Annotated in this window: 63 protein-coding genes and 1 tRNA gene (1 of these 64 only partly in view); 29 read left to right on the forward strand and 35 right to left on the reverse strand. The window is 65.9% G+C overall.

What is annotated here, in order from left to right; genetic code table 11:
- Positions 1-154 precede the first annotated feature (154 nt).
- Both pdxT and BM282_RS02825 read right to left on the reverse strand, forming a co-directional pair.
- Positions 155-757 carry a pyridoxal 5'-phosphate synthase glutaminase subunit PdxT gene (gene pdxT / locus BM282_RS02820; protein ID WP_089876568.1) on the reverse strand — a complete coding sequence of 201 codons (603 nt, stop codon included), beginning with the start codon at positions 755-757 and terminating at the stop codon, positions 155-157.
- 81 nt (positions 758-838) lie between these two features.
- Complete coding sequence (locus tag BM282_RS02825; protein WP_089876570.1) at positions 839-1,003, reverse strand: preprotein translocase subunit Sec61beta; 165 nt, start codon at positions 1,001-1,003, stop codon at positions 839-841.
- A 105-nt stretch (positions 1,004-1,108) separates the two neighbouring features.
- Between BM282_RS02825 and BM282_RS02830 the strand changes: the two genes are divergently transcribed.
- Together BM282_RS02830 and BM282_RS02835 are read left to right on the forward strand one after the other, a co-directional pair.
- A complete protein-coding gene (locus tag BM282_RS02830; protein WP_089876572.1) occupies positions 1,109-1,375 on the forward strand; it encodes a thioredoxin family protein in 267 nt (88 codons plus the stop codon).
- Between the two features lie 111 nt (positions 1,376-1,486).
- Complete coding sequence (locus tag BM282_RS02835; protein ID WP_089876574.1) at positions 1,487-1,636, forward strand: 50S ribosomal protein L40e; 150 nt, start codon at positions 1,487-1,489, stop codon at positions 1,634-1,636.
- 65 nt (positions 1,637-1,701) lie between these two features.
- Here the strand turns inward: BM282_RS02835 and BM282_RS02840 are convergent, their stop codons facing one another.
- Positions 1,702-2,334, reverse strand: a complete 633-nt coding sequence (locus BM282_RS02840; RefSeq protein ID WP_089876576.1) for an MBL fold metallo-hydrolase — start codon at positions 2,332-2,334, stop codon at positions 1,702-1,704.
- A 165-nt stretch (positions 2,335-2,499) separates the two neighbouring features.
- Between BM282_RS02840 and BM282_RS02845 the strand changes: the two genes are divergently transcribed.
- Genes BM282_RS02845 through BM282_RS02855 form a run of 3 tightly spaced genes read left to right on the forward strand, consistent with a single transcriptional unit; the run spans position 2,500 to position 3,934 of the window.
- Complete coding sequence (locus BM282_RS02845; RefSeq protein ID WP_089876578.1) at positions 2,500-2,676, forward strand: DUF5786 family protein; 177 nt, start codon at positions 2,500-2,502, stop codon at positions 2,674-2,676.
- A 21-nt stretch (positions 2,677-2,697) separates the two neighbouring features.
- Entirely contained in the window at positions 2,698-3,306 is a 609-nt protein-coding gene (locus BM282_RS02850) for an endonuclease dU (protein WP_175501365.1), read from the forward strand.
- 25 nt (positions 3,307-3,331) lie between these two features.
- Entirely contained in the window at positions 3,332-3,934 is a 603-nt protein-coding gene (locus BM282_RS02855) for a uracil-DNA glycosylase (protein WP_089876582.1), read from the forward strand.
- Between the two features lie 55 nt (positions 3,935-3,989).
- Here the strand turns inward: BM282_RS02855 and phnE are convergent, their stop codons facing one another.
- The 3 genes from phnE to phnD form a co-directional block, all read right to left on the reverse strand.
- Positions 3,990-4,955, reverse strand: coding sequence for a phosphonate ABC transporter, permease protein PhnE (gene phnE / locus BM282_RS02860; RefSeq protein ID WP_089876583.1), 966 nt, complete (start codon positions 4,953-4,955; stop codon positions 3,990-3,992).
- Positions 4,952-5,707 (reverse strand): phosphonate ABC transporter ATP-binding protein, encoded by a 756-nt coding sequence (gene phnC / locus BM282_RS02865; protein ID WP_089876585.1) that lies wholly within the window; start codon positions 5,705-5,707, stop codon positions 4,952-4,954. Before phnC ends, phnE begins: the two co-directional genes overlap by 4 nt.
- Before the next feature lie 103 nt (positions 5,708-5,810).
- Positions 5,811-6,851, reverse strand: coding sequence for a phosphate/phosphite/phosphonate ABC transporter substrate-binding protein (phnD, locus tag BM282_RS02870; protein WP_089876586.1), 1,041 nt, complete (start codon positions 6,849-6,851; stop codon positions 5,811-5,813).
- Positions 6,852-7,032: 181 nt separating this feature from the next.
- Here phnD and hisH point away from each other — a divergent pair, with 181 nt between their 5' ends.
- The gene (hisH, locus tag BM282_RS02875) at positions 7,033-7,749 is read left to right on the forward strand and encodes an imidazole glycerol phosphate synthase subunit HisH (protein ID WP_089876588.1); all 717 of its coding nucleotides are present in this window, start codon (positions 7,033-7,035) and stop codon (positions 7,747-7,749) included.
- A 15-nt stretch (positions 7,750-7,764) separates the two neighbouring features.
- On the opposite strand, the gene BM282_RS02880 is transcribed toward hisH, so the two are convergent.
- Complete coding sequence (locus BM282_RS02880; protein ID WP_089876590.1) at positions 7,765-8,346, reverse strand: hypothetical protein; 582 nt, start codon at positions 8,344-8,346, stop codon at positions 7,765-7,767.
- 75 nt (positions 8,347-8,421) lie between these two features.
- Between BM282_RS02880 and pheA the strand changes: the two genes are divergently transcribed.
- From pheA to BM282_RS02900, 4 genes are all read left to right on the forward strand, one after another.
- Positions 8,422-9,228 carry a prephenate dehydratase gene (gene pheA / locus BM282_RS02885; protein ID WP_089876592.1) on the forward strand — a complete coding sequence of 269 codons (807 nt, stop codon included), beginning with the start codon at positions 8,422-8,424 and terminating at the stop codon, positions 9,226-9,228.
- Positions 9,229-9,286: 58 nt separating this feature from the next.
- Positions 9,287-9,703, forward strand: coding sequence for an archaeal heat shock protein Hsp14 (hsp14, locus tag BM282_RS02890; RefSeq protein WP_089876594.1), 417 nt, complete (start codon positions 9,287-9,289; stop codon positions 9,701-9,703).
- A gap of 279 nt (positions 9,704-9,982) precedes the next feature.
- A complete protein-coding gene (locus BM282_RS02895; protein WP_089876596.1) occupies positions 9,983-10,435 on the forward strand; it encodes an Hsp20/alpha crystallin family protein in 453 nt (150 codons plus the stop codon).
- Between the two features lie 184 nt (positions 10,436-10,619).
- Positions 10,620-11,075 carry a universal stress protein gene (locus tag BM282_RS02900; RefSeq protein ID WP_089876598.1) on the forward strand — a complete coding sequence of 152 codons (456 nt, stop codon included), beginning with the start codon at positions 10,620-10,622 and terminating at the stop codon, positions 11,073-11,075.
- A gap of 52 nt (positions 11,076-11,127) precedes the next feature.
- Here BM282_RS02900 and BM282_RS02905 read toward each other — a convergent pair whose 3' ends face one another.
- A complete protein-coding gene (locus tag BM282_RS02905) occupies positions 11,128-12,282 on the reverse strand; it encodes an SMP-30/gluconolactonase/LRE family protein (protein WP_139229677.1) in 1,155 nt (384 codons plus the stop codon).
- Between the two features lie 207 nt (positions 12,283-12,489).
- Here BM282_RS02905 and leuS point away from each other — a divergent pair, with 207 nt between their 5' ends.
- Positions 12,490-15,366 (forward strand): leucine--tRNA ligase, encoded by a 2,877-nt coding sequence (gene leuS, locus BM282_RS02910; protein ID WP_089876602.1) that lies wholly within the window; start codon positions 12,490-12,492, stop codon positions 15,364-15,366.
- 303 nt (positions 15,367-15,669) lie between these two features.
- A complete protein-coding gene (locus tag BM282_RS02915; RefSeq protein ID WP_089876604.1) occupies positions 15,670-15,891 on the forward strand; it encodes a DUF7535 family protein in 222 nt (73 codons plus the stop codon).
- Positions 15,892-15,907: 16 nt separating this feature from the next.
- On the opposite strand, the gene BM282_RS02920 is transcribed toward BM282_RS02915, so the two are convergent.
- The 8 genes from BM282_RS02920 to BM282_RS02955 form a co-directional block, all read right to left on the reverse strand.
- Entirely contained in the window at positions 15,908-16,909 is a 1,002-nt protein-coding gene (locus BM282_RS02920; RefSeq protein ID WP_089876606.1) for an ornithine cyclodeaminase family protein, read from the reverse strand.
- A 267-nt stretch (positions 16,910-17,176) separates the two neighbouring features.
- Entirely contained in the window at positions 17,177-18,811 is a 1,635-nt protein-coding gene (gene thsB, locus BM282_RS02925) for a thermosome subunit beta (protein WP_089877332.1), read from the reverse strand.
- 324 nt (positions 18,812-19,135) lie between these two features.
- Positions 19,136-19,315, reverse strand: a complete 180-nt coding sequence (locus BM282_RS02930; protein ID WP_089876608.1) for a hypothetical protein — start codon at positions 19,313-19,315, stop codon at positions 19,136-19,138.
- Between the two features lie 328 nt (positions 19,316-19,643).
- Positions 19,644-19,724, reverse strand: a tRNA-Ser gene (locus tag BM282_RS02935).
- 28 nt (positions 19,725-19,752) lie between these two features.
- Positions 19,753-19,956, reverse strand: coding sequence for a hypothetical protein (locus tag BM282_RS02940; protein WP_089876610.1), 204 nt, complete (start codon positions 19,954-19,956; stop codon positions 19,753-19,755).
- A 4-nt stretch (positions 19,957-19,960) separates the two neighbouring features.
- Complete coding sequence (locus BM282_RS02945) at positions 19,961-20,347, reverse strand: Rid family detoxifying hydrolase (protein WP_089876611.1); 387 nt, start codon at positions 20,345-20,347, stop codon at positions 19,961-19,963.
- Positions 20,348-20,405: 58 nt separating this feature from the next.
- Positions 20,406-21,617, reverse strand: a complete 1,212-nt coding sequence (gene ilvA / locus BM282_RS02950; protein ID WP_089876613.1) for a threonine ammonia-lyase — start codon at positions 21,615-21,617, stop codon at positions 20,406-20,408.
- 245 nt (positions 21,618-21,862) lie between these two features.
- Complete coding sequence (locus BM282_RS02955; protein ID WP_089876615.1) at positions 21,863-22,267, reverse strand: gamma-glutamylcyclotransferase family protein; 405 nt, start codon at positions 22,265-22,267, stop codon at positions 21,863-21,865.
- Positions 22,268-22,338: 71 nt separating this feature from the next.
- On the opposite strand from BM282_RS02955, the gene BM282_RS02960 reads away from it, so the two are divergent.
- Positions 22,339-23,721, forward strand: coding sequence for an MATE family efflux transporter (locus tag BM282_RS02960; protein WP_089876617.1), 1,383 nt, complete (start codon positions 22,339-22,341; stop codon positions 23,719-23,721).
- 51 nt (positions 23,722-23,772) lie between these two features.
- Here BM282_RS02960 and citZ read toward each other — a convergent pair whose 3' ends face one another.
- Entirely contained in the window at positions 23,773-24,912 is a 1,140-nt protein-coding gene (gene citZ, locus BM282_RS02965) for a citrate synthase (protein WP_089876619.1), read from the reverse strand.
- A gap of 226 nt (positions 24,913-25,138) precedes the next feature.
- Between citZ and BM282_RS02970 the strand changes: the two genes are divergently transcribed.
- From BM282_RS02970 to BM282_RS02980, 3 genes are all read left to right on the forward strand, one after another.
- Positions 25,139-26,362 carry a potassium channel family protein gene (locus BM282_RS02970; protein ID WP_089876621.1) on the forward strand — a complete coding sequence of 408 codons (1,224 nt, stop codon included), beginning with the start codon at positions 25,139-25,141 and terminating at the stop codon, positions 26,360-26,362.
- A 91-nt stretch (positions 26,363-26,453) separates the two neighbouring features.
- Positions 26,454-27,095 carry a helix-turn-helix domain-containing protein gene (locus BM282_RS18740; RefSeq protein WP_217642683.1) on the forward strand — a complete coding sequence of 214 codons (642 nt, stop codon included), beginning with the start codon at positions 26,454-26,456 and terminating at the stop codon, positions 27,093-27,095.
- A 135-nt stretch (positions 27,096-27,230) separates the two neighbouring features.
- Positions 27,231-27,494, forward strand: coding sequence for a HalOD1 output domain-containing protein (locus tag BM282_RS02980; protein WP_089876623.1), 264 nt, complete (start codon positions 27,231-27,233; stop codon positions 27,492-27,494).
- 21 nt (positions 27,495-27,515) lie between these two features.
- On the opposite strand, the gene BM282_RS02985 is transcribed toward BM282_RS02980, so the two are convergent.
- The 3 genes from BM282_RS02985 to BM282_RS02995 form a co-directional block, all read right to left on the reverse strand.
- Positions 27,516-27,806: a DUF7536 family protein gene (locus BM282_RS02985; RefSeq protein ID WP_089877336.1), complete on the reverse strand. Its 291-nt coding sequence runs from the start codon at positions 27,804-27,806 to the stop codon at positions 27,516-27,518.
- 48 nt (positions 27,807-27,854) lie between these two features.
- Positions 27,855-29,183 carry an MFS transporter gene (locus BM282_RS02990; RefSeq protein ID WP_089876625.1) on the reverse strand — a complete coding sequence of 443 codons (1,329 nt, stop codon included), beginning with the start codon at positions 29,181-29,183 and terminating at the stop codon, positions 27,855-27,857.
- Between the two features lie 93 nt (positions 29,184-29,276).
- Complete coding sequence (locus BM282_RS02995; protein WP_089876627.1) at positions 29,277-29,903, reverse strand: DUF7504 family protein; 627 nt, start codon at positions 29,901-29,903, stop codon at positions 29,277-29,279.
- A 152-nt stretch (positions 29,904-30,055) separates the two neighbouring features.
- Here BM282_RS02995 and BM282_RS03000 point away from each other — a divergent pair, with 152 nt between their 5' ends.
- Both BM282_RS03000 and BM282_RS03005 read left to right on the forward strand, forming a co-directional pair.
- The gene (locus BM282_RS03000) at positions 30,056-31,012 is read left to right on the forward strand and encodes a succinylglutamate desuccinylase/aspartoacylase family protein (RefSeq protein WP_089876629.1); all 957 of its coding nucleotides are present in this window, start codon (positions 30,056-30,058) and stop codon (positions 31,010-31,012) included.
- On the forward strand, positions 31,012-32,103 hold the full coding sequence (locus BM282_RS03005) for a pyridoxal-phosphate dependent enzyme (RefSeq protein WP_089876631.1): 1,092 nt from the start codon (positions 31,012-31,014) through the stop codon (positions 32,101-32,103). Before BM282_RS03000 ends, BM282_RS03005 begins: the two co-directional genes overlap by 1 nt.
- Positions 32,104-32,150: 47 nt before the next feature.
- Here the strand turns inward: BM282_RS03005 and BM282_RS03010 are convergent, their stop codons facing one another.
- The 3 genes from BM282_RS03010 to BM282_RS03020 all read right to left on the reverse strand — a co-directional run bounded on the left by BM282_RS03010 (position 32,151) and on the right by BM282_RS03020 (position 34,236).
- Entirely contained in the window at positions 32,151-32,432 is a 282-nt protein-coding gene (locus BM282_RS03010; RefSeq protein WP_089876633.1) for a YgaP family membrane protein, read from the reverse strand.
- A gap of 76 nt (positions 32,433-32,508) precedes the next feature.
- Positions 32,509-33,270 carry a protein-L-isoaspartate O-methyltransferase family protein gene (locus BM282_RS03015; protein ID WP_089876635.1) on the reverse strand — a complete coding sequence of 254 codons (762 nt, stop codon included), beginning with the start codon at positions 33,268-33,270 and terminating at the stop codon, positions 32,509-32,511.
- Between the two features lie 21 nt (positions 33,271-33,291).
- Entirely contained in the window at positions 33,292-34,236 is a 945-nt protein-coding gene (locus BM282_RS03020; protein WP_089876637.1) for a methyltransferase domain-containing protein, read from the reverse strand.
- Positions 34,237-34,532: 296 nt separating this feature from the next.
- On the opposite strand from BM282_RS03020, the gene BM282_RS03025 reads away from it, so the two are divergent.
- Positions 34,533-34,949 carry a DUF7344 domain-containing protein gene (locus BM282_RS03025; RefSeq protein ID WP_245758275.1) on the forward strand — a complete coding sequence of 139 codons (417 nt, stop codon included), beginning with the start codon at positions 34,533-34,535 and terminating at the stop codon, positions 34,947-34,949.
- Positions 34,950-34,997: 48 nt separating this feature from the next.
- On the opposite strand, the gene BM282_RS03030 is transcribed toward BM282_RS03025, so the two are convergent.
- Positions 34,998-35,654 carry an HVO_0476 family zinc finger protein gene (locus BM282_RS03030; RefSeq protein ID WP_089876642.1) on the reverse strand — a complete coding sequence of 219 codons (657 nt, stop codon included), beginning with the start codon at positions 35,652-35,654 and terminating at the stop codon, positions 34,998-35,000.
- Positions 35,655-35,774: 120 nt separating this feature from the next.
- On the opposite strand from BM282_RS03030, the gene BM282_RS18385 reads away from it, so the two are divergent.
- Positions 35,775-35,936, forward strand: a complete 162-nt coding sequence (locus BM282_RS18385) for a hypothetical protein (protein WP_175501341.1) — start codon at positions 35,775-35,777, stop codon at positions 35,934-35,936.
- Positions 35,937-35,952: 16 nt separating this feature from the next.
- On the opposite strand, the gene BM282_RS03035 is transcribed toward BM282_RS18385, so the two are convergent.
- Entirely contained in the window at positions 35,953-36,903 is a 951-nt protein-coding gene (locus tag BM282_RS03035) for an aminopeptidase (RefSeq protein WP_089876645.1), read from the reverse strand.
- A gap of 189 nt (positions 36,904-37,092) precedes the next feature.
- Here BM282_RS03035 and BM282_RS03040 point away from each other — a divergent pair, with 189 nt between their 5' ends.
- Positions 37,093-38,178, forward strand: a complete 1,086-nt coding sequence (locus tag BM282_RS03040; protein ID WP_089876647.1) for a type II glyceraldehyde-3-phosphate dehydrogenase — start codon at positions 37,093-37,095, stop codon at positions 38,176-38,178.
- Between the two features lie 31 nt (positions 38,179-38,209).
- On the opposite strand, the gene BM282_RS03045 is transcribed toward BM282_RS03040, so the two are convergent.
- The 3 genes from BM282_RS03045 to gap all read right to left on the reverse strand — a co-directional run bounded on the left by BM282_RS03045 (position 38,210) and on the right by gap (position 41,109).
- Entirely contained in the window at positions 38,210-38,698 is a 489-nt protein-coding gene (locus tag BM282_RS03045) for a metallophosphoesterase family protein (RefSeq protein ID WP_089876649.1), read from the reverse strand.
- Positions 38,699-38,772: 74 nt separating this feature from the next.
- Positions 38,773-39,984, reverse strand: coding sequence for a phosphoglycerate kinase (locus BM282_RS03050; RefSeq protein WP_089876651.1), 1,212 nt, complete (start codon positions 39,982-39,984; stop codon positions 38,773-38,775).
- A gap of 72 nt (positions 39,985-40,056) precedes the next feature.
- Entirely contained in the window at positions 40,057-41,109 is a 1,053-nt protein-coding gene (gene gap, locus BM282_RS03055; RefSeq protein WP_089876653.1) for a type I glyceraldehyde-3-phosphate dehydrogenase, read from the reverse strand.
- Between the two features lie 283 nt (positions 41,110-41,392).
- Here gap and BM282_RS03060 point away from each other — a divergent pair, with 283 nt between their 5' ends.
- Positions 41,393-41,755, forward strand: coding sequence for an Hsp20/alpha crystallin family protein (locus tag BM282_RS03060; RefSeq protein WP_089876655.1), 363 nt, complete (start codon positions 41,393-41,395; stop codon positions 41,753-41,755).
- 23 nt (positions 41,756-41,778) lie between these two features.
- Here BM282_RS03060 and BM282_RS03065 read toward each other — a convergent pair whose 3' ends face one another.
- Both BM282_RS03065 and BM282_RS03070 read right to left on the reverse strand, forming a co-directional pair.
- Entirely contained in the window at positions 41,779-42,639 is an 861-nt protein-coding gene (locus BM282_RS03065) for an ATP-grasp domain-containing protein (RefSeq protein WP_089876656.1), read from the reverse strand.
- A gap of 80 nt (positions 42,640-42,719) precedes the next feature.
- Positions 42,720-43,250 carry a 50S ribosomal protein L16 gene (locus BM282_RS03070; protein ID WP_089876658.1) on the reverse strand — a complete coding sequence of 177 codons (531 nt, stop codon included), beginning with the start codon at positions 43,248-43,250 and terminating at the stop codon, positions 42,720-42,722.
- Positions 43,251-43,390: 140 nt separating this feature from the next.
- Between BM282_RS03070 and BM282_RS03075 the strand changes: the two genes are divergently transcribed.
- Together BM282_RS03075 and BM282_RS03080 are read left to right on the forward strand one after the other, a co-directional pair.
- A complete protein-coding gene (locus BM282_RS03075) occupies positions 43,391-44,890 on the forward strand; it encodes an SLC13 family permease (RefSeq protein ID WP_245758276.1) in 1,500 nt (499 codons plus the stop codon).
- Positions 44,891-44,957: 67 nt separating this feature from the next.
- Positions 44,958-45,617: a type 1 glutamine amidotransferase gene (locus BM282_RS03080; RefSeq protein ID WP_089876661.1), complete on the forward strand. Its 660-nt coding sequence runs from the start codon at positions 44,958-44,960 to the stop codon at positions 45,615-45,617.
- Between the two features lie 20 nt (positions 45,618-45,637).
- Here the strand turns inward: BM282_RS03080 and nucS are convergent, their stop codons facing one another.
- Entirely contained in the window at positions 45,638-46,432 is a 795-nt protein-coding gene (nucS, locus tag BM282_RS03085; RefSeq protein WP_089876663.1) for an endonuclease NucS, read from the reverse strand.
- A gap of 121 nt (positions 46,433-46,553) precedes the next feature.
- Here nucS and BM282_RS03090 point away from each other — a divergent pair, with 121 nt between their 5' ends.
- Positions 46,554-47,000, forward strand: a complete 447-nt coding sequence (locus tag BM282_RS03090; RefSeq protein ID WP_245758277.1) for a pyridoxamine 5'-phosphate oxidase family protein — start codon at positions 46,554-46,556, stop codon at positions 46,998-47,000.
- Between the two features lie 49 nt (positions 47,001-47,049).
- Positions 47,050-48,315, forward strand: coding sequence for an MFS transporter (locus tag BM282_RS03095; RefSeq protein ID WP_342712313.1), 1,266 nt, complete (start codon positions 47,050-47,052; stop codon positions 48,313-48,315).
- Here the strand turns inward: BM282_RS03095 and BM282_RS03100 are convergent.
- From BM282_RS03100 to gvpH, 4 genes are all read right to left on the reverse strand, one after another.
- Positions 48,312-48,734, reverse strand: a complete 423-nt coding sequence (locus tag BM282_RS03100) for a VanZ family protein (protein ID WP_089876665.1) — start codon at positions 48,732-48,734, stop codon at positions 48,312-48,314. The genes BM282_RS03095 and BM282_RS03100 overlap by 4 nt on opposite strands.
- 49 nt (positions 48,735-48,783) lie before the next feature.
- Positions 48,784-49,614 carry an aldo/keto reductase gene (locus BM282_RS03105; protein ID WP_089876666.1) on the reverse strand — a complete coding sequence of 277 codons (831 nt, stop codon included), beginning with the start codon at positions 49,612-49,614 and terminating at the stop codon, positions 48,784-48,786.
- Positions 49,615-49,819: 205 nt separating this feature from the next.
- Entirely contained in the window at positions 49,820-50,014 is a 195-nt protein-coding gene (locus BM282_RS03110) for a cold-shock protein (protein ID WP_008387196.1), read from the reverse strand.
- A 320-nt stretch (positions 50,015-50,334) separates the two neighbouring features.
- Complete coding sequence (gene gvpH, locus BM282_RS03115; RefSeq protein WP_175501342.1) at positions 50,335-50,772, reverse strand: gas vesicle protein GvpH; 438 nt, start codon at positions 50,770-50,772, stop codon at positions 50,335-50,337.
- A gap of 383 nt (positions 50,773-51,155) precedes the next feature.
- Here gvpH and BM282_RS03120 point away from each other — a divergent pair, with 383 nt between their 5' ends.
- From BM282_RS03120 to BM282_RS03130, 3 genes are all read left to right on the forward strand, one after another.
- Entirely contained in the window at positions 51,156-51,665 is a 510-nt protein-coding gene (locus BM282_RS03120) for a hypothetical protein (protein ID WP_089876670.1), read from the forward strand.
- Positions 51,666-51,997: 332 nt separating this feature from the next.
- Complete coding sequence (locus BM282_RS03125) at positions 51,998-52,942, forward strand: UbiA family prenyltransferase (protein WP_175501343.1); 945 nt, start codon at positions 51,998-52,000, stop codon at positions 52,940-52,942.
- A gap of 86 nt (positions 52,943-53,028) precedes the next feature.
- A protein-coding gene (locus BM282_RS03130; protein ID WP_245758278.1) for a sensor histidine kinase crosses the window boundary here: on the forward strand, positions 53,029-53,997 show its 5' portion. It continues 711 nt past the right edge of the window; only the first 969 of its 1,680 coding nucleotides appear in the window; the start codon lies at positions 53,029-53,031; its stop codon lies off the right edge, out of view.

Genomic DNA, 53,997 nt, shown 5'->3' on the forward strand with positions numbered 1-53,997 from the left:
CGCAGACCGACGCGGTCCTCGTCCGCCGCCGTGGTGGCCGGATGCTCGACGCTCACTGCCTTCTCGGTGGCGGGCGACGACTCTTGGTGCTTTGGAATCCGGGTATCCGTCCGGGGGCGGGACCGGTCGGGCCCCCGACCCCGGTGTTCGCCACTCAGTCTGCCGCGTCCGCTTCGACGTGGTCGAAGAACGCCAGGTCGTGCAGACGGCTGTCGGTGGTCAGTTCGGGATGAAAGGAGGTGCCGACGACGGGGCCCTGCCGGACGGCGACGGGTTCGTCGTCCCAGCGTGCGAGCACTTCGACGCCGTCGCCCACCTCGTCGATGAGTGGCGCACGGATGAACACGGCGGGGAACGGGTCGTCCATGCCTTCGACGGTCAACGGGGCCTCGAAACTGTCGACCTGCCTGCCGAACGCGTTGCGGTCGACGGTCACGTCGACGAGGTCGAGCGTCTCCACGCGGTCGTCCTTGGCGTCTCTGGAGGCGACGATGAGGCCCGCACAGGTCGCGAGGACGGGTTTTCCGGCGGCGACGTGGTCGCGAATCTCCTCGTCGATACCCTCGCGGCGGAGCAGGCGCGATATCGCCGTCGACTCCCCGCCGGGGACGAGGAGGACGTCGCACTCGGCGACGTGACCCGACTGGCGAATCTCGACTATCTCGACGTCTTCGTCGTGGGCGGCGGCGGCGCGGCGGATGGCCGCGGCGTGTTCCGACACGTCGCCTTGGACGGCGACGACTCCTGCGCGTATCATACGTACACGTCGGTCTCCGGGAGTGAAAAATCGAGCGTTCGGGGTGCGATTCGTCGCGTGGGGTCCGCGTCCTACGCCGCCTCAGAAGGCGACGGAGTTCAGGACGAGGATGCCGACGCCGAAGAGGAGGCCGAACGCTACGATGCTCTTCGGGTCCAGACGGATGGCGTTGCGGTCCTCGGCGTCGAAGTATCGAACGAGACCCGCACTAGACATCAGCCCACCGCTGTTCTGTCCGCTGCTCATGTCACTCAGTGGGACTCGCCGTCGCCTAAACGTTTCGACTCTCAGCGGAATCCGCGGGGTGAGAAACCCTTATGCGCGGGGGCAGGCTAACGTCGAATCGATACGATGACCGTTCGACTCAAAGATTTCTACGCCGACTGGTGCGGCCCGTGTAAGACGCAGGACCCCATCCTGGACGAACTCGAGGCCGACTACGGTGACGTCGAGTTCGAGAAGGTAGACGTCGACGAAGAGCAGGACGTGGCCAACGAGTACCAGGTTCGCTCGCTCCCGACGCTCATCGTCGAGAACGACGACGGAATCGTCGACCGATTCGTCGGCGTCACGCAGCGAGAGGACATCGAGGACGCCCTCCAGAAGGCGGGCGCCTGAACGACGTCTCCTCGTTCTTTCGCGCGGTTCGACCGACGCCCGTGACTCGACAGCGACGGCCTCGCCCGCCGTCTCGCAAGCGTTATACGGTCGGCTCGGGAATCAGCGTGTATGCCTAGCAACGACGCCGCGACGAAGCGAACCCTCGAAAAGCAGATCTGTATGCGATGCAACGCGCGCAACCCCCCACGCTCGGAGAGCTGCCGCAAGTGCGGCTACAAGAACCTTCGTCCGAAGTCCAAGGAACGCCGCGCGGCGTAAGCCGGCGCGTCCGTCGACCGACCTCTCTCTACGCGCTTCTGCGCACCACCGAGCGGTGGCCTCGTTCAGTCGTCGGGGTATTTCGGTTCGCGGCGTTCCGCCCGCGAGAGCGCCCTCTCGACCACCTCGCGGACGGAGTCCGCGCCGCTCTCGGGGTCCGCGCGATAGACGTCGCCGTGCCCCGCGTACAGTTCTTCGACCGTCTCCGGTATCCGGTCTAACAGGCCCCGGAGACTCGCGACGAGTCGTTCGCGCGACTGCCCCGGCATGTCCGTCCGTCCGAAACTCCCGTCGTCGAACGCGCCGTCGTTGTACACCACGACGTCGCCGCTGAACACGCGCGTCTCGCTGACCAGCGACACGTGGTCGGCGGCGTGCCCCGGCGTGTACACCACCTCGAACGACTCGTCACCGATCTGTATCTCGTCGCCGTCTTCGAGTGCGCCGTCGCGCCGAGGGTGCTCTCCGTAGGCGTACAGGTCGGCGTCGAATCGGTCGAGGACGGCGTCGAGTTCCCCGACGTGGTCGGAGTGTTGGTGTGTGAGGACGACGGCGTCCACCTCGTCGGTGTGTTCGGCGACGACGTCTTCGACGCCGGGCATCGTGCCGACGTCGACGAGGACGTTCCGTTCGCCGAGGACGAGGTACGCGTTACAGGTGAACTGCTCCGCGCCGTCTGTGACCGTGACGATTTGCATACAGAGGAGACTCCCTCCGCGAAGAAAAATCCCCCACGAGTCGGCAAGTCCGCGTCGTCGAAGCGACCCCTCCGTCCCCGCAGACTATGTTTCTCTGGTTCACGACGCGAACGAAAGTCTCTCCTGCGTATCACTTTTCCGTCCGAACCGCCTACGTGGTCGTGTATGGGATTTGGGAGCTACGACGAGTCTGAGCAAGACAGTCAAGACTACGACCAGGACCTCGACGAGAACGACGGCGTCGCCACCGCGGAGAACGACCACAAAGGCGAGGTCAGCTTCGAGAACGGCGCGTCGAACGACGAGTTGCTGGACCGTCTGCAAGAGATAAAAGACGACTGACGACCCGCCGTGACGCTCTCGCTGCAGTCGGGGACGCGCGCTCTCGGCGTCGCCGAGTCGTACGTCGACGACGGAGGGGCGGAGACGAGCGTGTTGTGCGGCGCCGTCGTCCGCGCGGACCGCGTCGTCGACGGCGCGGCGTTCGCGACGTGTACCGTCGGTGGCGACGACGCCACGGACGCGGTGCGGCGACTTTTCACCGACCTCGGCCGAGAAGACGTGCGTCTGCTGTTCGTCGCGGGCGTCGCACCCGCGTGGTTCAACCTCCTCGACCTCTCGGCGGTCGCCGACGCCGTCGACAGACCCGTCCTCTCCGTCTCGTTCGAGGAGAGCGACGGGCTGGATTCGGCGCTCAGAGAGCAGTTCTCCGGCGACGAACTCGACGCCCGTCTCGCCGTCTACGACTCGCTTCCGCCGCGTCGCCCCGTCTCTGTCGGCGACGACACCGTGTTCGCCCGCGCCGTCGGCGTGGCCGACGACGATATCGCGCGAGTCGTCCGCGCGTACACACCCGAGGGCGGCCGTCCGGAACCGCTTCGCGTCGCGCGACTGCTCGCTCGCTCGGGGAGAGCGTGGCGCGAACGCGAGGGGTTCTGCGGACCCCCGACCGCGCCGGACCGCCGCCGCTAAGTCGAATCGGCCCGCCGTCTCGACTATGGACGACGACGCGATGGACGGCCTCACCGTCCGCGACTGCCAGCGGTGTCCCGCCCTCGTCGACTCCCGGAGTCGAATCGTCAACGGCGTCGGCCCGGACGACGCGGACTTGGTCTTCCTCGGCGAAGCGCCGGGTGCGAACGAGGACGAACGGGGCGAACCGTTCGTCGGTCGGTCGGGGAGCGTCTTGGACGACGCTCTCAGAGACGTGGGTCTCGCGCGGTCGGACGTGCGCATCACCAACTGCGTCCGCTGTCGCCCGCCGGAGAACCGCGACCCCTCGAAAGCGGAACTGAGCAACTGCCGCGGCTACCTCGAACGAGAACTGGCGCTCGTCGAACCCGACCTGGTGGTCACGCTCGGGAAAGTCCCCTCCGAACACCTCTTAGACCGCTCCGTCGCCGTCACGAAGGAGGCGGGCGACGTGGTGGACGTTCGGTTGGGCGAGCGGTCCCAGCGCGTCCTCGTCTGCGTCCACCCGGCGGCGACGCTGTACGACCGCAGCCAGAAGGACACCTTCTTCGACACCATCGCGCAGGCGGCGGACCTCTCCGGACTCGCAGACAGTTCGGACGGACAGTCCAGTCTCGGCGACTTCTGAGCCGTTGATACCGCCGTTTTAGTCGCCGAAAAGAGAGCGCCGAACGCGTCCGCCGTCACTGCCAGATGGACCGGGCCATCCGCTGCGGGAACTCGACGACGAGTTTGAGGAAGCTCGTTCCCTCCTCGTTACCGCGGATGTACGACCGGACGCGCTGGCTGATGAACTCGACGGAGACGACGAGCACGAAGATGACGAGGATGGTCGCCATCATGTTCGTGTACTTGAACAGGCCGCGCTGGGTCTGCAGCACCTGTCCGAGGCCACCGCCGCCGATGAGTCCCATCGTGACGGCGATGCGGACGTTTATCTCCAGGATGTACATCGTCCACGCGATGAACGGGGTGAACACCTGCGAGAGCATCCCGAAGACGACTTTCTGCGGACTGTTCGCTCCGGTGGACTCGATGGCCTCTATGGGGCCGTCTTCGACCTCTTCGAGCGCGTCGGTGAACAGTCGCCCGAGGTTCCCCATCGTGTCCGTCCCGATGGCGAGCGTCGCCGTGAACGGCGAGACGCCGCCGAGCGGGATGTAGATGAGCGCCCACACCAGCGCCGGGATGGCGCGGATGATGCTCATCGTTCCGCGGAAGATGAAGTTGAACGGGTACGGCGTCACGCGCTCGGAGCCGAGCACGCCGAGGAGCAACGCGCCGGGGATGCCGAGGACGGTTCCGGCAAAGCCCATCGCGAAGGTGACGAACATCGCGCCGAGGACGGGGTTCCCGTTCTCGAACTGGAGCAGGAGGTTCCGGTCCTGGATGAACGCCCAGTACTGGCTCACGTCCACGAACGGAATCACGCCGAGGAGCGCGCCGGGCGGGAAGAACTCGCCGAGCGCTTCGGTGAACTGCGGCCAGTACTTGATTATCTCGCCGATGGAGAAGCCGACTTCGCTCAGCGCGTTCGTAAAGAGGAACGCGAACAGTGCGAGGACGACGAGCGAGAACACGAGTCGTACGCGTTTGGCTATCGTGATGTTCCGCAACGCGTTTTGAACCCGGTCGGTGTCGGTGCTCACGCCTCTACCTCCCGTTCCTCGCGGATCGCTTCGGTCTCGATGTCACCGTATATCTCGTCGATGACGTCGACGGTGAAGTCCTCGCGATAGCCGTCGAAGACGACGCGGCCGTCTTTCATGCCGAGGAACCGTTCTCCGAACTCGCGAGCGATGTTGACCTGGTGGAGGCTGGCGATGGTCGAGAGGTTGCGCTCCGCGGCGGCCTCGCGGATGTACCGCATCACCGACTCCGCGCTCGCGGGGTCCAGACTCGCGACGGGTTCGTCCGCCAGCAAGAGGTTCGGCTCCTGGACTAGCGCTCGGGCGATACCGACCCGCTGTTGCTGTCCGCCGCTCATCTTCCCCGCACGCTGGTTCGCCTCGTTCAGCAGTCCGACGGTGTCGAGCGCGCGGAGCGCCTCCTCTTTGTCGGCGTCTCTGTACAGACCGAGGAGACTGCCGAGGAACGAAGTGCGCCCGAGCGCGCCCGTGAGCGCGTTGCTGTAGGCGCTCATCTGCTCTAAGAGGTAGTGCTGCTGGAAGATCATCGCCACGTCGTTTCGCGGCCCCAGTACGTCGGTTCCGTCTATCGATATCGACCCGGAAGTGGGTCGTGTGATGCCGTTGAGACAGCGCAGAAGCGTCGACTTGCCCGCCCCCGACTGCCCCAAGAGGACGACGAACTCGCCGTCCGGGATGGTGAAGGAGACGTCGTCGAGGGCCTGCACGTCCCCGTACGACTTGCTGAGATTACTGACTTCTATCGTGCTCATGTTTCGTCTGTTGTGGCCCCTGTCTGCACGTACACGCGGACCTGTCGTGTGCTGGTTTGCGAATCTGCACAATAAAATGATACGAATCGCACGTCGGCGACGGTTACTGTCCGAGCGTGACGCCGAGTTCGTCGAGCACGTTCTGGACGGGCTGGTAGTCCTCGACGGTCCCTTCGTCGACGCCCGTGAACCAGAGCTGCTGGTCGTCGCCGAGGTCCTCGTTGATGAGGTCCTCTTCGCTCACTTCGAGAAGCGCCGTCTCTATCTCTCCGTAGAGCTCTTGGTTCATGTCCGCGCGGCCGAGAATCGGCGCGCGCGGGATGGGGTCCGAGCACGAGACCAGTTGCAGTTCGGGGCTCTCCGTACCGAGGTCACCGTCGTTCTCGGCGGACATCTCGAGGAACTGCTCGGGGAACTGGTCTTTGGGGACGTGCGGTGCCGTCGAGAACGCACCCGTGCCGGCGGCGACGACTTCGTCGCGGTTGATGAGCGTCTCGCGCGCCGTGGAGTGGTCAGAGAACTGCGCCGAGAAGTCGTTCGGGTCGCCGTCGGGCGCGCCGCCCGTGTCGAGTCCGGCCTTGCTCATCATGTAGAGCGGGAAGAGCGCGCCACTCGTGGAGAGTCGGTCCGCGAACGCGACCGTCTCGCCTTCGAGGTCGGCGAGTTCCTCGACGCCGCTGTCGGGCGTCGTCGTGATGAGCGAGAAGTACCGCGAGGCACCGTACGCGATGCGGATACCGACGACCTTGGTCACGCCTTCGTTCCCGCCCTGAATCGCGATGGCGGGTGCGGCGTCGGCGATGTCCGCCTGACCGCTCTTCATCGCCTGCAGGACCGCCGCGTAGTCGGCCGCGACCGTCGACTCGACCGTGACGCCGACTTCGTTCTCGATGTAGTTGAAAAGCGGTTGGTACTGCTCTTCGATGTCCACGTCCGACTCCGCGGGCGTCAGCGCGAACATGACCGACTCTTGCGAGGACGACCCGGTCGCCGTCCCCTGTGTCGTGTCTCCGCTGGAACCGCCTTCTGTTCCGGTGGACTGTTGCTCCGTCGTGTTACCTTCGCCCGTACACCCGCTGAGCCCCGCGAGACCAGCGACCCCGGTGGCACCTGCCGTCTTGAGGAATCGTCGTCGACTTGCCATTGAACTCGCGTAACTGCTTCGACAGATCGATGATAAGACTTTCTATTTTTCCTATAGCTGTCGCTGTATATTTCTGCGGCGGCCCCCGAGACCCGTCCTCGGTCGCGGTGCGCCGGTTTCGCGTTCGGCGAATCTGTCTCGGAGGGAAACGCACTTTGCTCCGCTTCGCGGACGTTCTGGTATGAGTACGACGACGACCGAACCGCGGGAGACGCTGGCGTCCGTGGTCATGGTCGACTACGGCCTCGGTAACCTCCGGAGCGCGCAACGCGGCCTCGAACGCGCGGGCGCGGACGTGACCGTCTCCGACGACCCGTCCACGTTCGCCGACGCCGACGGCATCGTCCTGCCCGGCGTGGGGGCGTTCTCCGAGGGGATGGAGAACGCCGGTCCGTTCCGCGAGGCACTCGCCGAGGCGGCCGACCGCGGACAGCCGATATTCGGTATCTGCCTCGGGATGCAGATGCTCCTGACTTCCTCTGAGGAGGCCGCACACGCTGGTGAAGGAGAGGTCGAAGGGCTGGACTTCATCCCGGGACAGAACGTCCGCTTCGACGAGGGACAGAAGGTGCCGCACATGGGCTGGAACGAACTGCACGTGAAACGCGACCACCCCCTCGTCGAAGGGGTCGACACCGGTGCGTCGGAGACGCCCCGAGCAGACGGACCCACCGGTGGGTCCGTCGACGGGGAGTACGCCTACTTCGTCCACTCGTACTACGCCGTCCCCGAGGACGACGAGGCCATCGTCGCGACGACGGACTACGGCGTGGAGTTCCCCGCTATCGTCGCCAACGAGGAGGGCAACGTGTTCGGCACGCAGTTCCACCCGGAGAAGTCCGGTGAGACGGGGCTGACCATCCTCCGGAACTTCGTCGAGTTCTGCGCCGAGCAGTAGTCCGACTCCCGGCCGTCAGGAGAGCGCGATATCGTCTATCGTCCGCGCGACTTCCGTCTCCCAGATGACGCTCATCCCGACGGCGACGATGCCGACGTCTTCTGCGTCCACCGGGTAGTCGAACCGACGCCACCCCGCGTGGTTCTCTATCGCCTGTGTGGTGTCGAAGTCCGCTTCTCTGAGCCACCCGCGTTCGGGCCGCGGCCCCGCGTACGCCGCGAGGTTGGTGATGGTGTTGAACGACTCCTCGGGCGAGTGAACCGACACCGAGAGCGTATCGATGCCGTCGAGGACGGCGGCCTGTTGGACCCAGATGGTGCCGTCGTCCTGTCTCCCGTCGATGAAGAACTGGAGGGCTCTGTCGCCCGCCGCCACGGGGTCGCTCACGACGCGGGCCGACGACTCCACCGGGAGACCGGTGTTCGGGTCCGTCGGGAGGTCACGACCGACCAACCACCCACGAAGGCCGTCCTCGAAACCGGGATTCACTACCTGTGCCGAGGGGTCTGTCGTGCCGTCGTCGACGACGGGCGCGGCGCATCCCGCGAGGCCGACCGTACCCGCGCCGCACGCCGCGAGGAACCGTCTTCTATTCATAGTATGACATTTGCGCGCGAGCGTATAACTGCCCCTCCCGACGCCCTTTTACTGAGCGGTGAAGAATCACGCGCTATGCAGGCAGTTACGCTGGGTCCCGCCGGGACGTACTCACACCGCGCCGCCCGCGCCGTCGCCGACGAGGTGGCGTTTCGCGAGTCGGTGTCGGCCATCGTCGACGCCGTCGACACGGGAACGTACGACCGCGGTGTGGTCCCCATCGAGAACAGTATCGAGGGAAGCGTCACCGAGACGCTGGACGCCATCGCCGACGCGAACATCGCCGTCACGCGCGAGATAGTCACGCCGATTCGGCACGCACTCCTCGCACAGTCCGATAGCTTCTCCACCGTCGCGTCGCACTCACAGGCCCTCGCGCAGTGTCGAACCTACTTAGAGACGGAGTATCCGAACGCCACGCTGGAAGCCGTCACCAGCACCGCCCGCGGCGTCGAACGCGCCCGCGAAGACGCCTCCGTCGCCGGCATCGGCCACCCCGACAACGCGGGCGACGGACTCCGCGTCCTCGCCGAAGACATCCAGGACCGGTCCTCGAACGCGACGCGTTTCTTCGTCCTCGCGCCCGCCTCCGAACGCTCCGACGCGGGCGGCAAATCCACCGTCGTCGTCTATCCGAACGCGAACTATCCCGGCCTCCTCCTCGAACTCCTCGAGGCGTTCGCCGAACGCGACATCAACCTTTCGCGCATCGAGTCGCGCCCGAGCGGAAACCGCCTCGGCGACTACCTGTTCCACATCGACTTCGAGGCCGGTCTGTACGAGGAACGCGCCCAGGAAGCCCTCGAAAGCGTGGACGACATCGCCTCGCGCGGGTGGGTCAAACGACTCGGTTCCTACGACACCCAGCACGTCCTCTACTGACTCCCCGTCCGCCCGTTCTGCGAAAACCTTGATGACGTGACGGGTCGAACTCCCGTTCATGCCGCGCCAGAATCCCTTCGACGAGATAGAGCAGTTCTTCAAGCGCATGGGTCGAGAGTTCGAGGACTCCGGCCTCGCGAAACTCCACGACGTCAGCGTCGACGTCTCCGAGACGGACGACGCCATCATCGTCGCCGCGGACGTGCCGGGGTACGAGAAAGAGCAGATAGACATCACCGCCTCGGGGCGCGAACTCACCATCAGCGCGGAGCGGAGTTCCGACGAGGAACACGCGGGTGACCGCTACGTCCGCCGCGAACGGACCCGAAGTAGCGTCGAACGGACGGTGACGCTCCCCGAGGAAGTCGTCGAAGAGGAAGCCTCGGCGACGTACCAGAACGGCGTCCTCGTCGTCACCCTCCCGAAGGAGACGATAGACGAGGACGACGAGTCCACCGCCATCGACGTGCTGTAGTCGGGACGCGACGACCGAGACGTCGGACCATCTCCCGTCGTACCGAACTCCGCTTTTCGACCCGAGTGGACCCTCGTCCATCTCGTCGGTGTCGGCGAATCGGTCCGTTCGTCCGCCGACGAATGCTTTCTCCGCGTGGCGAGTGAACTCCGCCGAGACTAACTTCGAGTTAATGTGTGATATTCGGTGTCTCTGAGTCTTCTACCGTGCGAACTGTCGTCTCACGTCCTGCAATATTTATCTCCTCGAACGTCGTTACTATCTCTCGGTGAACCCACAATGATGCGACGTTCCAACCCCTTCGACGAAATCGAATCGATGTTCGAGCGCATGTCCCGCCAGTTCGACGAGATGAGCCACCAGTTCGACGCCTCGAACGTGGTGAAGTCCTCGTACGGCATGGACATCGACGTGCGCGACGGTGACGAGGAGTTCGTCGTCGTCGCCGACCTGCCCGGCTTCGAGAAGGAGGACATCGACCTCTCTATCGCCAAGCGCTCGCTCACCATCTCCGCGTCCCGCGACATGAGCGAGGACACCGAGTCCGAATCCGACTCGGGCCAGTACCTCCGCCGCGAACGCCGCCACGAGTCGATGCGACGTTCGCTCCGACTCCCCGAGGACGTGAAGGCCGACGAGGCGAGTGCGTCCTACAACAACGGCGTCCTCACGATTAGCCTCCCCAAGATGCTGACCGAGTCGGACGACTCGCACCACATCGACATCAACTGAGACGTCTCTCGCGGGACGAACTCGAACGTCTCCCCGTCTCACGACGGACTCGCACGTCTCTACGGTGGCTGTGACCCCGCTTTCCCGAGCGCAGGTGGCTCTGACTCCCGTCTCCGGTTCGTTCTCCGACTCTGATATCTCTGGGAGTATATCTTGATGACACGTCGGTGCGACTAGCGTGGTGATGTACGAGAATATCCTCTTTCTCACGGACGGTAGCGACGAGTCGCTCCAAGCGCTCAACGACGCGGTCGATATCGCGAGCCAGTACGACGCGACGTTGCACGCGTTGTACGTCGTCGACACGGATCGGTCGGACGCCGGACTCGAAGACGGGCCGATGGACCTCACGCCGATATTCGAAGCGCTCCGCGACCAAGGCGAGAAGGCGATTCGGCGCGCACGCGACGCGGCGGAAGACGCGGGCGTGTCAGTCGTGGAGTCGGTACGTGACGCCCCCGTGGTCCACCGCGCGGTCAACGACTACGTCGCGGAGAACGACGTCGACCTCGTCGTGATGGCGACGCACGGCCGACGGGGACTCGACCGACTGCTCCTCGGCAGCGTCACCGAACGAGTCGTCCGTACCGCGGACGTGCCCGTCCTCACGGTCCGGGGCAAGCCGACGCCGGCCGAGTGAGTCAGAAGAACTTGTGCGCCTCGTGAACGGGGTGCGCTCTCTCGTCTCGCGCTTACTCTTGACTCTCTGTGCTCTGTTCGTCTCCGCCTTCGTCAGTCTCTCCGTCGTCGCCCTCGCCCTCGTCCGTGTCGTCGGTTCCGTCGCCGCCGTTCCCCGTTTCGTCGCCATCGTCGTCCTCGTCAGCGAACGGATGCGCACGGAGAATCGCTCCCTCCTCGGGCGTCTGATTGGCGAAGTTGCAGACGAACAGGTCGCTCCGTTGTCGCGGCGTCACGCCGAACAGCACGTCCGAGGGGAAGACGAGTCCGTCGTCGCCGCCGGCGATGGTCTCCACCTCTCGCTCGGGGGTCACCCGGACGACGCGGTTCTGCGAGTTCGCGGCGACGTACACGTCCGGCCCGTACGTGGTAATTCCGTCCGCGCCGAATATCTCGGCCGATTCGAGATACGTCTCTCCGTCGCCGGCACTGCCGTCGCCGCCGACGGGGACGCGGACGAGTCGTCCGACGTCGTTTTCGTCCTCGTCCGTCGCCCGCGTGACGGCGACGTACACCGACCCGTCGCGCCCGAACGCGAGGCCGTTCGCGCCGAAACTGTCGGTGTCGAGGCGTTCGTCCTCGAACCACACCGTCGCCTCGGGGTCCGTGTCGTCCAGTGGGACCTCGTAGACGGCACCGTTCACCGACTCCGTGACGAGGAGTCGGCCGAAGTCGGGGTCGTACAGGACGTCGTTCGGAAAGCCCGAGACGGCGGCGAGGGGGAACGGCGCGTGGCCGTCGCGCGGCACCTCCCAGACGCCGGTGTCCTCGCCGCCCGTCGAGGAGGCGACGTATATCGACCCGCCGGGGACGACTTCGACGCCGACGACGCTCCCCGGAAGCGTCGCCACGCGCCGCAGGTCCGCCGTCATGAGTCCGGTCTGTTGCGTCTGCGGGTTCGTTACCTCCCACACCTCACCGGCCGTGATTCCGAAGTAGAGCGTCCCGTCGCAGTCGAGCGCTAAATTCTCGGGGACGGGTTCGCCGCGGACGTCGACGACCGTCTCGACCGGGACGGTTCGCCCGTCGCCGTCGCCGCCATCTCCCGGTTCGCTCCCGTCTCCGTCTTCTCCGTCCGCTTGCGCCGCGGCGGTACCCGCCGCGAACGACGAGAGCGCCAGCCCGGTCCCGAACATTCGTAGTGTCGACCGTTTGGTGAGTTTTACCATACCTCGACAAGGGACGTTCCGAGCATAGCGGTTGTCGGCGGTCGTCGTGACTGTCAACCGAACTGTTCGGTCACCGTTCGTCTCACGCGCCGTCGCGCGTTCTCGGCGCACGGCGTGCTACTGCCTTCCGCATCCGTCTTCGAAATCGAGCGGGTGCGGAAGCCGGGTATAGGAGTTAATTTATGCGCGCATCCTGACGACACAGGTATGGAATACGACCCGCAGGAACTCGAGGAACGCTGGCGGGAGCGGTGGGCCGAGACGGGCCGCTACGAGGCGGACCCCGCGGACGCCGCGTCCGACGACGACCCGACGTTCATCACGGTTCCGTACCCGTACCCCAGCGGAGGGATGCACATCGGTCACGCGCGGACGTACACCGTCCCCGACGTCTACGCCCGCTACCGGCGGCAACAGGGCGACAACGTCCTCTTCCCCATCGCGTGGCACGTCACCGGCACGCCCATCATCGGTGCCGTCGAACGGTTGAAGAAAGGCGAGGAGAAACAGCTCTCGGTCCTCCGAGACACGTACGACGTCCCCGAGGACACGCTGACCGACCTGGAGACGCCGATGGGGTTCGCCCGTTACTTCATCGAACAGCACTACAAGCAGGGGATGCAGTCGCTCGGCCTCTCCGTCGACTGGCGGCGCGAGTTCACGACGAACGACGAGCGCTACTCGAAGTTCATCACGTGGCAGTACGAGACGCTCAGAGACCGCGGACTGCTGGAGAAAGGTCTGCACCCGGTCAAGTACTGCACGAACGAGAAGCAACCGGTCACGACGCACGACATCCTCGAAGGCGAGGAGGCGGAGTTCCAGGAGTACACGCTCGTCCGCTTCGGTCACGGCGACACCGTCGTCCCGATGGCGACGCTCCGCCCCGAGACGGTCCGCGGCGTGACGAACGCCTACATCGCGCCCGACGCCGACTACGTCTACGCCGACGTGGACGGCGAGCAGTGGTTCGTCTCGGCGGCCGCCGTCGAGAAACTCCAGTTACAGGCGCACGACGTGACCGTCGAACGGCGCGTCTCCGGCGCGGAACTGGTCGGCGAACGCGTCACGAACCCCATCACGGGCGACGACGTCCTCGTCCTGCCCGCGGACTTCGTCGACCCCGAGAACGCGACGGGCGTCGTCATGTCCGTTCCGGCGCACTCGCCGGACGACTACGTCGCTCTGCAGGAGGCGAAGGCCGACGATGCGCGGATGGCCGAGTACGGTATCGACCCGGCCGACGTGGACGCCATCGAACCCGTCCCCATCCTCTCCGTCGAGGGCTACGGCGAGGTTCCCGCACAGTCGGCCGTCGAGGAGGCCGGAATCACCGACTCCGCGGACCCCGCCCTGGAGAAGGCGACGAAGGACCTCTACAACAAGGAGTTCCACGCAGGCCGCCTGAACGACGACTACGGCGAGTTCGCCGGTGAACTGGTCGAAGACGTTCGGACCCGATTCCGCGACGCCCACCGCGACGAGGGCGCGTTCGGGACGATGCAGGAGTTCTCCGAGGACGTCGTCTGTCGCTGCGGCGGCGACGTCGTCGTCGCCGAACAGGACACGTGGTTCCTGCGCTACAACGACGAGGCCTGGAAACAGAAGGCCCATCGGGTCGTCTCGGAGATGGACGCCATCCCCGAGAACACGCGCGGCGAGTACGACCACACCATCGACTGGCTGAACGAGTGGCCGTGCATCCGCAACTACGGACTCGGGACCCGCCTGCCGTGGGACGACGACTTCGTCATCGAACCGCTGTCGGACTCCACGGTCTACATGGCGTACTACACCATCGCGCACCGTCTGCAGGACGTCCCCGTAGACGAGTTGGACCGCGAGTTCTTCGACGCCCTGTTCTACGGTGCCGACGCCGTCGACGACGCGCCGGACCGGGCACTCGAACTGCGCGAGGAGTGGGACTACTGGTACCCCGTCGACTACCGGTTCTCCGCGAACGACCTCATCTCGAACCACCTGACGTTCTATCTCTTCCACCACGCGGAACTGTTCGACCGGCCGCAGTGGCCACAGGGAATCGTCATCATGGGGATGGGACTGCTGGAGGGCGAGAAGATGTCCTCCTCGAAGGGACACGTCGTCCTCCCCGGCAAGGCCATCGAGGAGTACGGCGCCGACACTGTCCGGTTCTTCCTGCTCAACTCCGCGGAACCGTGGCAGGACTACGACTGGCGCGACGACCAGGTGGCGTCGGTCAAGAACCAACTGGAACGGTTCTGGAACCGCGCCGACGAGCGTATCGAGGCGGGCGCACCCGACGAACGCCCCGAACTCGAACAGGAGGACCGCTGGCTCCTGTCGAAACTCCAGCAGACCGTCCGCGACGTGACCGAGGCGATGGAGGCGTCCGAGACGAGAAGCGCCAGTCAGGCCGCCTTCTACAACTTCGAAGAACAACTGCGCTGGTACCGTCGACGGACCGAAACCGAGCGTCCGGCCGCGCGGTGGACCCTCCAGCACGTGTTGGAGACGCGTCTGCGACTCCTCGCCCCGTTCGTCCCGTTCCTCACGAACGAGTTACACGAGCGTCTGACGGGGACGCCGGCCGAAGACGCGCCGTGGCCCGACGTCGACGAGGAGTTCGAAGACGACGCCGTCGAGGCCAGCGAGGCACAGATAGAGCGACTCACCGAGGACATCAAAGGCATCCAGCAGTCGCTCGCGAACGCCGAGGAGGACGTGCCGGAGGCGGACCCCGACCGAATCAGAATCACCGTCGCCGCCGACTGGAAGCGCGACGTGTTCCACACCGTCGTCGAAGAGGGCGGCAACCAGGGCGCGGTGATGGGAACGGTCATGCAGGACCCGGACCTGCGCGAACGCGGCAACGCCGTCAACGACCTGGTGGGCGAACTCGTCGACTTCGTCCGCGGCCGGGAAGAGAGCGAAGTCGCCGCCCTGTCGGAACTCGACGAGTTCGCGGCGTACGAGGCGGCGACGGCGTTCCTCTCGCGAGAGTTCGACGCCGACGTCGTCCTCCAACTCGAAGGCGAGGACACCGACGCGACGAAACACGCGATTCCGCTCCGTCCGGCCATCGAACTCGAAGCGGACGAGTAGCGTTCTCGAACCTGATATTCGAGAAGCGACACTCGAAAACGCTCTGAAGGGATTTTTCACCGCTTCAGACCACTTCCGTTCTGCTACCTAGATTGATACTATCACGCGAGATAACGAGTGGCATGCGTTGTTCCGAGTGCGACGTCGAGATGTACCGGGTCACTTCCCGGCGCGGTTCCGACTGCGAGGACCACCGGACGTTCGAGTGTCCAGACTGCGGGGCGACGCGTCAGCGGACGCGGTGGCGACCGCTCTGAGCGGACGGCGAACGAGCTTTTACTCTCTGCGACCGTATCTACTGGTATGGCGACAGATGAGTCTCCGAGTGCACTGACGCGCGCGTACAGGACGGTAACGCCGGGCTATCGGTCCCACCCCGACGCAGAGATGAACTCCATCGGGTGGGCGATGTTTCTCGGCCTCCTCGCGCTGTTGCTCCCACTGCTTCCTTTCATCATCGTCACCTGGGTGGTGTCGAAAATCGTCGAGTTCTTCGCCGCACAGACTCGAAACACCGACGAGTAAGCGGAGGATTCGGTCGTTACTCGCTGCGGTCGCCGAGACCGAGGAGGTCGAACTCGTAGCCGTTGTCGTTCTCTTTTGCGTGTTCGTAGACGACGTGTGCGGCCGCGACGTCCTGAATCGCCAGGCCGGTGGAGTCGAAGACGCTGATTCCGTCGTCGGCCGTTCGACCCTCTCTGTCGCCGACGACGATCTCGCCGATGTCGCCGTAGATGTCGTCGTCCGAGAGGACGCCCTCGTTGTAGGGGACGTTTATCTCGCCGGAGTGGGTGGTCTGTTCGTGGTCGTCGATGACGAGTTTCGCGTCGAGCAGAATCTCGTCGGCGAGTTCGTGTTTGCCCTCCGCGTCCGCGCCCATCGCGTTGATGTGGGTGTGTTCGCCCACGTCGTCGCGGGAGACGATGGGAGACTCGACGGGCGTCACCGTCGAGAGCACGTCGCACGAGGCGGCCTCCGCGATGGACCCGGGGCGAACGTCGAAGTCGTCCTCGAAGGCGTCGATGAAGTTCGCGACGCGTTCTTCGTCCAAATCGGAGACGACGACCTCTTCGATGTCGCGGACGGTGGCGATAGCCTCTAACTGCGTGTACGACTGGACGCCCGCGCCGACGATACCGAGAGAGGACGCGTCGGCGACGGCGAGGTGGTCGGTGGCGACGGCGGCGGCCGCACCCGTCCGCTTCATCGTCAGTTCGGTGCCGTCCATCACCGCGAGGGGGAACGCCGTCTCCGGCGAGGAGTACACCATCGTCCCCATCACGGTGGGGAGGTCGAACTTACTGCCGTTGTCGGGGTGGACGTTCACCCACTTGATGCCCGCGGCGTCCCAGTCGCCGGCGTCCATGTAGGCCGGCATCGAACGGAAGTCGCCGTTGTACTGCGGCAGGTCGATGTACGACTTCGGCGGCATCTGCGCGTCGCCGCGTTCGAAGGCGGCGAACGCCTCCTCGATGGCGGGGACGAGGTCCGCCATGTTCGCGTTCTCGTGGACGTCGTCGCTGTTCAGCAGCAGTGTTTGCATCTCGTCCGTCTCTTCCGGGGTGCGTTACTTAGTTCATACTAAAACCGGACGAGATTCCACGAACGACGAACTATTCGAACACAATACACATTCGAGTACCTTTCTCGGACTCAACTCGAACATCGGCGCTCGACTCGAACGCGAGCCGGTGCCGTCGCTCGGCGAGTCGGCGTCGAAAGAATATCCGGGTCGGCGTGCGGGCCGACGGTTTCGCGGCGATTCGAGACGAGTTGCGGCGGTCGGAGTGAGTTCAGGCCGTGCCCGAATTCACATCGCGCCGCCCATGCCGCCCATGCCACCCATACCGCCGGCAGGAGCGCCACCTTCGTCGTCGCCACCGCTGGTGCTGAGGTCGCCCGCAGCGATGATGTCGTCGATTTTGAGCACGAGGTTCGCCGCCTCGGTCGCAGAGGAGACGGCCTGTTCTTTCGCGTGCGCAGGCTCGACGATGCCCGCCTCGAACGTGTCCTCGACGTCGCCGGAGAAGACGTTCAGCCCGGCGCGCGACTCGCCGTCCTCGTGTGCCGCGCGGAGGTCGACGAGCGTGTCGATGGAGTCCAGACCGGCGTTCTCGGCGAGAACGCGGGGGACGAGTTCGAGTGCGTCCGCGAACGCCTCGACGGCCAGTTGCTCGCGGCCGGAGACGGAGTCAGCGTAGTTGCGGAGACGCGAGGCGAGTTCGACCTCGATGGCGCCGCCGCCGGCGAGGACGCGGCCGTCGGAGACGGTCGTCGCCACCACGTCGAGTGCGTCCTCGACGCCGCGTTCAAGTTCGTCGACCACGTGGTCGGTCGAACCGCGGAGCAGCATCGTGACGCCGTGGGTGGAGTCGCCGAGCCCTTCGACGTAGAACAGTTCGTCCTCGTCGTCGCGGCGGACGGAGGCCGTGCCGAGGTCGGCCTCGGTCACGCTGTCGAGGTCCGAGACCACGGAGCCGCCGGCGACGTTCTTGAGGAACTTGATGTCGGACTTCTTCGTCCGACGAACCGCGAGGATGCCCTCCTTCGCGAGGAAGTGCTGTGCGAGGTCGTCGATGCCCTTCTGGCAGAACACCACGTCGGCACCGGAGTCGACTATCTTCTGGACCTTGTCCTTCAGCTGCTTCTCCTCTTGGTCGAGGAACTTCTGAAGCTGGTCCGGCGAGTCGATGCTGACCTGCGTGTCGACGTCGGCCTCTTCGACCTCGATGGGCTCGTTGAGGAGGAGCGTCTTCGCCTCGTCGAACTGGGTCGGCATGTCGTCGTGGACGGGGTCCTTGTCGATGACCGCGCCGTTGAGCAGTTCGGACTCCGAGGCGGAGCGACCCGTCTGGGTCTCGATGGAGATGTTCTCCAGGTCGACGACGTAGGAGCCGTCGTCGGCCTCGACGGTGACCTGCTTCACTGCGTCGACGATGAGCTGACCGAGGAGCTCTTTGTTGAGTTCCGAGCTCTTACCCGTCATCGACGTCTCGGCGACCTTCTGCAGAAGCTCTTCGTCGTTGGGGTCGACAGACTCCGCGATGTCGTCGATCTCTTCGCGAGCCTTCTGGCTGGCGAGGTGGAAGCCTTTGATGATGGCCGTCGGGTGGATGTCCTGTTCGAGGAGGTCCTCGGCGTTCTTGAGGAGTTCTCCCGCGATGGCGACGGCCGTCGTCGTCCCGTCGCCGGCCTCGCTCTCTTGGGTCTCGGCGACTTCGACGATCATCTCGGCCGTCGGGTTGTCGATGTCCATCTCCTTGAGGATGGTCACGCCGTCGTTCGTGATGGTGACGTCTCCCATCGAGTCGACGAGCATCTTGTCCATCCCTTTCGGGCCGAGTGTGGAGCGTACCGCCTCGGCGACGGCACGGGCGGCAGCGATGTTGTACTCCTGCGCGTCGCGGTCCTTCACGCGCTGAGCGTCCTCACCCATGATGATCATGGGCTGTCCCTGTTGCATTCGCTGACTCATAGTCGTCCCAGGATTGTTTGTGATTCTATAAAAACGCTTCGCTTCTCGACGTCGTGAGATGTGTCACCACGATTCACGTATTCGGCCCTGAACTACCCGACGTACCCCGGTTCTCGCCGTATCCGGCCGCGCGATACCCGGCCGTTCGGCGGACGACTCCGTGTGGCTACCTGCTCTCTTTATATACTCTCGACGGTCGGTATCGCAAGCACGCACGGGAACGCGTCGTCCGCGACGGACGCCGCCGTCGCTCGCGGTTGTGGCGTGCGAAAGAAAGACACTGGTTCGGAAGGGCTAGTCTTCGTCCGGGAGTTCCTCGGCGAGGAACTCCTCGCCGCGAGTCTGCTCGGACTCGAACGGCGGAAGCTCGTCGTCGGTGTTCAAAGCGTCCATCTCGTCGTTGTAGAGGCTCTCTTGGAGTTGGTTTCGCTTGTTCCGACCCTTGCGCTCCCGGCCGTTCTTAGTGTCTGGCATTGTCAACCGTGGTGACGTAACCCATGGGTATGAATCTTTTGGAGCGACAGGTAGAACTGCCGCCTCGAAGTTTACGTGTCGGTGGCGAATCGGCGTGCTGGTACACAGTCTGTCAGAATACTCCCCATCGCCGTCTGCGGATTCGCGGCGACGAGACGCCTCGCTGGAGGGGTGAAGTCAGTAGAACGCCGGGACGGGGATTTGAACCACGGTCACTCTGCTCGCTCCACTCGCGACGCTCCCTGATTCAAATCCCTTCGGAGTCGTTTCGTCACTCACGAACCGAGCACACGCTACGCGGTGCTCGGTACGTAGTTCGCGACAGAAACGCCGGGACAGGGATTTGAACCCTGGATCCCAAAGGGAACACGCTTTCCAGGCGTGCGCCTTACCACTCGGCCATCCCGGCTCTATTCCACGGTACCGCGCTGACGCGTTTAAGTCCTTCCTTTCGCCGCGAGACGGTTCTCGGTGACGTACGACGCGCTACCGACGACCACACCGACGCCGACTGCCAGCGCACCCATCGTCGAGATGCCGACGCCGAGCGCCGCGACGACGAGTTGGTAGCCCTGCACGAGGACGAGGAAGGTGAGTGCGCCGACGACGCCCCACAGCGCCGCGGATTTTCGACGCGACACGGCGCTACTCGTCGCTGACGTCCGCGATGGCCTCTATCTCGACGCCGACGCCCTTCGGGAGGTTGCCCACCTCGACGGCGCTTCGCGCCGGCGGTTCGTCGCCGAAGTACGTCGCGTACGTCTCGTTCATCTCGTCGAAATCGTCGATGTCGCCGAGGAAGACGGTCACTTTGAGCACGTCCGACGCGTCGGCACCCTCGGCGTCGAGGATGGCCATCACGTTGTCCAGCGACTGCGTCGTCTGGGTCGCGATATCCTCGTCGTCCAGCAGTTCGCCGTCCGGCGTGAGCGGAATCTGTCCCGCCGTGAAGAGGAGCGAACCGTTCGTCGTCGCCTGACTGTACGCACCGACGGCCGCCGGTGCTTCGTCCGTCCCGATGACGCGCTTCATGCCCCCGGGTCACGCGGACGCGACTTAAAACCGAGAGAGACGCCGTCGCGGTGCCGACTCAGACGAGGACGTCGACCTTGTACCCGCGTTCGCGGAGAGAAGCGAGCAGTTGCTCTACGTGGTCGTGACCGCGCGTCTCCAGGTCCAGTTCCACGTCCGTCTCGTTCATCCCGATTTCCCGAGAGGTGCGGTCGTGGCGAATCGCGTAGATGTTCGCCTGCGCGTCGGCGATGACCGACAGGAGGTCGTAGAGCGCACCCGGCCGGTCCCGCAGAACCGTCCGCACCTTCAGATACCGCCCCGTCTCCACGAGGCCGCGCATGACCACGGTGGTGAGTTGGTTCATGTCGATGTTGCCGCCGCAGAGTGCGGGGACGACCACCTCGCCGTCCTCGAAGTCGAACTTCTCGAAGATGAGGGCCGCGAGGGCGACGGCACCGGCACCCTCGACCAGCGTCTTCGTGCGTTCGAGCAGGTAGGTGAGCGTCACGGCTATCTCCTCGTCGGAGACAGTGACCACCTCGTCGACGTAGTTCCGGATGACCTCGAACGGCTTGTCGCCGACGCGGCGGGTCGCGATACCGTCGGCGATGGTGTTCACGCTGTCGAGTTCGTGGACCGACCCCTTCTGCAACGAGGTGGCGACGCTGGAGGCGCCCTCCGCTTGCACCCCTATCACGCGCACGTCGGGGAGTTGTTCTTTCACCGCGGTGGCGATACCGGAGATGAGGCCGCCGCCGCCGATGGGGACGACGACCGTCTCCACGTCCGGGCAGTCCTCGACGATTTCGAGGCCGATCGTCCCCTGTCCGGCCATGACGTAGTCGTCGTCGAAGGCGTGAACGTAGGTCCGGTCTTCGTCGGCCTCTATCTCGTGGGCACGTCGCTGCGCCTCGTCGTAGTCCGCGCCGTAGAGGACCGCTTCCGCGCCGTAGCGCCGTGTCGCCTTCACCTTCGAGATGGGCGCGTGTTCCGGCATCACGACTTTCGAGTCGACGCCCGCCCGCGTCGCCGCGAGTGCGACGCCCTGCGCGTGGTTTCCGGCGCTCGCGGTGACGACGCCGGCCGCCTTCTCCTCGTCGGTGAGCACCGAGATGCGGTTCATCGCGCCGCGAATCTTGAAGGACCCCGTCCGCTGGTGGTTCTCCAGTTTCAGGTTGACGGACGCCCCGGTCATCTCCGAGAACGTGTGCGAGTAGTCGAGGGGTGTGTGCTTTGCGACCCCGTCGATACGGTCGCGTGCCGCCTCGATGTCGGCGAGCGAAATCATACGCCGCGCTACCTCGCCGCGCCGGGTAAGCGTTCGGTTTCTTCGTGAACGACCGTGATACATCTCCGCACGGCGGGAAACGGCGCGCAAACACCGTCGCTACGCGTCTCGGGGAATGGAAAGGGGGAATGCACGCGTGTGACGTGCAGTTGTTCTACTGTTCGGGTAGTATATAAATATCATGCAGGCGGAGTGAAAGTGTAATCGATAGACAGGTCGGCGACGATCGACTCGTCAGACGCCCGTCAGTCGTCTGTCGGATTCGAATCTGTCCGCCGAACGAGGACTGGATTCTCGTCCAGATACTCCGTCACGCGTGTCCGTAGCGACCCGGTCCCGGACCACTCGGCGTCCGCCCCGAGTTCGGCCGCGTCGCCGACGTAGACGAACGCGCGACTCCCGTCCGATACCGGCACCTCGGCGCGCACGTAGAGGCCGGACGCGACCCCTTCGTACCGGTCCAGCGTCGCCACGTCGTCGGTCCGGAGGAGACGGCCCGAGACGGACCCACCCGGTGCCAGCGTCGGGTACCGTCCCGTCTCTCGGTGGAGGCCGTCGAGTCGCGCGTCTCCCGCGAACGACCAGTCGTCGAGGAGCGTGTCCACTCGGTCGGGGTCGGTGAGCGTTCCGTAGACGAAGAACGTCGGCATGACTCTCCGTTCGTGCTCGGTCCACCTTCCGGTTCCGGTATCGTCAAGCGCGCGACGCGACTGCTCTCGGCATGAACGTCGGGCGACTCCGTCGCGTCTGGACGCGAGTGTTCGCACTCGCGTGGCCGGTGATGGCCGAACAGACGACGCGGACGCTCATGCGCACCGTCGACGTGTTGGTGACGGCCGCCCTGTCGCCCGCCGCGGTGGTCGCCATCGGCCTCGCGGACCTGTTCGCCCGCTTTCCCCTCCGCATCGGCCTCGGACTCGGCGGGGCCGCCATCGCCCTCTCCAGTCAGGACACCGGGAGCGGTGCCGACGCCAACCGCGACGAGGCGGTGACGCAGGCCGTCCTCCTCGCGTTCCTCGCGGGCGTCCCGTTCGTCTTCGTCGGCCTCCTGTTCGGCGAGGCGGCCGTCGGCCTCTTTCCCGCCAGCGACGACGCGGTTCGACTCGGCGGGATCTACCTCGCGGTCGTCTTCGCCACCGCCCCCGCGCGCCTCGTCGCCCTCGTCGCCGCCCGCGCCCTGCAGGGACTCGGCGACACCCGCACCCCGATGTACGTCAACGTCCTCGCCAACGTGGTCAACGTCTCGCTCTCGGTCGGTCTGGGGTTCGGACTCCTCGGCCTCCCGGGCCTCGGCGTCTTCGGCGTCGGTCTCGCCACCTCGACGGCGAACGTGCTCTCTGCGGCCCTCTTGGTCGGGGCCACCTATCGCCCCGGTTCGCCCGTCGCGTTCGCGTGGCCGACGGACGCGACCATCGGCGCGCAACTCGTCCGCGTCAGCCTCCCCCGCGTCGCCGAAGGGTTCGCGGCCGAACTCGCCGAGTTCCCGTTCAACGCGCTTCTCCTCTCGTTCGGTGGGGACGTGGCGAACGCCGGCTTCCAAATCGGTCGCCGCGTCTACCAGCAGGTGACGGGGCCACTCGTCCGCGGCTACAACGTCGCCGCGAGCGTGCTGGTCGGACAGGCACTCGGCCGCGGCGAGACGGCGACGGCCCGGTACGAGGGGTGGGCGACGGCCGCACTCGCCGTCACCTCCGTCGGCGTCATCGGCGCTCTCCTCGTCGTCTTCGCCGACCCGGTCGTCGCCGCACTCGGCTTCGGCGGGTCCGACGCGGCCCTGACGTACGCCGCCGAGTTCGCCGTCGTCTACGGTCTCTCCGCGCCCCTCCTCGCGCTCTTCGTCTCGCTCTCCGGCGCGTTGCAGGGCGCGGGGGCGACGCGCCTCCCGTTCGTCGCTCGGCTGACGGGGATGTTCGGCTTCTTCGTCGGCCTCTCGTACGTCGCCGTCGAGTGGGTCGGCATGGGACTTCTCGGCGTCTACGTCGGCGTCTTCGCCGCCTACGCGTGGATGGGGCTGTTCGTCCTCGTCGCGTTCAGGTACGCCAACTGGGCGGGGACGGCCGCCGGACTCCTGCGAGAACGAGGGAGCGTGGACGGCGACGACTGACGGGCGAGCGGTGCCGTCGCTCGCGGCGCAGAAAAGGAGGAAGTGCCGCGTCTATCGCTCGTCTATCGGCGTGATGGTCAGGTCTTCCTCGCCGACGTAGCGCGCACGGGGTCGCATGATGCGGTTGTCCTCGTACTGTTCGATGACGTGCGCCGTCCACCCGGCGACGCGGGACATCGCGAAGATGGGCGTGTAGATGTCGACGGGGATGCCCATCTGGTAGTACGTCGACGCGGAGTAGAAGTCGACGTTCGGCGCGAGGCCCTTCTCCTCGCCGATGTACTCCTCGATGGCGACCGAGTAGTCGTACCACTTCATGTCGCCCGCGGCCTCGCCGAGCGCTTCGGACTTCTCGCCGAGAATCTTCGCTCGGGGGTCTTTGACGTTGTAGACGCGGTGGCCGAACCCGGGAACGCGACGGCCCTCCGCGAGGGCGTCTGTGACCCACTTCGTGGGGTCCTTGTCGCTCTCGTCTATCTCTTTGAGCATCTTCATCACGTTCGCGTTCGCGCCGCCGTGTAGCGACCCCGCGAGCGTGCCGACGGCCGACGTGACGGCGCTGTGGAGGTCCGACAGCGTGGACGCCGTGACCATCGCCGAGAACGTCGAGGCGTTCAGGCCGTGGTCCGCGTGGAGGACGAGTGCCATGTCCAGCGTGTCGGCGAGCACTTCGTCCGGTTCCTCGTCGTTGAGCATGTAGAGGAAGTTCTCGGCGTGGCTGAGGTCCTCCCGGGGACTCACCACGTCGTTTCCGTTGCGCAGGCGATTGAACGCCGCGAGCGCCGTCGGAATCTTGGCCGTGATGCGGCGACTCTTCCGGACGTTCGCCTCGAGGTCCGTCACGTCCTCGTGGTCGGCGTCGTCGTCGTACGCCGAGAGCGTGGAGACGATGGTGCGCAGTGCGGCCATCGGAACCTCGTCGGCGTCGGCGAGTTCGCGAATCTCCGCTAGCACCCCGTCGGCGAGTTCGCGCTCCGTCGCCATCTCGGAGGAGAACTCCGCCAGTTCGTCCTGCGTCGGCAACTCCCCGTGCCAGAGGAGGTAGACGACTTCTTCGTACGAAGCGTCGCGTGCGAGGTCCTCGATGGTGTACCCCCGATACACGAGCTTCCCGGCGTCCCCGTCGATGAAACTCAGTTCGGACTCCGCAACGAGAACGCCTTCGAGGCCCCGCTTCAGGTCGTCTGACATACCTACGAGGTTCCCATCCATCTCAAAAAAGCGTTATCGTTCACACCAAGGGACGCACACCGACGATTCGACGTCACGGAACTCGGATAGACGGGCGCTCGCTCCCGTTTTCCGGGTCGCCGCGCCGTCGGAGTGACCGACACGGAGATATCGGCTTGACACCTACTCTCCTCGACAGACGGTGTCGCTAACAAATCTTTTCACCGAACGGCGTCAAGCGCGGGGTATGAACCCCGAGGACGTGGAGTACGAACCGGTGAGCGTCAAGGACGTGCTCGCCGAGATGAAGGACACGGCCGAACTCCTCATCGACCTGTCGTTCTCCGCGGTCCTCAACGGGAGCGACGACATCGCCCGCGAGGTGCTCGAACTCGAAGAGCGCATGGACGTGCTCAAACTCCAGGGACGGATGAGTCTCCTCATGGCCGCGCGCAGTCCCGAGGACGCAGAACAACTCGCACCCGTCGTCGGCGTCGTCGGCGCGGCGGAGAAGATATCGAACGCCGCGGGCGACATCGCGAAGGTGGTCATGGAGGACATCGGCCTCCCCGACGCCATCCGGTCTGCGCTCCCCGAGGCGGCCGAAGTGCTCGTCCGCGCCACCCTTTCGCCCGACTCCCCGTACGCGGGGCGGACGCTCTCGGACGTGAACGTCGAGACGGAGACGGGCGTCCGCGTCATCGCCATCCGCCGCCGGTCGGCGACGGGCAAGCGCCGGTGGATAACGAACCCCGGTCGCGAGACGACCATCGAAGCCGACGACATCCTCCTCCTGCGCGGCCCCCAGATGGGCATCCAGGGCGTCTACGAGACGGCGACGGGCGAGACGTACGAACTCCCCGAGACGCGCGACCCGCCCATCGAGGACTTAGAACGCGCCGTCGACTCCATCATCCTGATGAAGGACATGAGCGAACTCGCCGTCGACTTAGCGTACGGGTCGGTGCTGTTCGACTCCGAAGACGTGGCCGAAGAGGTCGAAGAACTCGAAGCCGAGGTGGACGCGCTGAAGTCGCGGTTCGAGGCGTGGGTGCTCCGCGCGGCCGAACGCGTCGAGGACCCCGTCCAACTCCGCGGCCTCGTCCACATCGCCTCCGCGACGGAGGTCATCTCCGACGCGGCACTCGAAATCTCGGAGGGCGTCCTCCGCGGCATCGACGCCCACCCCGTCGTCGCCGCGGCCGTCGAGGAGTCCGACGAGGTCATCGTCCGCCTCCGCGTCGGGCAGACGAGTTCGCTCGCGAACGCGACGCTCGGTGACCGGATGGTCAAGACCGAGACCGGAATGCGCGTCATCGCCGTCAGGCGCGGCGACGGGAGCGAGTGGGTCGTCCAACCCGGCCCGACGACCGCACTCCGTCCCGGCGACGTCCTCATCGCCAAAGGGACCCGCGCGGGCGCGGAACGACTCGGCGACTTACTCGAAGACCCGCAGACGTTCGAGGAGTAGACGTATTCTGTTTGACACGAATTTCTCGATATCAGTACGTCTCCCAACGTGTTCGGTAACAGTTAACTCGGCCATCTTCTTTTGCCTGTACGTGACTCTCGTCGCGGAATTCTCTCTCCCCCGACACGAACTCCTGTTGGCGGACCTACCGAGTGACTGGTCGGGTCGCGTCGAGTTCGAACGACTCGTGCCGACGCCCTCTCCGCTGTTTCCGTTCGTCCGGGTGACCGGCGACACCGACGCGTTCGCCGCGTCCGTCCGCGCGGACCCCGCGGTCGATTCGCTCGTCGAACTCGCCGTCGCCTCCACGTGGACGCGGTATCGACTCCGCTGGTCGCCGGCCACCGAGCGAGCGATTCGGTCGCTCCTCTCGGACACCGTCGTCACCCGGGCCGTCGCGACGAACGAGTGGACGTTCGGCTTCCGGTTTCGGGAGTTCGGCGACATGGCCGCCTTCCGCGAAGACATCGAGGCGTCTTCGTTCTCGTTCGAATTACGACGCCTCCGAGACGAGTCGCGCACGGAAGAGGCGGAAGCGAACCTCACGGCGATTCAGCGAGAGACGCTGTCGGTGGCCCTCAGCGCGGGCTACTTCGAGGTGCCGCGTTCGGCGACGCTCTCCGACCTCGCGGACGAACTCGGCGTCTCGAAACAGGCCGTCTCCGAACGCCTCCGCCGCGCGACGGGAATACTCGCCGAAGAAACTGTCGAAGGGCTGTCGGTCGTTCGCTGACTTAAACTCCCGGACAAATCAAACCGGAGGCTCATCAGCTAGTCCGTGCATCTCTGTAGCAATGTCTTGTGTGGCATTTCGACGCGGGTACCACTGCCCGGCGCTCGGGGGAATGAACACGCGGGGGGCACTCCAGTGACGATTACCACGACGGACTCCTCGGGGACGGCGGTCGAACCGGAGGACTTGGACGTCCGACTCGTCCAGCGTATCGCGACGGTTCTCGACAGAGACCCGATAGACCTGCCGCCGTTGGCGCGGACGGTCGACCTCGACGCGTTGTCGACGCTGGCCGCCATCGAGGGGACGTCCGTCTCCTTCGAGTACGAGGGCTGTTCCGTCCACGTCGGTGACGGGGGGGACCTCACGGTCACGGAACTCGACGCGGAGTCGTCGTAGGCGTCGACTCACCGCGCCGACTCACGTCTCTTTTAGCAGTCCGTACGCCGAGACGAGCGTCAGCACGGCGGTCACGAGGAGCGCCGTCGACGACGCGAGGACGAACGCGAGGACGGCGAACCAGCCTTCGGGGCCGAGCACCGGGTACTCGCGAGTGCCCGCGAACGGGCCGAACAGTTCGAGGACGCGGAACGCGTAGACGGCGATGGCGAAGCCGACACCGGCGAGGACGCCGAGTTTCGCGTTTCGCGGAACCTGTAACGCTTGGGCGAGACCGCCCTGCGGCGGTCGTCCCGGAACCTCGTCGCTCACGTTCGCCTCTATCGACCGAGACCGCAAAGCCTCGTCGGTCCCCGCGGTTCAGGCGTACGCCTCGAACTCGCGACCGAACAGGAGGAAGTAGCCCGTCCCGAGGAAGCCGACGACGGTGGCGACGAGGAAGGCCGTCCGCGGGTCCGTCGCGTACAACCAGCCACCGACGGCGGCCGAGGGGATGGTGACGACGTTCCGAACGAGGTAGTACGACCCGACGGCGCGCCCGCCCGCGTTCTCTTCGGCCGGACCGACGATGAGCGCCTTGTGTGCGGGGAGTCCCGCGAACCGAAGCCCGGAGAACGCGAACAGGATCGTCACGACGAGAGCGCTGTCGGGGGCGTTTATCAGGAGGACGGGGAAGACGGCGTAGACGGCGAAGCCGAGGCCGACGACGGGCTTCAACCCGACGCGGCGGGCGAGTTTGGCGACGGGAACCATCGTCGCGAGGGCGACGGCCATCTCGACGGACAGGAGGACGCCGAAGAAGGCGTCCGGCGAGAGCGACCCGACCACGGGGAACGTCGCGCCGACGGCGAGGAACTCGACGACGACGATGACGAAGAAGACGTACACCATCCCGTTGGCGAACCGGACGAGGGTGTCGCCGACGAGCAACGGTCTCAGCGCGGGCGGCATCTCGCGCAGGTCGGCGACGACGGTGGCGACGCCCTCGAAGGACTTGCCGATGCTGTCCGCGGAGGCGTCGTAGAGGACGTGTTGGGCCACCGTCGCCACGGCGGCGAACACGGCGGCGACGGCGAGGACGACGCGAAAGCCCGTCTCGAACGCGAACGTCGCGAGGACGCCCGCGGCGAACAGGGGACCGAGGAGGAACGCGGTCCGTCGAAACGTCTCCGTGCTGGCGAACCCCGTCGCGAGTCGGTCCGGCGTGACGCTCTGCTTGACGATGGCGAACGTCGCGCCGAGACCGAACGACTTCCACGCCTGCGAGAACAGGAGTCCGACGAAGATGCCGACGGGAAGGAGAACCGGGTCGAGCGTGAACGCCCCCAGTTCGAGTCCCGGAAGCGTCACGACGCCGAACGCGTCGGCGAACAACCAGACGAGAAATCCGAGAGTCGAGGCGAGACCGAACAGCGTCAGCGCCGTCCGCGACCCGATGCGGTCAGAGAGCGCACCGCCCGGATAGGGGTAGACGGCGCTGATGAGGTTCCCGAAACTCCCGTACAGCCCGATGGCGACGCTTCCGGCCCCGAGGACGCTCATATAGCGCGGCATGTAGCGGCCGGTCATCTGGAAGCCGAGGCTGAACGCGAACATCGACACCGAGAGGACGAGGACGTCGCCGTCCAAGGCGAAGAACTGTCGGAACGTCGACAACGCGTCCGGCTCGTCGGTCTCTCCCCGAACCATACCGACGTGTTCGGCCGACGGAAGTTGTTTCTCCCGGTCAGAGCGGTCTATCGCGGTACGGAGAGAGGGTGAATCGTACGGAACGGGCCGGGTCTACAGATGAAGCCAGCGCGTACTTCCCTGGTCGGGGAGGTGCCACCGCTGGTGGATGGTCTCGCCGTCCGCACGCACTTCGACTTCGGCGTCGCAGGTGGAGGCGAGCGACTCTCGCACTTCGGTGTCGTCGGCGTCGACGTGGTAGTACGCCATCCCCTTCTCTCCGAGGACGGAGTCGGTGATGCCGTTCGTCGCGTCGACCGTCAACTCGTTCCCGACGGCGTCGGCGAGTCCGCCAGCGGAGTCGAGACTGAGGCGGAGTTCGCCCGGCCCGAGCGTGTTCGACGCGCCGAACGTCTGGATGGCGTCGTCGACGCTCGTTCGCAGGCCGTCGACGCTCGCCGCCGGGTCTGAAGACTGCTCGAAGATGTCGTGAAAGTCCACTACCGAGAGGCCGTCGCTCTCGGGGCCGACGCCGCGCGGGAGGCGGTCACCGAGCGAGTCGCGGTCCGCCTCGTCGGTCAGGACGATGACCCGCGAGTACGAAGGGACTGCACCGAGCGTCCGACGACTCGCCCGTGCGGTGCAGAGGTCGTCGTCGCAACTAACGAGGATCGAACAACCGTCCTGCTTCAGCCGAAGGAGTGAGCGACGGAACGCCTCCGGTTGCAATTCCGCGGACATAGTGTCGGTAGATACCCATATATTTCAGGGCTTCTTGACTTGTTATAATCTCTCCTGTAGTATAACTGTTGTTGCCGGATACCTACCGTTTTTCCGAACGGGGGGAGGAAGATACCGAATCGATAAAGGGCGATGCTGCCCAGTCTCTGGTAATGATTACCCTCGGAAGCGCGAGTGCGGCCCCCGGAGAGGTGGACACGGGCCGTCTCGAGGTGGGTGAGACGCGGGATGGGACCGCCGTCGGTCTCCCGTGCGCCGTCGTCAACGGGGCGTCGGACGGCAAGACGCTCTACGTGCAGGCGGCCTCGGACGGCGACGAACTGAACGGCGTCGGCGTGATTCAGCGGGTCTTCCCGCAACTCGACGCCGCGGAGATTTCCGGACAGATTCTGCTCGTCGGCATCGTCAACTATCACGCGTTTCAGGTGGCCGAGCACCGAAACCCGATGGACGACACGAAGATGAACCGCGCCTATCCGGGCGACGAGAACGGGACGTCGTCGGAGCGAATCGCGGCCGCGACGTTCGGGGTCGCCCGCCGCGCCGACCTCATCCTCGACCTGCATCAGGGTTCTACCTCGAAGATGATAGACGAGGTCCGCGTTCGGTGTGGTCGCCACCACCGCCTCCACAAAGAGTGTCTCCGCCTCGCGAAGACGTTCGGCTGTGGCTACGTCTTAGACCAGAAAGGCCCCGACGGGCAACTCGCCCGCGCCGGGCCCGACGAGGGAATCCCCACCATCGACCCCGAACTCGGCGGCTGTGTCGGGTGGGACGAAGAGAGCATCCGAAAGGGGGTTCGCGGCGTCCACAACGTCCTCCGCGACTACGGTTTCCTCGACGGCACTGTCGAGACGGAACGACAGACCCGCGCGAAGGGGTTCGACCAGTACGGTGCCCCGGCGGGTGGCCTCGTCCGCTTCAAGAAAGACCTCGGCGAACGAGTCTCGGCGGGCGACGTGGTCTTCGAGGTGACCGACGTGTTCGGCGGTCTCAAAGCCCGCGTCACCGCGGACGGCCCGGGTATCTTCTGGCGCTCTCGCCGCCTCCCGCAGGTCGCGACCGGCGAGTACGTCTGTTCCGTCGGCACCAACATCGACACCTTCTGATGACGCTCTCAGCGCTCTCGCTCCGGTGTTCGGCGTGCGGCGAGACGTACGAGACCGACTGGGCGTGGCGCTGTGACTGCGGCGCACCGCTCGACTTCCTCGCGGACGCCCGGCCGTCGCGGGACGCCCCCGACCCCCGCGGGTTCGACGACCGGCGCGGCCTCTGGTCGTTCGCCGACTTCCTCCCGGTCGGCCCGCACGTCACCCTCGGCGAGGGGATGACGCCGCTCGTGGACGCGCCCGACTGGGACGCTTCGTTCAAGTTGGAGTACGTCTTCCCCACCGGGTCGTTCAAGGACCGCGGCGCGACGACGACGCTCTCCGTCGCCGCCGAACTCGGCGTCGAGAAAGTGGTCGAAGACTCCTCGGGCAACGCGGGGGCCGCCGTCGCCACCTACGCCGCCCGCGCGGGCATCGACGCCGACATCTACGTCCCCGCTTCGGTCAAGGCCTCGAAACTCCGCGCCATCGAACGCGCCGGGGCCACGCCCGTCCGTGTCGAAGGCTCCCGCGAGGACGTGACCGACGCCTGCGTCGACGCCGTCGAGGCGGGGGAAGGCTGGTACGCCTCCCACGCGTGGAACCCCGCGTTCTTCGCCGGGACGGCCACGTTCGCCTACGAACTCGCCTACCAGCGCGGGTGGTCCGCACCCGACGCCGTCGTGACGCCACTCGGACACGGAACGCTCTTCTTGGGCGCGTACCGCGGGTTCCGCGCCCTGCGGGACGCGGGTTGGATAGACGAGATTCCGACACTGCTCGGCGCGCAGGCGGCCGGCTACGCCCCGATTGCCGACGAACTGCACGGCCAGAACGAGGGACGGAACGACGTGGCCGACGGCATCCAGATTCGCGACCCGACCCGACGCGGACAGATTCTCGCCGCCATCGACGCCACCGACGGCGACGCTATCGCCCTCTCTGCCTCCGCGGTGGAGTCGGAACTGGACGCCCTCCACCGAAAGGGGTTCTACACCGAACCGACGTGCGCCGTCGCCCCCGCCGCACTCCGCGAGTACCGCGAACGCGGCGTCCTCGCGCCCGACGACGACGTGGTCGTCCCCCTCACCGGGAGCGGACTGAAGGGCTGAAGACGCGACTCGGCTCTCGGCGTCTCGACCGGCACGAAAAAATCAGCTCAGCTCGGGCGACCCGCGTCCTTTCCGGGCGTTTCGGTCTCTCTCTCCGCCTCTCCTCCGAACGTGTCGATACCGAGGGCGTCGTTGAGCGGGCATTTCTGCGTGATGCCCGTCGCGAGGAAGACGGCGCCGACGAGGAGGGCGACACCCGCGACGACGAGACCGAGGGTCCCGGCCGCGATGGTGAACATCCCTCCGAGCGCCGCGGCACCCGCGACGATGAGGAGCGGTCCGACGACGAGTCGGGCGATACGGTCGTAGCCACCGACGTTTTTCTGCATGAGTTCTCCCGGTTCTACGTACGCCGTGTGACAGTATAACGGGAGAGTCTGGTTCTCGGAAACAGGGAACGGAGCGTCACCGGTCGTAGCGTCGCTGTCGGCCGCTCAACCGTTCGTCCCAGTCTATCCACTCCTGTTCCCACCCGTTCTTCGCGAAGTAGCCCGTGTCCGGACTGTCGAACTCGGCGTCCTCGCGCATCGTCCGGTTCCGGGTGGGGCCGCCTCGCTGTTCGCCCTCCACGAGGAGCGGTTCGAAGGCGACGGGGCCGTGTTTCTCGACCACCTCGCCGTCGGCGTCGACGCTCACGAGCGTCTGCTTCGGGCCGCCCATCGGGAAGACGAGTCGCCCGTCGGGGTCCAGTTGCGAGACGAGTCGTTTCGGCGGGGCGATAGCCGCCGCCTCGACCAGGATGCGGTCGAACGGGGCGTACTCCGGCAGGCCGTCCGCGCCGTCGCGCCGGTCCACGAGGACGGCCGCAGAGCCGACGGACTGGAGGTTCGACCGCGCCGCGTAGACGAGCGTCCGGTCGATATCGACGGCGTGGACGTGCGTCTCGCCGACTATCTCGGCCAACAGCGCGGCGGTGTAGCCGACGCCGGCTCCGACGACGAGCACGTCGTCTTCGGGGTCCGCTTCGAGTGCCGAGAGGAGTCGCGCGACGTCTGCGGGCGCGAGAACGGTCGAACCCTCGTAGTCGCTCGAACGGTTCTGGTACGGCGCGTCGTCGACGAACTCGTGACGGGGGACGGTTCGCATCGCGAGAGAGACGGGTTCGGCCACGTCCATCCCGTGTTCGAGGCCGTCGACCATGTCCTCACGCAGTACCGCGGGGTCCATACGCCCTCTCGGAAGTCCGCACTAATCAACCGCACGCTCCGGCCGTTTCGCGACGAGGAGCGACCGGTCGTCGCCCGGAATCGTCGAGACGGTCACGTCGTCGAACCCCGCCGATTCGAGCCACGACCGGAGCGTCGCTTCGGTGTAGACGTCGCCGTGGCCGACGCCCAGCGCCCGGATTCGGCCCCTGACCGCCGTCGTCGACCCGTCGCGGACGACGTCGACGACTGTGAGCGTTCCGCCGGGTTCGAGCGCTTCGAACGCGCTCGCGAGGAGCGTCCGGTTCTCCGCGGCGTCGTAGCCGCTCGTCACGTCGGCGAGGAAGACGAGTCCGAACGCGTCGTCCACCGCGAAGTCGGGCGCGTCGGCGGCGACGGTTCGAACGCCTCGGTGCACGAGCATCGGTTCGACGGCGTCGACGACCGACGATTCGTCGAGGAGCGTCGCGTCGTACCCTCTGGCGGCGAACTCCGTCGCGTAGACGCCGGAGGCCCCACGGACGTCGAGGACGCGTTCTGCGTCCGGCGCCTCGCGGACGGCGGCGGTGACTCGTGCGCGAACTCGCGCGTCGTCCGTCGCCGCGTGCGCACCCAACCGGTTCCGCGTCCAGTCGGCGGGGCGTTCCGGCCCCTCGCCCGTCCGCATCGTCTCGGGGAGGTCGACCCACAGGTCGAACAGGTCGAGCGTGTGCGGGAGGCGGCCGATAGAGCGTACGTCTCGCTTCGCGAGGAACCCGAGCGCGCGGTTGGTTATCTCGTACTCGCCTCCCACTTGGCGGACGAACCCGAGGTCGGAGAGCGATTCGACGACGACTCGCGCGGCGTGTTCGGTGACGCCCGCGTCGGCGGCGACTTCGCTTGGCGTTCCGGCGGCGTCGAGGAGGGCGTCCAAGACGCCGCTTCGCCGGGCCGCCCACAGCAAGAACAGTTCCTCTGCGTCGAGCGACGACCGGTCTCGCGTCGGCATGGTTCGTCCCACGTCCCCCTGGACCAAAAGTCGGCCTACTCCGTCACGTCGGCCCGGTTTCGGGAGTCGAAACGTCCTCCTAACGCGTCCGAGCCGCTGACTGTTTCAGACTGTTTCAGCGGCCTAATCGCACGACTGCGGCGGATTCAATCGACGGCCGTTCGGACAGTAACGGTCCGAAACGTGACTCACTATTTATGAGCGCAGAGCGGTTTTCTGTTGCTACGATGGGCGCCCGAGATACCCCCGCACACGACTCGGCGAACGATACGCGTACGTCCGCTGTCCGAAGAGATATGCACGGAACTGACCGATACGCACGCCTTCCACGTAACGACGCCTTCCACATCCTCAGAGACGACCGCCGCCGGGCGGTCCTCCGGTACCTCGCGACCGAACAGACCGACCGCCCGACGCCGCTCTCGACGCTGGCGGCGTTCGTCGCCGCCGTCGTCTACGACGCCGACGAGGAGTCGAAATCGGTCGGTGAGGTACAGTCGCGCGTCCGCATCGCACTCCACCACGTCCACCTCCCGGTGCTCGAAGACCACGGTGTCGTCGAGTACGACGACGCGAACCGGACCGTGACACCGAACCCCCTCCTCGCGGCACTGGTTCCGTTCCTCGGCGACGGACTCGCGGCCGACGCCGACCTGGTCGTCGATACGGTCGCCGTCGAACGACACGGATACCACGACGCCGCACCCCGCTGACCGCCGTTCACCGGCGACTCGGCTCTCCCCGTTCTTTCGACTCCTCAGTCACCACGCCGACCACGCGGACGTGGTCTTGTCGGTGCCGTACAGTCGATTGACGTCTTTGGCGTACACCATGTCGCCGTCGTGGTCGAGTTTTCCGTGGCGGTACTCCGGGGCGTCGTCGCGGACGTGAAGCGCCTTCACGAGGAACTTCTCGTCGCCGAACGACTCCGTCTCGCCGACGACGAACTCGTAGTCGCCGGGGACGTTCACTTTGAAGCTCCGGGTGTTCTCGCGGTAGCCCGTCCCCTCTTTCGGGTTGACCGTGACGCGGACGGAGACGTTGTCGACGGCGCGCGTCCAGATGGTTCGCGCCTCCGCTATCGTGGACTCCTCGGCACGCTGCTCGGGTCCGACTTCGATACCCGTGATTCGGACGAGCATGATGGCCTCCGGCGTGTCGACGATGAACTCCTCGCCGACGGCGATGGTCTCTTTCGGCGGCGCGTCGACCATCGTCGTGAACGAGTCGCCGTCCTGCGAGACGACGACTTTCTTCTCGACTTCCGTCTCCTCTTCGATGCGGACCTTGTGGACGTGACTGCACTCCGTGCAGCGAACCGTCGCGTGACCGCCCGATTTCAGCACCTCGTGGACCGTCTCTTCCCCGGGCGAACAGGAGGGACAGGCGACCGCGATGCGGTCTTGCGTGTTGCTCATGCGGGCTTCTACCCCGTCACGCCGTAAATATCCGTGCTTCCACCGGCTCCGTGTGACCGCGTGACTCGCCGTCGCCAAAGCAGACAGGGGTTTGATATTTATGCCGGAGGACGGAGACGTATGGTCTCTCGCCACACGAAAACCACCGCCGCGTTCGTCCTCCTCGCCACCGTCCTCTGGTTGTTCGCCCAACAGTACACCGACGACGCGTGGGTGCTGTGGGGTATCCTCGTCGGCGTCGGGGTCCTCCTCCCGACGGCGCTGAACGAGGCGAGGACGTAACTGGTCGTCTGGGGTCCTACTCCGGAAGTTCCACTTCCTCTCCATCCGCGTACACGGTCGGCTCTCGAATGATGCCGTCTAAGTGGAGCGGCGCGTCCGTGTCGCCGCCGATGCCCGCGTCGTCGCCGATGGCGATGTGGACCGTCCCCGCGGCTTTCTCGTCTAAGAGAACCGACCCCACCAACTCGTCGACGCCGACGTTCGTCCCGATTCCGAGTTCGGCCAGGTTGTATGCATCGCGGCCGACGTCCGCCGCGCCCGCTTCGACCTGTTCGCGCACGTCGTCGTCGGAGATGTGGGTCACGAACCCGTCTTCGACCTCGAATCTGAGCCGTTGACCCTCTTCTAACAGACCGTGCGGCATCATCGTCCCGTCGACGACGTACGTGCCGTTCGCGTTCTCCGGCGAGACGAACACCTCGCCCGCGGGAAGGTTCGAGAAGCCGCCCGCCTCGTGGACGATGCCGGTGTCGGCCAACCAGTCTCTGTCGCCCGGTTCGAAGGTGATGTCCGTCCCCGCGGGCGTCGTCACGCGAATCTCCTCGGCCTCCGTGACCTGTTTCAGCACGTCGAGACAGTGCCGCGAGATGGCGTCGTAGTCGGCGTCGAGGCCGGTGAGAAACACGTCTTCCGTGATGCCGGGGAGCGTCGCGCCGCGCGCGCCCGCCTCGCAGGCGTCACCGCGGGCGCGGGTGTGACTGAGGCTCTTGGAGGTGGGCGCGAGGAACACGTCCGCCTCGGCCATCGCGGCGGCGACGGGTGCGGGCGGTTCCTCGCCGTGTTGGCTTCCGGGCGGGTAGCGAAGGAGCGTCGCGTCCGCGGTGACGTCCGAGGCGACGTCGTAGAGCGCTTCGCCGATACTGCGACGTTTGTCGTCGGTGACGACGACGCAGGACTCGTCGGCCCCGAGGTCCATACACTGTACGACGGCCGTCTCCGCGGCGGCGCGTAACTCGCTCTCGGTCATGTCTCGACGTCGGTCTCCCGGCTGGTTAGTCGTTCCCATCCCGCTTCGGACGGGCGGTCTCGGAGACGTGAGGAACCACAGATTAGTAACTCGCCTTCGTGAGAATCCGCCGCGTTACTCGCCGCGGAGTTAATTTCTAACAAAAAATCTCCGAAATAACTATTGTCTCCGGCCTTCGACAACTCACCGATGATACGAGTGGGTGTCAACGGCTACGGGACGATTGGAAAACGCGTCGCCGACGCCGTGGACGCACAACCGGACATGGAAGTCGTCGGAGTGGCCAAGACGCAACCGAACTTCGAGGCGCACACCGCCGTCCAGCGCGGATACCAGATGTACGCCGCGATTCCAGAGCGGATGCCGCTCTTCGCGGAGGCGGGTATCGACGTCGCAGGCGCCGTCGACGAGTTGGTCGCCGACGCGGACGTCGTCGTCGACTGCACGCCCTCCGGCATCGGCGCGAAGAACAAGGAACTGTACGAGTCCCACGACACGCCGGCCATCTTCCAGGGCGGCGAGGACGCCGACGTGGCCGACGTGAGTTTCAACGCTCGCTCGAACTACGACGCCGCCCTCGGCGCGGACTACGTCCGGGCCGTCTCCTGTAACACGACCGGTCTCTCGCGCATCATCGCCCCCCTGCGCGAGGAGTACGGCGTGGAGAAGGTACGGGCGACGCTCGTCCGCCGCGGCGGCGACCCCGGACAGAACTCCCGCGGCCCCATCAACGACATCCTGCCGAACCCCATCAAGGTCCCCAGTCACCACGGCCCCGACGTGAAGACCATCTTCCCCGACCTCGCCATCGACACGCTCGGGATGAAGGTGCCCGCGACGCTGATGCACGTTCACAGCCTCAACGTCACGCTCGAAGACGACGTGACCGGCGCGCACGTCCGCCAACTGTTAGAGAAGGAGTCGCGCGTCTACGTCATCCCCGAGGGGATGGGCATCGACGGCGCGGGGAAACTGAAGGACTTCGCCCTCGACGCGGGCCGCCCGCGCGGCGACCTCTGGGAGAACTGCGTGTGGGGCGAGTCCATCGCCACCGAGGGTCGCGACCTCTACCTGTTCCAGGCCATCCACCAAGAGTCCGACGTGATTCCGGAGAACGTCGACGCCATCCGCGCGATGACGGAGTCCGCCAGTCAGGCGGACAGCATGGCGACGACCGACGAGTACCTCGGCGTCGGTATCACGGGTGACCCGTCGGGTTTTAGCCACGAGGACCGGTCCGAGACGGTCCCCGAGACGGAACTCGCGGACGACTGACCCCCCGACGACGCCCGTTTTCGCTGCCTCTTCACACCTCGTAGAACGCTACGTCGCCTTCCTCGGTGTCGAACAGTGCGACGTGGTACGTGTCGTCCGCGCCCGGTATCGGCAGTCCGCCGGGGTTGACGTGGACGGTGTCGCCCCGTTCCTCGTACGTTCGCTGGTGCGTGTGCCCGCGGAAGACGTAGTCGTACTCGCCCGAGTCTACCAGTGCGTCGACCAGCGTCTCGCTCGTCCCGTGGTAGACGGCGACCGAGTGACCGTCGAACTCCAACGCCGCGCACTCGCCGTGGTACGTACCGAACGACTCGATGACGGTCGAGAGGTTCCACTCGCCGTCGTTGTTGCCGCGGACGGCGTGGAAGTCGAACTCGGCGTCGAAGACGTTCGCCGTGAACGGCGACACCACGTCGCCGCAATGAAGCACCGTCTCAACTCCCGCCTCCTCGAACGTCTCCACCGCGTCGCGGGCCAATTCGAGGTTGTCGTGCGTGTCAGAACAGATGCCGATTCGCATGCTGGCGCGTTCGACGGCGGGTCAAAAAAGCGTGGCGCGATAGCGGGCCGTGAACCGAGCGAAATCGACCGCAGTCAGTTCCGCTGAAGCACTTCCACGCCGACCAGCGACGCGCCCGTCAGCGCGCGGATGTACGCGCCGCCGGCGATGGAGACGTGGCCGAAGTCGTCCTCGTCCATCCCGTACATCTCGATGGCGCGGGAGGTGTCGCCGCCGCCGACGACGGAGAAGCAGTCCGTCTCGGCGATGGCTTTCAGGACGCCGACGGTGCCCTTCGAGAAGCGTTCGTCCTCGAACAGGCCGAGCGCACCTTTCACGAAGACGGCCTCGGAGTCGCGAATCACGGGGTCGTACTCAGAGACGGTGTCGGACCCGATGTCGAGGTAGCCTCGGTCCTTCTCGTCGATGTCTTCCACTCGGATTTCGGCGCGTTCGTCGTCAGCGTCTTCGTACGCCAAGTCGACGGCGAGTGTTATCTGGTCGCCGCGTTCTTCGATGAGCGACTCGATGGTCTCGTGGTTCGCCTCCCACTGGTCGTCGAACAGGTCCATCTCGCCCACGTCGTAGCCCACGTCGTGGCCGGCGGCGCGGAGGAACAGTTCGCCCGCGATGCCGCCCAAGAGGAACTGGTCGACTTTCTCGCCGAGGTTGTTCATCACGTCGATGACGTCCGTCGCCTTCGTCCCGCCGACGACCATCGTCACCTGTCCGTCGAACTCTCTGGTCGCTATCGAGGAGTTCGCCTCGTACTCCGTCTCCATCACGCGCCCGGCGTAGGCGGGGAGTTCGAGGGGGAAGCCGACGAGCGACGCGTGCGAGCGGTGCGCCGCCGAGTAGGCGTCGTTGACGTACGCGTCGAACAGGGGTGCGAGCGTCCCGACGAACTCGGTGTCGGCCTTGTCTTCGGGCGACTCCTCGGGCAACTCCTCGTCGCACATCCGGGTGTTCTCCAAGAGGAGTATCTCGCCCTCTCCGAGCGACTGGATGGCCTCCGCGGCGTCTTCGCCGTAGGTGTCTGCGACGAATCCAACGTCGCGGCCGACGTGTTCTGCGAGGATGTCTGCGTGCTGTTCCAGAGACACGAAGTCGTCGCCGCCGGGACGGCCCTGGTGGGCCATCAGGACGACGCGGTCACCGCGTTCGGCGAGTTCGCGGACGGTCTCCGCGTGGCGTTCGAAGCGGCGGTTGTCCTGCACTGTCCCGTCTTCGACGGGCGAGTTCAGGTCGAGGCGGACGAGGACGAGTTGGCCGGGTTCGAGGTCGTCGAGCGTCTTGAACGTGGACATGTGGGTATCAGATGAGGAAACGAAGAGCGGTCACTTAGTGGTGCGTGGAGTGGGTGCGGTCGACCCGGGCGCTCAGTCGTAGGTGATGAAGTGCGCCACGTCGAGCATCCGGTTCGAGAAGCCGTACTCGTTGTCGTACCACGTCAGAATCTTGTACAGACCGCCGTCGTTGACCTGGTTCGTGGACTTGAGGTCGACTGTCGAGGAGAACGGCAGACCGAGGATGTCTTGGGAGACGACTTCGTCGTCCGTGTAGCCGAGGACGCCCGCGAGGGGGCCGGAGTCGGCGGCGTCGCGGAAGGCGTCGTTTATCTCGTCGACCGACGGCGTCTCGTCGAGCGAGACGACGAGTTCGGTGATGGAACCGTTCGGAACGGGGACGCGAATCGCCATTCCGTCGAGTTTGCCCTCCAACTGGGGGAGAATCTCGGTGGCGGCCTGCGCGGCACCCGTCGAGGTGGGGACGATGTTCTCGGCGGCGGCGCGGCCGCGGCGCTTCTTCGCCTTCGGGCCGTCGATGAGGTTCTGCGACCCGGTGTAGGCGTGCACCGTCGTCAGGAGACCGGAGTCGATGCCGAACTCCTCGTCCAGCACCTTCGCGACGGGCGTGACGGAGTTCGTCGTACACGAGGCGTTCGAGACGACGTCCTCGCCGTCGTACTCGTCGTGATTGACGCCGTAAACGATCTGTTTGACCTCTTCGTCTCCTTTCGGCGGCGCGGAGATGAGCACTTTGTCGGCACCCGCTTCGAGGTGCGCGGACGCGTCCTGCTTCGTGCGGAAGATGCCCGTACACTCGAGCGCCACGTCCACGTCGAGTTCGTCCCACGGGAGTTCGGCGGGACTCTGGATGTTGAACAGCGAGACGGAGGTATCGCCCGCGACGAGTTCTTCGCCCTCGAGCGACACCTCGTCGGCACGGCCCATCACGGAGTCGTACTTCGCGAGGTACTCCATGTCCTCGAAGTCCATCACGTCGTTGATACCGACGAGTTCGACCTTCGGGTTCTCCATGACCGCACGGAACACGTTCCGTCCGATTCGTCCGAACCCGTTCAATCCGACGCGCACCACGTCGTCGTCGTCGACGGCTGCGCCCGCAGCGAGGTACGATTTTTCACTCATATCCGAGTATCGTCGGCCAAGATACTTGAATCCACGTGTCTCCGGCCAAAGTCAGTGAACGGCGATATCCGTGGGGTAAGAGAGCTGTACTGTCGCTTCTGTGTGAACGATGATTGACGATTTCGTGCGACCGAGTGCCAGATGCGGGCAGAGACGAGCACAGTCACACAGTATCAGGCACGCCGAGTTCGCGCCGCGACACCGCCCGAGACGGGCGTTCCGACCGCTCTCGAAACCCACCGGGGGAGAAGGCTTTTGACCGGAACCAACCAAAGGCGGGTGTATGAGAGATGAACGCGACGACCCGTTCGACAACATCTTCGACGAAATCGAACGGATGATGAGCGAGATGACCGGTGGTGACGCCACCGGGTTCGCCTCCGAAACCCACATCGACGTGTACGATGAGGGAGAGGCCATCCGACTCGTCGCGGACCTTCCGGGTGTGGAGAAAGACGCGATAGACCTCAAGTGCGACGGCGAGACGCTCACCGTCAGCGCCGCGGGCGACAGACGAGAGTACGACGAACGAGTCACACTCCCCGTTCGCGTCGACGAGCACTCCGCGAAGGCGTCGTTCAAGAACGGCGTCCTGCAGGTCACGTTCCAGAAAACCGAAGACTCTGCGGCCATCGACGTGGAGTAACTCGACGCCGTCTCCGCGCCGTCCTACTCGTTCTGTTCGGCGGTTCGCCGTATCAGCGCCGCGAGTCTGTCCCAGAAGTCGCCGTCGTACTTCTCGTGGTCTATCGTCGGCCGCGCGTTCGTCTCCGAGACGAGCGTCCGGTCTTCGGTGACGAGCACGTCGACGCCGAGATAGTCGATTCCGAGCGTCTCCGCCACGTCTAACGCCAACTCCCGATGCGCCTCCGAGACGGTCACCGCTCTCGCCTCCGCCCCGCGGTGGACGTTGTGCTTCCAGCGGTCTTCGCCGAGCGCGTTCGGGAGACGGCGTTCGACGCCGCCGACCACCCTGCCGTCGACGACCATCACGCGGTAGTCGCGGGCGTCGGGCACGTACTCCTGTATCAGGTAGGACTTGTCGCCCGTCGACCGGAAGTCGTGGACGAGGTTCAGGTAGTCGACGACGCCGAGAAGCGAGTCGACGTCGGACACCTTCGCGACGCCGACGCCGCGCGTCGCCGAGTTCGGCTTCACGACGAGTGGAAACGACAGGTCGGAGACGGCGTCGGCGACGACGCTCTCGTCCACCGGGTTCGACAGCATCCGCGTCTCGGGAACGGGAAGCCCCGCCCGCGAGAGCGACGCGATTACGCCGCCTTTGTTCCGCGACGTGAGCACCGCCTCGCGGTCGTTCACCCACGGAATCGGGTCGCGGGCGTCTATCGCCCCGCCCTCCATCAGCCGCGTCGGGTAGACGAACCCCACGTCGAAGTCGCCTCGCGACTCGGTGAGTCGAATCGCGCGCGACTTCGCCGGGAGGTGTTCGACCGCGACGCCACGTTCGCCGAGTGGGTCCCGCATCCGCTCGAACGTCTCGCTCGACGTGGTGACCGCCAGTCGCAGCATCGGCTACGGAGAAGCGGCGATAGCGTAAAAATCGCCGGGTCGCGGCGAGGTGACCCGCGCCCGAAGCGTCCCTCGCTCAGTTACGAGACGAGCAGTTCTTCGCCCTTCTCGACGTCGATGCGGCACGGCGGCGACATCTTGTTGTAGGCGCGGCGCAGTGCGTCCTTCGCGATGGGCGCGTCCTCGACGCTGCAGTAGATGGTGAACACGCGCTCGCCATTCTGGATACGGGCGGCGGTGCCGACGACCTTACCGAACGACTGGCGCATTCCGTCGGAGACACGGTCCGCACCCGCACCGGTCGCCTGCTTGTTCTCGCGCAGGACCTGGTGGGGGAACTTACGGAGGACCATCTTGTAGTTCGGCTGACCGACCTGCTTGAGCATCACGCGGTTGGCCGACAGGCGTGCGGACTCCAGCGAACCGTGTCGAATCTGGCACTCCTCTTCGAGACGGAGGCTGATCTGGACCGGGTAGTCCTCGGGACCCGTCTGGAGGTTGCCCATGTTGTGCTGTGCGATCTTCGAACCGGGAATTCCGGTGATGTACTCGCGTCGGGTGTACGACGGCTTGTCGATTTCGCGGTACATCGAGGCGGGTTTATCTGCCATGGTTACTTGTGCAGAAGAACGTTCATGCGGCGTAAAAGCGCTTCGAAGCATCACCCGCCTGCGGTGCCGCGTGCCGCGTTCTCACGCGCCACGCCCGCGCGTCGAAACTATCAATCGACGGACGTTCGTACCACGAGACAGTGGCACGATTCACTCGGCGGACGGCCGGCCTCGTCCTCGGACCCCTCGGGTACGTCACGGTCCGTCTCGCTCCCCCGCCGGGGCTCGACCCGGCCGGTGCGGCGGCGCTGGCGTGTACCGTCTGGGTCGCCGTCTGGTGGCTGACTGAGACGGCCCCCGTCGCGGTCACCGCACTGCTTCCCGTGGTCCTCTTTCCCGTCTCGGGCGTCACGGCGGCGGCGACGACGGCCGCCGCGTACACTGACCCGGTCACGTTTCTCTTTCTCGGCGGCTTCCTCGTCGCACTCGCCATCGAACGGTGGGGACTCCATCGTCGTATCGCCGTCACCGTCGTCACCGCCGTCGGCGACGACCCCCGCCACCTGCTCGGCGGATTCATGCTCACCACGGCGGCGCTGTCGATGTGGGTGTCGAACACGGCGACGGCGATGGTGATGGTTCCCATCGCACTCTCCGTCGTCGGTGACCCCGACGAAGACCCGCGAAACGACGCGGCTCTGGACCGAACTCCCGCTCTCTTCGTCTCGCCGCAGGACTCACTCCCGCCGTCCTCACCCGCACACACCCGCTTCGGGACCGCGCTCGTCCTCGGAATCGCGTACGCGGCCTCTATCGGCGGCATCGCCACGCTCATCGGAACGCCGCCGAACGCGATTCTCGCGGCCGTCGTCGAGCGCTCGCTCGGCGTTCGACTCGATTTCGTCCGTTGGATGCTGTTCGGGGTCCCGTTCGCGGCCGTGTTTCTCCCCCTCACGTGGGCCGTACTGGTCGCCTCGTTCGACGTGCGCGGGCAGACGGCCACGCACTCGTTCTCGGTGGAGCGGACTGCACTCGGTTCGTTGTCGGTGCCCGAGCGCCGCGTCCTCGCCGTCTTCGCGCTCGTCGTCGCGGGGTGGCTCACTCGCCCGTTCCTTCTCGACCCGTTCGTCCCCGGTCTTACGGACGGTGCCATCGCCGTCACGAGTGCGACGCTCCTGTTTCTCGTTCCGAACGGTGTCGACGGTGGCCGACTCCTCTCGTGGGAGGACACCGCCCGACTCCCCTGGGAAGTGCTGCTCGTCTTCGGCGGGGGATTCGCCATCGCGGACGCTTTCCGGACGACGCAACTCGACGCGTGGTTCGGCTCGACGTTCGGCGGTCTCTCAGGGCTTCCGACCATCTTCGTCTTGCTCGCCGTCGCCACCGCCGTCGTCTTTCTCACCGAGGTCACCTCCAACAGCGCAACGGCGTCGTTGTTCGTTCCGCTCGCGCTCGGGTCGGGGATAGCACTCGGCGTCTCGCCGTTCGTTCTGGGCGTCGTCGTCGCCGTGTCGGCCTCGCTCGCGTTCATGCTCCCGGTCGCTACCCCGCCCAACGCCGTCGTCTTCGGGACCGGCTACGTCACCGTTCCGCAGATGGCGCGCGTCGGCGTCGTGTTGAACGTCGTCGGTATCGTCCTCCTCGTTCTCGCGGTGACGCTCTGGATTCCGTTCGTCTGGGGCGTCTCCGTGTTCCCCTGACCCGTCTGCTCTCGCTTCGCGCCGCGCAGACCGGAGGGTTCTCGTCGCCCGACGCGGATACACGCGTATGATACTCGTCTTGGAGAACGAGGTGGACCCGGAGACGCGGTACTTCGTCCCCGAGATTCGTCGCCACCTCGAAGCCGCCGGTGCGACCGTCCGCGTCGACGAGTACGCCGACCACGGCGGCCGACCCGACGCGCTCTCGACGGCGGACGCCGTCGTCGTCTCGGGGAGCACGGCGGGCGTCTACGAGACGGACGACTACCCGTGGATGAACGACTTGCGCGAACTCGTCTCCGAACTCGTCCGCGAAGAGATTCCGACGCTCGGCGTCTGCTTCGGCCACCAACTCGTCAACGACGCCCTCGGCGGCGCGGTGGAACACCGCGGCCTCCGCGCCGGAATCGAACCGGTCCGGTTCGCCGACGACCCCCTGTTCGACGGCGTCGGAACCCGCGTCCCACTCGTCCACGGCGACTTCGTGACCGAACTCGGCGACGGCATGGAAGCCATCGCCTCGGCGGACTACTACCCCAACCTCGCCAGCAGACACCGCGACGCACCGCTTTGGACCGTGCAGTACCACCCCGAGTTCACGGCGTCTCTGTTCCCGGCCATAGAGGAGGACTTCGGCTGGCCCGAGGACCCCGCTCACCGCGACTTCGGCGGCGTGACTCCGGAACGGACGTTCGAGAACTTCGTCCGACTCGCCGAGCGACGCTGAACTTCGGCGTCGCCGTCGACTCAGTTTTCCTCGTTTCCGTCTTCCTCGTGCCCACCGTTCTCGTCTCCTCCCCCGTCGCCGCTGTCCGAACGCTCGTCACCCGCCACCGGTTCGACGGCGACGAACGACAGTCCCTTCTCGTCCAGCAACGCCTCCGTTCGGTCGGTCACGGACGGGGCGACGAGGATTCCGCGAACCCCCTCGTCGGGGAACTCGGCGTCCACCGCTTCCACGTAGCGCTGGAGTTGACTGGCCGCCGAGGGGCCGACGCGCCGCCGTTTCAACTCCACGACGACCGGTCGGCCCGCCGCGTCCTCGCCGAAGATGTCCACCGGCCCCGCCGTCGTCTCTCGCTCCGTCGCCTGCGGAACGAACCCGTCTTCGACGAGTCCGGGGTCGTCGAGGATGCGCCGTCTGAGGTCCTCTTCGCTCCCGAGGAGTTCGAGGTCACTGCGGTCGGTCACCTCGTAGGCGGACAGTTGGTCGATTCGCTCGAACCGCACGTCGAGACGTTCCGCCGGCGTCGTCCGCTCGCTTCTCACGCGGAGACGGCCGTCGCGGACGCTCGCGCGGTGCGTACACCCCGGCGGTTGCCAGTTGACGGGCTTTCGCTTCTCGTCGGTGTGGACGAGGATGGTCCCGTCCGGTTTGCAGACGACGAGGCGGTCGCCCGGGCCGAGACTGGAGGTGGCGCGGCCGTCGTACTCGACCGTACAGCGTCCGAACAGCGTCACCATGCGACCGTCGCCGAACGCCTCCTCCAAGAGGACGAGTGCGTCGCGGTGCGTCGGGCGGTGGAGGACGGTGGCCGGCATGTGTTCGTAACCGTCCGTGATTGGGCGGGGACCGGTATAAGTCGCGTGACGCGGACCCGGTCGGACGCTCTCGACCCGAGCGGTGCGCGCACTTATGGAACGTGACGACGAACTGTCTATCATGGACGACGAATACAGTTCGTTCCGCGGGAACCGAATGGACGAGGCGGACGTCGACGAGTTCCTCCGCTCGCAGGGTGTGGGCGTGTTGTCGCTGGCCGACGACGGTGAGGCGTACGGCGTTCCGCTCTCGTTCGGGTACGACGGCGAACGCTTGTACTTCGTCTACCTCCGTCCCGAAGAGACGAGCAAGAAGGAGGCGTTCGCCGCGGAGACGCAGCGAGCGAGTTTCACCTGCTTCGACGCCGCCGGAAAGCACGACTGGCGCAGCGTCGTCGTCGAGGGCTCGATTCGGCCGATAGCGGACGACGAGTGGTCGACGCTCTCGGAGACGATGGCGGAGAACGCGTGGTTCCCCAGTCTGTTCTCCGAGGTGGAACCGATGCAGGACATCCTGGGCTGGGTGTTGGACATCGAGTCCGCGACGGGCCTCCGGAACCGAGCATAACCACCGGCCGACGCGAACGGCTTTGTACGTCCCGCGTGACCGTCCGGTCGTGCAATCCGCCGACGGCACCGACGACACGTCCGAGACGCGCACGCCCCGGGTCGTCCGCACGAAGTGGCACGCGCTCGCACTGGTCTCCGTCGCCGAACTCCTCGCGATGTCGCTGTGGTTCAGCGCCAGCGCCGTCGCTCCGCAACTGGCCGCGCTCTGGGGTCTCGCGCCCGCGCAGGTCGGATGGCTGACGAGCGCCGTCCAACTCGGGTTCGTCGTCGGCGCACTCCTCTCTGCGGTGCTGACGCTCGCCGACGCCGTCGAGTCCCGGTACCTCGTCGCGGCGTCCGCCCTCCTCGGCGCGTCGACGACGGTTGCGCTCGCCGCCGTCGCCGACGGCCCACTCGTCGCCGTGGGACTCCGATTCCTCACCGGCGTCGCACTCGCCGGCGTCTACCCGCCGGGGATGAAACTCGTCGCGGGGTGGTTGCCGGAAGAGCGCGGACTCGCCATCGGGACGCTCGTCGGTGCGCTCACCGTCGGGTCGGCCCTTCCGCACCTCGTGCGCGCGTTCGGCGGCGTCGACGACCCGTTGTTCGTCCTCTACGTTGCCGCCGGACTCGCGACTGTCGCCGCCACGCTCGTCGTCTTCGTCCCGCCCGGCCCCGCGGCGGCGCCGGCGTCCCGATTCGACCCCCGCGCGGTCCGACGCCTCCTCCGCGACAGACCGTCGCTCCTCGCCAACGTGGGCTACTTCGGCCACATGTGGGAACTGTACGCCGTCTGGACGTGGATACCCGTCTTCCTCGCGTTCAGCGTCGAAGCCGGGTCGCTCTCGCTCGCGGCACCCGACAGGACCGTCTCGCTTCTCGCCTTCCTCACCATCGCCGTCGGCGGCGTCGGCGCGACGGTGGCCGGGCGACTCGCCGACCGCGTCGGGCGGACGGCGGTGACGAGCGTCAGCATGGTCGTCAGCGGTGCCGCGAGCCTCCTCGCTGGCGTCGTCTTCGGGGCGTCGCTCCTCGTGCTGACGCCGTTCCTCCTCGTCTGGGGCGTCGCCATCGTCGCCGACTCCGCGCAGTTCTCCGCCGCCGTCTCCGAACTCGCCGAGTCCGACTACGTCGGGACGGCGCTGACGCTGCAGACGGCCGTCGGCTTCCTCCTCACTATCGTCTCGATTCAACTCGTCCCGTTCGTCGCGGGCGTCGTCGGATGGCGCTGGACGTTCGCACCGCTGGCACTCGGTCCCCTCGTCGGGACGGTGGCGATGCGACGACTCAGAGCGCACCCGGCGTCGTCGGCGATGGCCGGGGGCCGTCGTTAGTCGTCTCCCGCCTCGCTCCCCAGTACGCCTTCCACGCCCCCGAACGCCGAGTACGCGCCCGCGCCGAGGGCGGCACCGACGGCGTTCGCGACGGCGTCGGCGACGCTGAACGACCGGGCCGGTATCGACGCCTGCACGAGTTCCACGCCGCCGCCGAGAGCGGTGGCGGCGACGGCGGCGAGGGCGACGCTCGCGGTGTCGCGCGCGCGGAGGGCGTCGGCCCCGAGAAAGGCCGTCGTCGCGTACGCGCCGAGGTGAACCCACTTGTCGACGCCGACACCGAGAAGCGTCGGAAGCGCCGTCGGCGTCGCTTCCGCGGGTCCGCTCCCGGGCGGCGAGACGACGGACGCGACGACGACGACGAGGCTCCAGCACGCGACCGGACCGACTCGTCTGAGATGTGAACGGGGGCGACTCACTGTGGAGTGAAGTCGCTCCGCGTTCCTGAGCGTTTCTCTTCGGGCGTCCTCAGTCCAGCATCCCGCGGACCATCGACGCCCCTGTCTTGAGCAAGGACGGCCGCGTCACCTCGTCTACCTCCTCGCGGGTCAGTTTGAAGTCGAAGATAGCGAGGTTGTCCGCGAGGTGGTCGCGACTGGTCGACTTCGGCACGACGGCGACGTTTCGGTGCTGGGTCGCCCACCGGAGCGCCACCTGTGCGGGCGATTTGTCGTATCGCTCGCCGACCTCTCGGAGCGTCTCGTCGTCGAGGACGTCGCCGTGCGCGAGCGGACTGTACCCCGTCAGCACGACGTCCTCGTCTTGACAGTACCGGAGGAGCTTTCGCTGGGGGCGGAACGGGTGGAACTGCACCTGGTCCGTCAGAATCGGGACGTCGGCCACCTCTCGCGCGCGTTCCAGCATCGAGACGGGAAAGTTGCTCACGCCGACGTTGTAGACGCGGCCCTCGTCGACGAGCGCTTTCATCCCGCGCATCGTCCGCTCGATGCCGACGAGCGGGTTCGGCCAGTGGAGGAGCAACAGGTCGACGTACGGCGTGTCGAGTCGGTCGAGACTCGCCTTCGTGGACTCGACGACGCCCTCGTAGTCGGCGTTGCGCGGGTTCACCTTCGTCGTCAGGAACACGTCGCTTCGGTCCACGTCGGCGTCGGCTATCGCGCGCCCGACGTCGCTCTCGTTTCCGTACATCTGGGCGGTGTCGACGTGACGGTAGCCGAGTTCGAGTGCCGTCGAGACGGCGTCGTAACACTCCTCGCCGTCCATCTTCCACGTCCCGAGGCCGACTTTCGGGATGCGGACGCCGCGAACGTCGACGGTTGGTATCTCTTCGGTGGACATGCGTGTCCGTACGCGGGTCGATTCCTTAACGTGTTGGCACGTTCCCGCGGCGTCGCTCGCCGGACGACGTTCGCCGCGGACACCGAACCGCATCGCTCAGAAAGTAAGTGGTTCAGAGAACTGCCGCATACGGACCGAACTCAATCGACCGTGTCGTCGTCAGCCTCCGTCCGCTACCGTTACTGCGTCGAAATTCTTCGCCGAATTACAGACGGGTGACGTTCTTCGCGCGAGGGCCCTTGGGGGCGTCCTCGATCTCGAACTCGATCTCCGTACCCTCTTCGAGGTCCGGTCCGCCGACGTCTTCCATGTGGAAGAAAACGTCCTCGTCGTGGTCCTCGGTCTCTATGAATCCGTAGCCGCCCGTGTCGTTGAAGAAGTCGACTTTGCCTTTTGCCATAGCCTCTGGACCAAGCCGTTCCCCATTGATAACCCTTCCGAGAACGTACTCAGACTCAGAAAACTCGAAACCGTCGTTTGGGTGGCTCTGTGTGGCGAATTCGACGGAATCAGTCAGTTGGTGTATGCTGACCCGACACACGGAGAGAGTCGCTTCTACGACGGCGTCGAGGACCGAAATTCCCCCTCGTTCCGCCGTTCTCTGCTCGCGCGCAGTCGCGTCTCTCACGAACGTGGCGAGAAGCGTGTGGCGAGAAGCGCGACGCCGCGAGTGAAGGGAGAAGCGCGACGCGGGGTCCGACACCGGCTGGCCAGCGCGTGTTACCGAGAGTCGGTTCCCGGTCGGAGACGAACCTGTAACACGCCGTTGTTGAACGACGTATCCGCGACGGTGACGGGGTCCCACGGGAGGGGGACTCTCCCGACGGCCCGGTCGCCGACGGCGACGACGAGTTCGCCTCGCTTCGCGTCGATACCGGCGGTTACGTCGTCTCGCTTCGTGCCGAGTAAGTCGGCGACGATGGTGAGTTCGTCGTCCGTTCGGTAGCTATCGACGTGGTAGTCGTGGTCGTGGTCCGTCTCGTCGGGTCCGCGACTGGGTCGGCCCCGTGGCCGCGAACCGGACGACCGTCGGGTCGAGTCGGCGCCGTCGAGGAGGTTGCTCAAGAGGTCGGTCACGGAGAAGTTGATGTCGATGCGCGTCTCTCTCGCGTTCTCGTCGGGTCCGTCTCGTTCGTCGTCGGGAGTGTGGCGTTTCATGATGTGCGTCGTTCGCGGCCTCACCACCCGTAAGCCGGGCAGGGCAAAAAGCATCGTGACCAGTTAAATTCGTCCGCGGGTCGTCGGGGTCCCTTCGCCTCGCAGTTCGTGACCTACTGCCCCGGACGACGACCGCACTCCGTGCGTGAATCACTCGTTGTAATCAGAACTGTGATAGTTCCAGTTCACACCTGTGGTATCCAGAGACGCACTCTCCACCCGTTTTCTCGCCGGTTCAACTCACCGGACGCTTAACGCCGCGTTTCGTTCTCCGTCGCCGAGGGGTCTCGTCTCCCAGCGGTGCGTTCGCGCGTCTCCGCTCCGAGTTCGGGACGACGCCGACCCAACCACTCTTTTCGGCTCCCGGTCTACTGGTCAGTATCGTGTCTCGTCACTCTCCGCTCCGCCGTCTGCGCGAGACGGGTCCGGTCGGACTGGTTCCCCTCGCGTGGGGATTCGCGGCGGCGGCCCACCTGCGAATCCTCGACGACAGAGCGGTCCTCGTCGGCCACCTCGTGATGGCGACCGTTCTGTTCTTCTTCGCCGTGCTCTCGTGGTCGGAGATGCGTACCCATCCCGTCTTACGGGCGTGGTTGGCCGTCGTGAGCGTCGGCTTCAGCGTCACGCTCGTCGGTGCGTACGCTCTCTTCGCCGGCGACGAGACGCTGGCGGCCCTCGTCGTCCTCGGCTGGATGGTGCTTCCGACGCTCGCACTGTTGTACACCGGGCGACTCCTGCCGCGCGAGGAACGCGCGTGGGCGTACACGGTCGGTGGGGCGGTCTCGGGCGTCGGCGCACTCGCGTTCGCCGCGGGTGTCGCTCCGGTCGTCGCCCTCGCTCTCGCCGGTCTGGGACAGACGCTCGGCATCGTCGTCGCCGTCGTGGAGTACTGAGGTCGGAAGCCGGGGCGACGACGAACGGCCCGAACAGTTAGGTTCGACCCGAGTGGGACCGTACGTATGCTCGGAACGATTCGCTCGATACTCCGCAGTCTGATAGACCTCGTCATCGCCGTCGTCACGTTCCCGCTCAGAGTGCTCCGGTCGCTGCTGTAGCGACGGCACCAACTGTTTCTGGCGTGAACAGTATCTGAGACGGAATAAACAGCGAATTAAGAACTACCGATATTTGGGTATATAGTTTGTAACTAACCAGTCGTCCCACTGGCATTCAGGTGATGGTGGTCGGGGGGAACGTTCCTTTCGTCGGCCGCTGAACCCAACCCATGTCCAACGAATCCGGTAGTCTGTCCCTTCGGGCAGAGAACGTGCAGTCGTCGTACCGCGCCCTCTTCGAAGTCGCCCTCTCGCTGTTCGAACGCGCCAAAGACGCGTTCTTCTACAGTTCGGCGTACCTCGTCTTGGTCGCCATCGCCGAGGTGGTGACCGTGACGTACGCGCTCTCCGTGGAACTGAACGCGGCCCCAGTCGTCGTCGGTCTGGTCACGTTCGCGGTGTACATGGGCGACCGAATCGCCGACGTCGACACCGACGAACTGTCGAATCCGGACCAGTGCGCGTTCGTGCGCCGCCACTACCGCGTCCTCTCCGTCCTCTCGGCCGCGTCGTACGGTCTCGCCATCGCGCTGTCGATGCTCGGCGGCCCCCTCGCCCTCGCGATTACGCTCCTCCCGGGCGCGTTCTGGATTCTCTACGCGTCGGATTGGCTCCCGTCGGTCGGCGCGCAGTTCTCCCGACTGAAGGACGTCCTCGTCGTCAACTCCGCCGTCGTCGCCGCCGCGTGGGCCGTCGCCGTCGTCTTCCTCCCACTCGCGTTCGCCGACGCGGCGTTCACCTCGACTGCCGCCGTCGTCTTCGCGTACTTCTTCGTCGATACGTTCGTCAACACGGAGATACCCAACGTCGGCGACAGGGCGGCCGACGAGGCTATCGGCGTCTCGACGCTCCCCGTCGTCTTCGGCGTCGCGCGGACGAGACAGATTCTCCACGCGCTCAACCTCGCGCTCGTCCCACTGCTCGGGTTCGCGCTCTTGGCCGGACTGGTCTCGACGCCCGTCACCGTCGGCATCCTCGTCGGTGTCGCCGCCGTCTCCGTCGTCGTCTCGTTCCTCGGACGAACCGACAACGGCCGGCTCCTCTCCGTCGCGAGTGAGGCGAAGAGCCTCCTCGTCGTCGGCGTCGTCCTCCTCGCTTCGACGGCCGGTCTCTGAAGTCGCTTCCGACGAGAACGTGATAATAGAATTTCATCAATGGAGGCGATAATTCTTATATTTCGACTGATTTAGGGACACTGTCAGTGCTCACCACGTCCGTACTCGTTCCGTTGCTGTTCCTCTCTATCGCGATGGGAGCCGCAGCAGCGATTCTCGCGTGGCGAGAGCGCCCCGAACCGGGAGCCACGCCGCTCGTCTGGCTCCTGTTCGGACAGAGTTGGTGGTCGATGTGTCTCGTGTTCAAACTCCGCGCGTCGACGCTCGCGTCGAAACTGTTCTGGACCGACCTGGAGTGGGTGGGCGTCGTCATCGTCCCCGTCGCGTGGCTCCTGTTCGCGCTCGAGTACACCGGCCGCGACGAGTACATCACGCGTCGCCGCATCGCGCTTCTCGCCGTCGTCCCCGTCCTCACGGTCGTTCTCGCGGTGACGAGTCAGTATCACGACCTCCTGTTCGTCAGACCGCAGACGCTCGAATCGACCGACATCGTCCGGATAGAGGAGGGCGGCCTCTGGTACTGGGTCATCGCCGGCTACACCTACCTCCTCGGCGCCGCCGGCATCCTCCTCCTCCTCGGACTCCTCAGGAGCAAAGCCGTCACCTTCCGGAGTCAGGCGGTGGCGCTGTTCGTCGGCCTCCTCATCCCGTGGTCGACCAACGCGCTCCACATCGCCGGCGCTCTCCCGACGTCCGGTATCGACCCGACGCCCATCGCGTTTTCCGTCTCCGGCGTCGTCTACGTCGGTGCGCTGACCCAGTTCCGACTGCTCGGGACGAGCCCCGCGCCCAGGAAGCGAGCGCGACAGTTCGTCTTCGACCGGATGCGCGAGGGAGCCATCGTCGTCGACGCCAACGACAACGTCGTGGACATGAACGACAGCTGCGTCGGCATTCTCGACGTCGACCCCCGGACGACGCTCGGTGCGTCCGCACAGGCGGTCATCCCGGAGTACGACCGCCTCCCGGACGACGGACCGCTCGACGGCCACCTGACGGTCGGCACCGAGGCGGGCAGTCACCCGTACGACGTGATGGTGACGCGAATCGACAAC

The sequence above is a fragment of the Halogeometricum limi genome, from assembly GCF_900115785.1.
Classification (GTDB): Archaea; Halobacteriota; Halobacteria; order Halobacteriales; family Haloferacaceae; genus Halogeometricum; species Halogeometricum limi.

What these genes read in the sequence shown, in the direction of transcription:
- BM282_RS03110 (WP_008387196.1), bottom strand. Translation starts at nt 50,014, where the DNA reads ATGGCAAAAGGCAAAGTCGACTTCTTCAACGACACGGGCGGCTACGGA.
- hsp14 (WP_089876594.1), top strand. Translation starts at nt 9,287, where the DNA reads ATGCCGCGCCAGAATCCCTTCGACGAGATAGAGCAGTTCTTCAAGCGC.
- BM282_RS03020 (WP_089876637.1), bottom strand. Translation starts at nt 34,236, where the DNA reads ATGCCGACGCGAGACCGGTCGTCGCTCGACGCAGAGGAACTGTTCTTG.
- phnC (WP_089876585.1), bottom strand. Translation starts at nt 5,707, where the DNA reads ATGAGCACGATAGAAGTCAGTAATCTCAGCAAGTCGTACGGGGACGTG.
- hisH (WP_089876588.1), top strand. Translation starts at nt 7,033, where the DNA reads ATGAGTACGACGACGACCGAACCGCGGGAGACGCTGGCGTCCGTGGTC.
- BM282_RS03035 (WP_089876645.1), bottom strand. Translation starts at nt 36,903, where the DNA reads ATGACCGAGAGCGAGTTACGCGCCGCCGCGGAGACGGCCGTCGTACAG.
- pheA (WP_089876592.1), top strand. Translation starts at nt 8,422, where the DNA reads ATGCAGGCAGTTACGCTGGGTCCCGCCGGGACGTACTCACACCGCGCC.
- BM282_RS02895 (WP_089876596.1), top strand. Translation starts at nt 9,983, where the DNA reads ATGATGCGACGTTCCAACCCCTTCGACGAAATCGAATCGATGTTCGAG.
- BM282_RS02915 (WP_089876604.1), top strand. Translation starts at nt 15,670, where the DNA reads ATGGCGACAGATGAGTCTCCGAGTGCACTGACGCGCGCGTACAGGACG.
- nucS (WP_089876663.1), bottom strand. Translation starts at nt 46,432, where the DNA reads ATGCCGGCCACCGTCCTCCACCGCCCGACGCACCGCGACGCACTCGTC.
- BM282_RS03050 (WP_089876651.1), bottom strand. Translation starts at nt 39,984, where the DNA reads ATGTCCACGTTCAAGACGCTCGACGACCTCGAACCCGGCCAACTCGTC.
- ilvA (WP_089876613.1), bottom strand. Translation starts at nt 21,617, where the DNA reads ATGATTTCGCTCGCCGACATCGAGGCGGCACGCGACCGTATCGACGGG.
- BM282_RS03060 (WP_089876655.1), top strand. Translation starts at nt 41,393, where the DNA reads ATGAGAGATGAACGCGACGACCCGTTCGACAACATCTTCGACGAAATC.
- BM282_RS02990 (WP_089876625.1), bottom strand. Translation starts at nt 29,183, where the DNA reads ATGGTTCGGGGAGAGACCGACGAGCCGGACGCGTTGTCGACGTTCCGA.
- BM282_RS02880 (WP_089876590.1), bottom strand. Translation starts at nt 8,346, where the DNA reads ATGAATAGAAGACGGTTCCTCGCGGCGTGCGGCGCGGGTACGGTCGGC.
- gap (WP_089876653.1), bottom strand. Translation starts at nt 41,109, where the DNA reads ATGAGTGAAAAATCGTACCTCGCTGCGGGCGCAGCCGTCGACGACGAC.
- BM282_RS03090 (WP_245758277.1), top strand. Translation starts at nt 46,554, where the DNA reads ATGGACGACGAATACAGTTCGTTCCGCGGGAACCGAATGGACGAGGCG.
- BM282_RS02825 (WP_089876570.1), bottom strand. Translation starts at nt 1,003, where the DNA reads ATGAGCAGCGGACAGAACAGCGGTGGGCTGATGTCTAGTGCGGGTCTC.
- BM282_RS02840 (WP_089876576.1), bottom strand. Translation starts at nt 2,334, where the DNA reads ATGCAAATCGTCACGGTCACAGACGGCGCGGAGCAGTTCACCTGTAAC.
- BM282_RS03040 (WP_089876647.1), top strand. Translation starts at nt 37,093, where the DNA reads ATGATACGAGTGGGTGTCAACGGCTACGGGACGATTGGAAAACGCGTC.
- BM282_RS03015 (WP_089876635.1), bottom strand. Translation starts at nt 33,270, where the DNA reads ATGGACCCCGCGGTACTGCGTGAGGACATGGTCGACGGCCTCGAACAC.
- BM282_RS02960 (WP_089876617.1), top strand. Translation starts at nt 22,339, where the DNA reads ATGAACGTCGGGCGACTCCGTCGCGTCTGGACGCGAGTGTTCGCACTC.
- BM282_RS02830 (WP_089876572.1), top strand. Translation starts at nt 1,109, where the DNA reads ATGACCGTTCGACTCAAAGATTTCTACGCCGACTGGTGCGGCCCGTGT.
- BM282_RS18385 (WP_175501341.1), top strand. Translation starts at nt 35,775, where the DNA reads ATGGTCTCTCGCCACACGAAAACCACCGCCGCGTTCGTCCTCCTCGCC.
- BM282_RS03030 (WP_089876642.1), bottom strand. Translation starts at nt 35,654, where the DNA reads ATGAGCAACACGCAAGACCGCATCGCGGTCGCCTGTCCCTCCTGTTCG.
- BM282_RS02970 (WP_089876621.1), top strand. Translation starts at nt 25,139, where the DNA reads ATGAACCCCGAGGACGTGGAGTACGAACCGGTGAGCGTCAAGGACGTG.
- citZ (WP_089876619.1), bottom strand. Translation starts at nt 24,912, where the DNA reads ATGTCAGACGACCTGAAGCGGGGCCTCGAAGGCGTTCTCGTTGCGGAG.
- BM282_RS02955 (WP_089876615.1), bottom strand. Translation starts at nt 22,267, where the DNA reads ATGCCGACGTTCTTCGTCTACGGAACGCTCACCGACCCCGACCGAGTG.
- BM282_RS02900 (WP_089876598.1), top strand. Translation starts at nt 10,620, where the DNA reads ATGTACGAGAATATCCTCTTTCTCACGGACGGTAGCGACGAGTCGCTC.
- BM282_RS03105 (WP_089876666.1), bottom strand. Translation starts at nt 49,614, where the DNA reads ATGTCCACCGAAGAGATACCAACCGTCGACGTTCGCGGCGTCCGCATC.
- BM282_RS02945 (WP_089876611.1), bottom strand. Translation starts at nt 20,347, where the DNA reads ATGAAGCGCGTCATCGGGACGGACGAAGCACCGGCGGCCGTCGGTGCG.
- BM282_RS02905 (WP_139229677.1), bottom strand. Translation starts at nt 12,282, where the DNA reads ATGGTAAAACTCACCAAACGGTCGACACTACGAATGTTCGGGACCGGG.
- BM282_RS03005 (WP_089876631.1), top strand. Translation starts at nt 31,012, where the DNA reads ATGACGCTCTCAGCGCTCTCGCTCCGGTGTTCGGCGTGCGGCGAGACG.
- thsB (WP_089877332.1), bottom strand. Translation starts at nt 18,811, where the DNA reads ATGATCATCATGGGTGAGGACGCTCAGCGCGTGAAGGACCGCGACGCG.
- BM282_RS03070 (WP_089876658.1), bottom strand. Translation starts at nt 43,250, where the DNA reads ATGGCAGATAAACCCGCCTCGATGTACCGCGAAATCGACAAGCCGTCG.
- BM282_RS02920 (WP_089876606.1), bottom strand. Translation starts at nt 16,909, where the DNA reads ATGCAAACACTGCTGCTGAACAGCGACGACGTCCACGAGAACGCGAAC.
- pdxT (WP_089876568.1), bottom strand. Translation starts at nt 757, where the DNA reads ATGATACGCGCAGGAGTCGTCGCCGTCCAAGGCGACGTGTCGGAACAC.
- BM282_RS03010 (WP_089876633.1), bottom strand. Translation starts at nt 32,432, where the DNA reads ATGCAGAAAAACGTCGGTGGCTACGACCGTATCGCCCGACTCGTCGTC.
- BM282_RS02855 (WP_089876582.1), top strand. Translation starts at nt 3,332, where the DNA reads ATGGACGACGACGCGATGGACGGCCTCACCGTCCGCGACTGCCAGCGG.
- leuS (WP_089876602.1), top strand. Translation starts at nt 12,490, where the DNA reads ATGGAATACGACCCGCAGGAACTCGAGGAACGCTGGCGGGAGCGGTGG.
- BM282_RS02835 (WP_089876574.1), top strand. Translation starts at nt 1,487, where the DNA reads ATGCCTAGCAACGACGCCGCGACGAAGCGAACCCTCGAAAAGCAGATC.
- BM282_RS02995 (WP_089876627.1), bottom strand. Translation starts at nt 29,903, where the DNA reads ATGTCCGCGGAATTGCAACCGGAGGCGTTCCGTCGCTCACTCCTTCGG.
- BM282_RS02930 (WP_089876608.1), bottom strand. Translation starts at nt 19,315, where the DNA reads ATGCCAGACACTAAGAACGGCCGGGAGCGCAAGGGTCGGAACAAGCGA.
- BM282_RS03045 (WP_089876649.1), bottom strand. Translation starts at nt 38,698, where the DNA reads ATGCGAATCGGCATCTGTTCTGACACGCACGACAACCTCGAATTGGCC.
- phnD (WP_089876586.1), bottom strand. Translation starts at nt 6,851, where the DNA reads ATGGCAAGTCGACGACGATTCCTCAAGACGGCAGGTGCCACCGGGGTC.
- BM282_RS03025 (WP_245758275.1), top strand. Translation starts at nt 34,533, where the DNA reads ATGCACGGAACTGACCGATACGCACGCCTTCCACGTAACGACGCCTTC.
- BM282_RS03125 (WP_175501343.1), top strand. Translation starts at nt 51,998, where the DNA reads ATGTCCAACGAATCCGGTAGTCTGTCCCTTCGGGCAGAGAACGTGCAG.
- BM282_RS03065 (WP_089876656.1), bottom strand. Translation starts at nt 42,639, where the DNA reads ATGCTGCGACTGGCGGTCACCACGTCGAGCGAGACGTTCGAGCGGATG.
- BM282_RS03000 (WP_089876629.1), top strand. Translation starts at nt 30,056, where the DNA reads ATGATTACCCTCGGAAGCGCGAGTGCGGCCCCCGGAGAGGTGGACACG.
- BM282_RS02845 (WP_089876578.1), top strand. Translation starts at nt 2,500, where the DNA reads ATGGGATTTGGGAGCTACGACGAGTCTGAGCAAGACAGTCAAGACTAC.
- gvpH (WP_175501342.1), bottom strand. Translation starts at nt 50,772, where the DNA reads ATGAAACGCCACACTCCCGACGACGAACGAGACGGACCCGACGAGAAC.
- BM282_RS03080 (WP_089876661.1), top strand. Translation starts at nt 44,958, where the DNA reads ATGATACTCGTCTTGGAGAACGAGGTGGACCCGGAGACGCGGTACTTC.